The organism is Allobosea sp. 05T422_2, assembly GCF_056396265.1.
This window is the reverse complement of the sequence record NZ_JBFTLD010000036.1, coordinates 1-43,296: the sequence shown is the minus strand read 5'-3', so window position 1 is coordinate 43,296 and position 43,296 is coordinate 1. Positions and strand designations below refer to the sequence as shown.

Here is a 43,296-nt window from a genome sequence, read left to right as displayed (position 1 = left end):
GATTTGAACTGACGACCTTCAGGTTATGAGCCTGACGAGCTACCGGGCTGCTCCACCCCGCGGTAATGGGAACGCGGCGCCGATGTTTTAGCATCGAGCGCCGCGTTTTGCGTTTTGCGATTGTGATGAGGGATATCCTTGACAGGCCCGGAAACGACCTACTCTCCCGGGTCTTGAGACACAGTACCATCAGCGCTGAGAAGTTTAACGGCCGAGTTCGGGATGGGATCGGGTTCTGGCTTCTCGCTCAAGCCACCGGGCCGGCGAAGGATATGGCAAGCATAAGGTCTTTTTGTGTGTTCGCAGTTGTTGGTGTGCGGACATTGATCATGAGAACGATCAAGCCGATCGAGCAATTAGTACCGGTAAGCTGAGCACATTACTGCGCTTACACACCCGGCCTATCAACGTGGTCGTCTTCCACGGCTCTCAAGGGATATCTCGTTTTGAGGTGGGTTTCCCGCTTAGATGCATTCAGCGGTTATCCCGTCCGTACATAGCTACCCTGCACTGCGGCTGGCGCCACAACAGGTCCACCAGAGGTACGTCCACCCCGGTCCTCTCGTACTAAGGGCAGATCCTCTCAAATATCCTACACCCACGGCAGATAGGGACCGAACTGTCTCACGACGTTCTGAACCCAGCTCACGTACCACTTTAATCGGCGAACAGCCGAACCCTTGGGACCTTCTCCAGCCCCAGGATGTGATGAGCCGACATCGAGGTGCCAAACGATTCCGTCGATATGGACTCTTGGGAATCATCAGCCTGTTATCCCCGGCGTACCTTTTATCCGTTGAGCGATGGCCCTTCCACGCGGGACCACCGGATCACTATGGCCGTCTTTCGACTCTGCTCGACTTGTCAGTCTCGCAGTCAGGCAGGCTTATGCCATTGCACTCAACGAGCGATTTCCGACCGCTCTGAGCCCACCTTCGCACGCCTCCGTTACTCTTTGGGAGGCGACCGCCCCAGTCAAACTGCCTGCCATGCGCTGTCTCGGACCCGGATGACGGGTCGCGGTTAGACATCCATGACGATAAGGGTGGTATTTCAAGGATGACTCCACCAGAGCTGGCGCCCCGGCTTCAAAGTCTACCACCTATCCTACACATGCCGACACGAATGCCAGCGCAAAGCTACAGTAAAGGTGCACGGGGTCTTTCCGTCTGACCGCAGGAACCCCGCATCTTCACGGGGAATTCAATTTCACTGAGTTGATGCTGGAGACAGCGGGGAAGTCGTTACGCCATTCGTGCAGGTCGGAACTTACCCGACAAGGAATTTCGCTACCTTAGGACCGTTATAGTTACGGCCGCCGTTTACCGGGGCTTCAATTCGGTGCTTGCACACCTCCTTTTAACCTTCCGGCACCGGGCAGGCGTCAGACCCTATACGTCATCTTACGATTTCGCAGAGCCCTGTGTTTTAGTTAAACAGTCGCTACCCCCTGGTCTGTGCCCCTCCCGCCTGGTTGCCCAAACGGAAGGCCTCCTTATCCCGAAGTTACGGAGGTAAATTGCCGAGTTCCTTCAGCATCATTCTCTCAAGCGCCTTGGTATACTCTACCAGTCCACCTGTGTCGGTTTAGGGTACGGTCTAATGTTGGAGMTATTTCCAGGGACCACTTGGAAGCCAGGTCAATCCAATAAGACCTGACAGCGTACGTGATCCGTCACTACCAACTGGCTGAGGAATATTCACCTCATTCCCATCGACTACGCCTTTCGGCCTCGCCTTAGGGGCCGGCTAACCCTGCGGAGATTAACTTTACGCAGGAACCCTTGGACTTTCGGCGACAGTGTCTTTCACACTGTTTGTCGTTACTCATGTCAGCATTCGCACTTCCAATACCTCCAGCAGCCCTCACGGGTCCGCCTTCGTTGGCTTATGGAACGCTCCGCTACCGCGCACTCAAAGAGTGCACCTTAAGCTTCGGCTCGTGGCTTGAGCCCCGATACATTTTCGGCGCAGGAACCCTTGTTTAGACCAGTGAGCTGTTACGCTTTCTTTAAAGGATGGCTGCTTCTAAGCCAACCTCCTGGTTGTTTTGGGATTCCCACATCCTTTCACACTTAGCCACGAATTAGGGGCCTTAGCTGTAAGTCAGGGTTGTTTCCCTCTCCACGACGGACGTTAGCACCCGCCGTGTGTCTCCCGCGCAGTACTTCTCGGTATTCGGAGTTTGGTTAGGATCGGTAATGCGGTAAGCACCCCTTGCCCATCCAGTGCTCTACCCCCGAGAGTATTCACGCGAGGCGCTACCTAAATAGCTTTCGCGGAGAACCAGCTATTTCCGAGTTTGATTGGCCTTTCACCCCTAGCCACAAGTCATCCGAGACTTTTTCAACAGGCACCGGTTCGGTCCTCCAGTAAGTGTTACCTTACCTTCAACCTGCTCATGGCTAGATCACCCGGTTTCGGGTCTAATCCGACGAACTGAACGCCCTGTTCAGACTCGCTTTCGCTGCGCCTACACCTACCGGCTTAAGCTTGCTCGTCAGATTAAGTCGCTGACCCATTATACAAAAGGTACGCGGTCACTCAGGACGAACCTTGAGCTCCCACTGTTTGTAAGCATTCGGTTTCAGGTGCTATTTCACTCCCCTCGTCGGGGTGCTTTTCACCTTTCCCTCACGGTACTTGTTCACTATCGGTCGCTGAGGAGTACTTAGGCTTGGAGGGTGGTCCCCCCACGTTCAGACAGGATTTCACGTGTCCCGCCTTACTCATGTCTCGCTTGGTCTCAGATCCGTACGGGGCTATCACCCATTGATGCGTGGTTTCCCAACCACTTCCGGTAAATTCCAAGCAAGCACTGGCCTGGTCCGCGTTCGCTCGCCACTACTAACGGAGTCTCGTTGATGTCCTTTCCTCCAGGTACTTAGATGTTTCAGTTCCCTGGGTTAGCTTTGAACCCCTATGTATTCAGGGCTCAATACCTTCATCTGACAATTCGTAGTGCAACATCAGCTGGTTAGAACTGACGTCACAATACGAATTGTCGAAGGTGGGTTTCCCCATTCGGAAATCCGCGGATCAAAGCTCATTCGCAGCTCCCCACGGCTTATCGCAGCGTATCACGTCCTTCATCGCCTCTCAGCGCCAAGGCATCCACCGAATGCTCTTAAGGCACTTGATCGTTCTCATGATCGATGTCCGCAATCCAACAGGATGCAAAACATGATCGGAAAGACCATTTTATGCTTGCCGAATAGACCCGAATAAGACGAGCACGGATGGTGTCCGCGTCCCGAATGTCGCTGGGTAGCGACCTCTTCAGATCTATTCCCTCTTCACAATGACAAACAGCGTTACTCATCGCAGCTCAAAGAGCTGCAATCAGCAAAACCTGAATTTCCGGGCGGTATGGTGGAGCCAGACGGGATCGAACCGACGACCTGAAGCTTGCAAAGCTACCGCTCTCCCAACTGAGCTATGGCCCCGTAATCGAACCTGACGGCTTGTCGAGAAAGCTGGTGGGCCTGGGAGGATTTGAACCTCCGACCTCACGCTTATCAAGCGCGCGCTCTAACCAACTGAGCTACAGGCCCAAGGCATGTCTCGCGACAACGTCGCAAGACACGGCCAAAGAACCAAGCTGTTGGCCCAGAATGCGCGATCACATCCGACCCTATGTCGAACAGATCTGAGCGCATTCGCCCGGAAAAGAAAGAGAAACGAAGACGGCGAAGTTCCGCATGTCGAGGCCTGATTTGGCCTCTTTGTTCCAAGCGGATTTGATGATGAAGCAAGCTTCACCGAAAAATCCTACCTTAGAAAGGAGGTGATCCAGCCGCAGGTTCCCCTACGGCTACCTTGTTACGACTTCACCCCAGTCGCTGAGCCTACCGTGGTCGCCTGCCTCCTTGCGGTTAGCGCGACGCCTTCGGGTAAACCCAACTCCCATGGTGTGACGGGCGGTGTGTACAAGGCCCGGGAACGTATTCACCGTGGCATGCTGATCCACGATTACTAGCGATTCCACCTTCATGCACTCGAGTTGCAGAGTGCAATCTGAACTGAGACGGCTTTTTGGGATTAGCTCCAGATCGCTCTTTCGCTGCCCATTGTCACCGCCATTGTAGCACGTGTGTAGCCCAGCCTGTAAGGGCCATGAGGACTTGACGTCATCCCCACCTTCCTCGCGGCTTATCACCGGCAGTCCCCCTAGAGTTCCCAACTGAATGATGGCAACTAGGGGCGAGGGTTGCGCTCGTTGCGGGACTTAACCCAACATCTCACGACACGAGCTGACGACAGCCATGCAGCACCTGTGTTCCGGCCAGCCGAACTGAAGAAAGACATCTCTGTCGATCAAACCGGACATGTCAAAAGCTGGTAAGGTTCTGCGCGTTGCTTCGAATTAAACCACATGCTCCACCGCTTGTGCGGGCCCCCGTCAATTCCTTTGAGTTTTAATCTTGCGACCGTACTCCCCAGGCGGAATGCTTAAAGCGTTAGCTGCGCCACTGAGGTGCATGCACCCCAACGGCTGGCATTCATCGTTTACGGCGTGGACTACCAGGGTATCTAATCCTGTTTGCTCCCCACGCTTTCGCGCCTCAGCGTCAGTATCGGACCAGTTGGCCGCCTTCGCCACTGGTGTTCTTGCGAATATCTACGAATTTCACCTCTACACTCGCAGTTCCACCAACCTCTTCCGAACTCAAGACTCTCAGTATCGAAGGCAATTCCAGGGTTGAGCCCTGGGCTTTCACCCCCGACTTAAGAGTCCGCCTACGCGCCCTTTACGCCCAGTGATTCCGAGCAACGCTAGCCCCCTTCGTATTACCGCGGCTGCTGGCACGAAGTTAGCCGGGGCTTATTCTTCCGGTACAGTCATTATCTTCCCGGACAAAAGAGCTTTACAACCCTAAGGCCTTCATCACTCACGCGGCRTSGCTGSATCAGGCTTGCGCCCATTGTSCAATATTCCCCACTGCTGCCTCCCGTAGGAGTTTGGGCCGTGTCTCAGTCCCAATGTGGCTGATCATCCTCTCAGACCAGCTACTGATCGTCGCCTTGGTGAGCCATTACCTCACCAACTAGCTAATCAGACGCGGGCCGATCTATCGGCGATAAATCTTTCCCCCGAAGGGCTTATCCGGTATTAGTCCAAGTTTCCCTGAATTATTCCGAACCGAAAGGTACGTTCCCACGTGTTACTCACCCGTCTGCCACTAGCACCGAAGTGCCCGTTCGACTTGCATGTGTTAAGCCYGCCGCCAGCGTTCGYYCTGAGCCAGGATCAAACTCTCAGATTGGATGAGTTTGTTCCGGCATCGCTGCGTATTGACGGAGTCATTGCTTGATTACCGAAGTAACCAGCGATGGCTCTTGTAAACGCAGCACACCGAAGTCTCGTTTAGGCCAACCGATCTCTCGGCTACAAGGCCCGAAGCTCTCATGAAGCGCAGTAGAGCGGCCCCGCCAGCGGCGGCGCCGTCTCGATGGCTGCGTTATAGGCCCCACCATCTCGACCTGTCAACGCCAAAACAAAACTTTTCCGACAGTTCGATGACTTTTTGTCCCGGCTCGCCGATCCCGACTTTATCCATCGCGCGCGTACGAGCGCGGCGCGCGCCCTACGTGCGTGGCGCCCGCAAAGAGCCGTAATCGACGGCCAAAGCCCCGCAGCGGCTCCGACCGCGGATTGATTCCGGGCTGCGACCCGGGCATGGTCGGAACCAGGCGCGTACGCGTGCAGCAGATGCGGCTTCTTCGGAATTCCGGCCCGCCCGGGCACCGGACCAGGATCAGGATTCTCTGACGACCAGCGATGAACGCCCATCCCGAGCTCAGCACGCCAGCAGAACCGCTATCGCCGGAAGCCGCCGCGCTTCTGGTCGATCTCGGTATCGAGCCGCCGATCCGGCCGGATGGTGCTCCGCATCAGGCGTTGGACCGGCGTGGCGTCTCGCTGCGCTGGTTGGCCGCCTGCGCGCTGGTCGGCTCCTGCGGCGCAGCCCTGCTCGGTGGGGCGATCCTGGTCTCGACCCGCGGGGATACGAGTTTCCCCGAGCAGCCCGAAATGGTGACCGCGCGCGGCCCGTCCTCTGCCGGCCTGGGTGGCGGGGCGCGCAAGGCGGACAAGCTGGTGGCGGACCAGCCTGTCATGGCGGCCCGACACAGCGCTCGCGCGCCCATGTCCCAACGCGTCGGTGACCGTGAGGTCATCCGCGTGCGCCCCTTCGTACGGCTTGCCTCCAACCTGTCGCTGACTACCGGCGTCTACGCGACGAGCATCCCGCCCTTCAATCCGCTGCGCCTGTTTGCGGAAGGTGGCCAGCCCGCCGAGCGCTATGCCGAACCGGCCGGCGACATGCCGGATGCCGATGTCACCATCGTCAAGCGCGACCTCACCACGATCGCGATTCCGCCCGCGCGCCCACGCCTCGGCGACCCCGACGTGATCAAGCAGGTCGAGGAAGAGCGCGCCAACCAGGCCGTGGCGGGCCGGCAACGCCCCTTGCCGATCCCACCACAGCTGATGCTCAGCCGCACGCTGGGCGGCGGTGCGGCGCCCAGCGCCACGAACGATCTTCTTGCCTATTCTCCGGCCACGGACACGCGCTTCTCCGGCATCGAGGTGCGCGTCGTCCCTGAAAATGTCACCAACGCACTGAAGACGCCCATCCCCGCATCCCGCGAGCCGCTTGTCGAGGACAAGCTGCTGATCACCCGGCGCGGCGAGAATTTCGAACAGGTCATGCGCAATGCCGGAGCTCCGGCCGAGCAGATCAGGGCGATGATCCAGGCCTTCAGCGGCAAGGTGCGCGTTGCCGCCTTGCCGGATGGCCAAGTCCTGCAAGCGCTGTTTGCACCCGGTCCGCGGCCAGGCGATCCGCGCCAGATCGTTCGCGTCTCGCTGCTCACCAACGGCCAGCCCGAGGCGACGATTGCGGTCAACGACCAGGGCGCTTTCGTTCCGGTCTCGCTGCCGAAGCAGGAGATCGTCGGCACGCCCCGCAGGGCAACCACGGAAGACGAAGAGGACGAGGAGGATACCGGCGGCGCCAGGCTCTATGAGAGCCTCTACGAGACCGGATTGCGCCACGACCTGCCGCGCCCGATGATCGACGAGCTGGTTCGGATTTTCTCCTACGACCTGGACTTCCAGCAGCGCGTGCGCGGCGGCGACAATCTCGAGGTGATCTTCACCGAGGACGAGGAAGGCGAGCGCGGTGAAATCCTGTCGGCAACGCTCACCATCAACGGCGATACCCGCCGGGTCTTTCGCTATCAGTCCCCTGAAGACGGCCTGATCGACTATTTTGACGAGGAAGGTCGCTCGCTGAAGAAGTTCCTGCTGCGCAAGCCGATCACCGATGCCGAGATGCGCTCCGGCTTCGGCATGCGCTACCACCCGGTCATGCGCTATTCGAAGATGCATACCGGCGTCGACTGGGCCAACCGCATCGGCACGCCGATCCTGGCCGCCGGCAACGGCACGGTGATCAAGGCCGACTGGGCCTCCGGCTACGGTCGGCGGATCGAACTCCAGCACGCGAACGGGTATGTCACGACCTATTCGCACCAGTCGGGTTTTGCCAAGGGCATCGCTGCCGGTGTGAAAGTGCGCCAGGGCCAGGTCATCGGCTATCTCGGCAATACCGGCCTCTCCACCGGACCGCATCTGCACTACGAGGTCATGGTCAACGGCAACTTCGTGAATCCGATGAAGATCCGCGTTCCGCGAGGACGCGAGCTCGAAGGCAAGACGCTGGCCGAGTTCAAGCGCCAGCGCGACGAGATCCAGGGCTTGATCGTGCGCTCGGGCGGCGTGCTGGCCCAGGCGCGCTAGTGCCCTCGCGGGACTGACCGAAAACGCGGCACGGCCATGCCGCTATTTGCGCCACCGCTTCCTTGACTTTGCCTGCTGCAAGACCGATCGCGAGGGGCGCCTTCCCGCTCCCGCTCATCGAATCTGTCGCGCCGATGCTCTCCTCCCTGCTTGTCGTCCTGCCCGTCTTCGGCCTGATCGGCCTCGGCTATGTCGCCCGCTGGACGAAGCTGGTCCGCGAKACGACCGGCGAAGGTCTTTCCGACTTCGTCTTCGTTCTGGCCGTGCCCTGCCTGCTGTTCCGGACGCTGGCCAAGGCCGACATCCCGGCGAGCCAACCCTGGGGCTACTGGATCTCCTATTTCACCGGCCTCACCATCGTCTGGGCCCTGGCCATGCTGATTGCGCACCGCGTCTTCAGCCGTAAGGGACCGGAGTTGGTGGTCTCGGGCTTCGCCGCGGCCCAGTCCAACACGGTCTTCGTCGGCGTGCCGATGATCCTGAAGGCCTATGGCGATGCCGGCGCGGTGCCGCTCGGCCTGCTGCTGGCGATCCACCTGCCTGTGACGATGACGGCGGCAACCCTGCTCGCCGAGGGCCGCTCGGCGTCGCTGAAGATGATGGCCCGCAGGCTCTTCACCCATCCCATCATCATCGGCATCCTGCTCGGCTCGGCGGTGCGGCCGGTGATCGGCTTCATCCCAGCCCCGGTCTGGACATTGGTCGACCTGCTCGCCGGTGCCGCGGTCCCTTGCGCCTTGATCAGCCTCGGCATCGCCATGCGGCGCTACGGGCTGGAATCGGGTCTCGGTCTGCCGGCCGTATTGAGCGCCCTCAAGCTMGGCCTTCACCCGCTGATCGTCTATCTGCTGGCGACCCGCGTCTTCGAGATGCCGGCGCACTGGTCAGGCGTCGCAGTGCTCTTCGCCGCCTGCCCCTGCGGGATCAACGCCTATCTCTTCGCCGAGCGCTATCGGCAGGGTGTCGCCGATGCCTCGAGCGCGATCGCGCTCTCGACCATGCTCTCGCTCTTTACCACCGCGGCCTGGCTGACCTGGCTCGGCGTCGGCTGAACCGCCGATGCATCGGCCCAAAAAATGGGTTGCCGCTTTCGGGCCGATCCAAACATAGCCCGCGGACCGGATATGGGATCCGGCCCGATCTAGGCAAAGCCGAGCCGCGCGCGGATGTCTGCGGCCGTAACACCCTGTGCCCTCAGCTCCGCGAGGCCTTCCGACATCCGGCTCTTGGCGAGCTTCTGGCCGGTCTCGTCCTGCAACAACCGATGGAAGTGGTAACGCGGCACCGGCAGGTCGAGCAGGTGTTGCAGCACGAGATGGATATCGGTCGCCGCTTCGAGATCCCGTCCGCGCACGACGTGCGTGACGCCCTGAAGCGCGTCATCCGCGACTACGGCAAGGTGGTAGCTGGTCGGCACGTCCTTGCGTGCCAGAACCACATCCCCCCAGCGCGCGGGAGCAGCCGCTACACGCGTCACTCGCCCATCCTCATCGAAGAGCGGATACCCGACCTCCCCGCCGATCCCTGCCGCCGCCCGCCCCATCGCCAGCCGCAACACATGGGCCTCGCCGCTCGCCGCGCGCTTGCCCGCGTCATCGGGAAGCAGCGCGCAGCAAGTCCCGGGATAGAGCGGCGATCCGTCGGGATCGCGCGGCCAGGGCCGGCCCGCCTCTGCTTCCTTGACCTCCACTGCACGCATGATCTGCCCGCGCGAGCAGAAGCAGGGATAGATCAGCGCCTTCGCCTGCAGCCGGCCGAGCGCGGCGCGATAATCGTCGAAATGTTCGGACTGCCGGCGGATGGCGGCGTCGAAGCGGATGCCGAGCCAGGCGAGATCGTCATGGATGCCTTGCTCGAATTCCGGCCGACAGCGCGCGACGTCGATATCCTCGATGCGCAGCAGCAGCCTGCCGCCCAATCGCTTGGCCAGGCGCTCGTTCATCAGCGCCGAGAAAGCGTGGCCGAGATGTAGCCGGCCGTTCGGGCTGGGCGCGAAACGAAACACCGGTCTGTCGCAATCGCGTGAGGACGTTGCCATGGGCCCTCTCTATGGTCTGGCCATGACTGGGCCAAGTCTTCAGGAATGCCTAAGTCTTCGGACACAGCCAACTCTCCTGACGCGCGCGCACTGCCACCATCCCGGTTCAAGAAGCGACGATGACCAGAATCACCTGTGACGCCGACCTCGAAGAGGGCATGGCCGCGCTCCGCCCGCTTCACCCGAGCTGGAGCGCCATCATCGACCGGACCGGCCTGCCGCCGCTGCGTCGCCGCGAGGGCGGCTTCAAGGGGCTGGCAACGATCATCGTGGCGCAGCAGCTTTCGGTGGCGAGCGCGCGCGCCGTCTGGACCCGGGTCGAGTCGGTCCTGACGCCGCTCACGCCGGAGCGCGTGCTCGCTGCAAGCGATGAGGATATGCGGCTGTCCGGTCTCTCGCGGCCGAAGCAGCGCACCCTGCGCGCCGTTGCCGCGGCAATGGTCGACGGAACGCTCGACCTGGGGTCTCTGGAGGGCGGTACGCCGGAATATATCCACGAGCACATGACCGCCGTCTCCGGCATCGGACCCTGGACCGCGGATATCTATCTGTTGTTCTGCCTCGGACACCGCGACGGCTTCGCAGCCGGCGATCTCGCCATCCAGGAGGCTGCACGCGTCGCCTTCGGCCTCGATGCCCGCCCGAAACCGGGCGAGCTGCAGGAGATGGCCGAGGCCTGGCGCCCCTGGCGCGGCGTGGCAGCCAGACTGCTCTGGGCCTACTACGCCGCGCTGAAGCGCCGCGAGGGGATCAACGCCTAAAGCATCGGCCCGCGAAGTGGAGTGCGGCTTTCGGGAAAGCCGATGCGAATACAGAAGGTTGGATCGGACCTTAGCCGCGAACCACTTTGAGCGCGGCCTGAGCGGCCGCGCGCAGGAAGCCCGAATCGCTCATCACGGTGACAAGCCTGGCTCCCATCTCGACACCCTCCTTCGCCCTCTCGGCGGTGGCGGCATAGAATGCGACCGGCTTGTTCACGGCAGACGCACGGGCCACGATGTGACGCAGGGCCTCGTCGACCTCCTTCGCCGAGGCGTTGACCGACGCTCCGCCGGACAATGCGATCGAAAGATCGGATGGGCCAACGAACAACGCGTCGATGCCTTCAAGCGCCAGAATATCGTCGAGAATCGCCATGGCCTCGCGCGTCTCGATCATCGCGAAGGTCATCGAGAAACGATTGGCGGCCTTGAGATAGCTATTGGCATCGAGCCCCGAAGCGCCCAGGCCGCCATAGCTGCCCCAGCTGCGTTCTCCGAGCGGCGGATACTTGGCATAGGCCGCCAGACGGCGCGCATCCTCCATGGTGTTGATCATCGGCGCGATCACGCCCGAGACGCCGGCATCGAACAGCTTCGACACGTTCTGGAATTCGCCAACCGCGATCCGCGCCAAAGCAGGCTTTCCGGCCGCATTGATCAGCGGGATCGCCCGGATGACCTCGCCAAGCGTGATCGGCCCGTGCTGCATGTCGAGCGTGACGGCGTCAAAACCTTCCTGCGCGAGCACTCCGGCAATGCTCGGATCGGGAAGCCCGCACCAGGCAGACAGGAGCGTATCGCCCTTGGCGAGACGATCGGCGAGCGAGGACAGGACGGTTGGCTTGGCGGAAGACATCGGCGTTTTCATCCGGTTGAGCCCGCTCTTGAGACACGGCGGGACGAGGACAGTGGGCAGCAAACTCGCACAAAAACAAACGGGCGCTCATGCGCCCGTTTCAACCACGTCCTGCGTTTGGTGAACCGGCCGTGCCGATTCACGTGAAACAGGGATTCGCCACTAGCGCCCGGCCTGGACTTCCTCTGCGGCCCTGATCAGGAGCTCGGTCATCACGCGGCGAATCTCCTCGTCCGCAACCGCGACGCTCGCAGTTGCGAAATCGGACCTCACCTTGCGCAGCACGTCATCGTCGCCGGCCTCCTCGAAATCGGCCAAGACTACGGACTTAGCGTAAGCGTCCGCTTCAGCGCCGCTCTTGCCGAGCTTCTCGGCTGCCCAGAGGCCGAGAAGCTTGTTACGCCGGGCCGTCGCCTTGAAGCGCAGCTCCTCGTCGAGGGCGAACCTGTTCTCGAAGGCATCCTTGCGCTGATCGAATGTCGTCATGCGGGTTAAGTCCTCTTGCGGGCTCCGGGTGGCTTCTCCAAGCGATATAGGGTGCCGCAGCGCCCAGGGCCRGCGCGGATTGCAATCTGGCGATCKGGCCCTTCGCCCGGTTTGTTGCGTTTGCAGTGCAGAAGCGCCATATAGCGGTCGCGAGGGTGGCCGATTGGGCTATGCTCGCTTTGAACCGGACCAATCCGCAATCCAGGCCGATCGCGTCCGAGCGCAGATCTAAGGCGAGGCTTGCGAAGGACCGGCGGAACAGGGGCCACGATCCCGCMGCGGGCAACCGCGACCAGAGAAAGGCCGATTTTGGATTTCCTCAAGCCACGGTACATCCCGATGAATCGCCGCCGTCGCATTTACGAAGGCAAGGCGAAGGTCCTCTATGAGGGACCGGAGCCCGGTACGCTGATCCAGCACTTCAAGGACGACGCCACCGCCTTCAACGCCAAAAAACATGAGGTGATCGACGGCAAGGGCGTCCTGAACAACAGGATCTCCGAGCACATCTTCTCCAATCTCAACGATATCGGCGTGCCGACGCATTTCATCCGTCGGCTGAACATGCGCGAGCAGCTGATCCGCGAGGTCGAGATCATTCCGCTCGAGGTGGTGGTGCGCAACGTCGCCGCCGGCTCGCTCTCGACTAAGCTCGGTCTCGAAGAGGGCACGCAGCTGCCGCGCTCGATCATCGAGTTCTATTACAAGAACGACGCGCTGAACGATCCGATGGTCTCGGAAGAGCACATCACCGCCTTCGGCTGGGCGACGCCCCAGGAAATCGACGACATCATGGCGCTYGCCATCCGCGTCAATGATTTCCTCTCCGGCTTGTTCCTCGGCGCCGGCATCCGCCTCGTCGACTTCAAGATGGAATGCGGCCGGCTCTGGGAAGGCGAGATGATGCGCATCGTCGTCGCCGACGAGATCAGCCCKGATTCCTGCCGGCTCTGGGACATCAAGTCCAAGGACAAGATGGACAAGGACCGCTTCCGTCGCGACATGGGTGGGCTGATCGAGGCCTATACCGAAGTGGCCCGCCGCCTCGGCATCATGGGCGAGAACGAAAAGGCCGGCCCTGCCGCCGGACCTCGCCTGGTGCAGTGAGCACTGGCGGAGCCGTGACAGCGAATTGGAAACGGGAGCGCCTGCGCTCCCGTTTGCTTTTGGCTGCGCTGCTCGGCGGCCTGAGCCTGCTCACCGCCTGCAGCAACCATTTCGGACCCGGCCTTGCCGAGCTGGCGGCCGATCGGGGCTGGCAGCCGCTGCCGATCGGCTCCTGGGTCGTCAATGACGGCCTCGAGCCCCGTACCATCGTCTATTGCGCCGGCGCGCCCTGCCTGCGCCCCGCTGTCGCAGCCTTGATCGCCGTTGAAGGCCGCAAGGCCGACGAGTTCGAACGAGGCCTCGCCACCGACCCAGCCCGTCTGGCGCGTGAATTCTCGAAGCCGGTCGATGCTGCAAAGGGCGCGAAGCCCAGGCCCACAGCGGCCACGGTCAAGAGCACCACCAGCGTTTCCCGCTTCGATGGCGGCGGTCCGTCCGGATTGCTCGTCGAAATTCGCGGCAAGGGCGAGACCGGACTGCTTGCGGCAACCGCGATCCTCTATGGCAGGGAAGCCGGCAAGCTCGTCATGGCGATCGCGGTCAGCAACGATGCCGAGGCCGCGCAAAACTATGCACGCGCCGCCTGGCGCAGCCGCTGATTCGCCGTGAAGCCCTGACATGTGGTTGAGCCCGAACCGATTCGCCGCTAAGGCACCCCGCAGAAGCCCTGCCCGGAGAGCACAATGAAAGCCCGCGTCACCGTCACCCTCAAGAACGGCGTGCTCGATCCGCAGGGCAAGGCGATCGAAGGCGCTCTGAAATCGCTCGGCATCGACRGTGTCGGCTCGGTGCGTCAGGGCAAGGTCTTCGACATCGAGTTCACCGCCGGCGACAAGGCCGCCGCCGAGAGCGCGCTCAAGGATGCCTGCGAGAAGCTGCTCGCCAACACCGTCATCGAGAATTACCGCGTCGAAATCGGAGCGTGAGACGATGAAAGCCGCCGTCGTCACTTTCCCCGGATCCAATCGCGAGGGTGATGTCGCCACTGCCCTGCGGCAGGCCGGTGCCACCGTMACCCATGTCTGGCATGCGGACACGGAGCTTCCGGCCGGCACGGATCTCGTCGTGCTGCCGGGCGGCTTCTCCTATGGCGACTATCTGCGCTGCGGCGCCATCGCCGGCCGGGCCCATATCATGGATGCGACGCGAGCCCATGCGGCGCGCGGCGGCTATGTGCTCGGCATCTGCAACGGCTTTCAGATCGCCTGCGAAGCGGGGTTGCTCCCGGGTGTCCTTGCCCGCAACGCCAATCTGAAATTCGTCTGCAAGCGCCAGCATCTCACCGTCGAACGCGCTGATACCGCCTTCACCCGCGCCTACACCAAGGGCCAGGTCATCGATGTCTGCATCGCCCATGGCGAAGGCAACTATATCGTTGATCCCGAGACCTTGGCGCGCCTCGAAGGCGAGGGCCTGGTGGCCTTCCGCTACGCCGACGCCGACGGTCAGGTCACCGCCGAAGCCAACCCCAATGGTTCGCTGAACGGCATTGCCGGCATCTACTCGCCCGGCTTCAATGTGCTCGGATTGATGCCGCATCCGGAAAACCTGATCGATTCGCTCACGGGCGGCACCGATGGGCGCGGCATGTTCGAGAGCCTGATCAACGGCAAGAAGGCAGCCTGACCGGCTCGCTCCCCGTCATGCTTGGGTTTGGCCCGGCATGACGGACACGACCGGGCCGGGCGGCCCGGCTCACTTCGCCAGCGCAGCCGCCTTCGCCAGCAGCTTCTGCGCGCTGTTCACATCGAGCGCGCCGACATGCTTGTCGACGATCCGCCCGTCCGGGCCGATCAAGAAGGTTTCCGGCACGCCATAGACGCCCCAKTCGATTGCGCCACGGCCGGCGCGATCGACGCCCACGGCAGAATAGGGATTGCCGAGCGCTCCCAGGAAGCGGCGGGCATTCTCGGCCTCGTCCTTGTAATTCAGCCCGACCACGGCGACCTTGCCCTGCTTGACCACGGGCGCCTCAGCCATCGCGACAAGATGCGGGTGCTCGACGCGGCAGGGCGCGCACCAGCTCGCGAAGACATTGACGATGGTGGCCCGCCCCTTGGCCAGGTCGGCCATGGTGAAGGCCGGGACTGGCTGCCCGTCGCGCTGCAACCCTTCGAGCGCGGTCAGCGCGATCGTCGGAGCCGGCTTGCCGATCAGCGCCGATGGAACCTTGCTGGCATCCCCGCTGAACAGCCCGACCAGGAAGACCAGGGACAGCCCGGCAAACAGGATCAGGGGAATCAGGAAAACCAGCGGCGAGCGCCGGCCTGGCGCGCTCTCGACCTCGCTCACGACAATGCCTTCCCGGAACGGCGGCCGGCGCCGCGCTGTTCCAGCGCGTCGAGAGCCTGCCTTTGCGCGCGGTGATCGCGCCAGGTCATCAGAATCAGCCCGCCGAGGATCATCACGACAGACGCATAGGCGGTCAGGATGTAGCCGGCATGCGGCCCAAACGCGCTCATACCGCGACCTCCGCCGCCAGCCGGTCCAGCCTCTCGGCCTCGAAGATCGTCAGCGTCCGGACCCGGCGGCGCATGATCTCGGCCCGCATGGCGACGAGATGCAGCGCCAACGCCAGCAGCGTGAAGCCGACTGCCAGGATCAGGAGCGGCCAGAGCATGGCGGGATGAATGGTCGGCCCGCCGGCGCGAAAGACCGATGCCGGCTGGTGCAGCGTATTCCACCAATCGACGGAGAACTTGATGATCGGCACATTGACGAAGCCGACCAGTGTCAGGATCGCCACTGCCCGCCCGGCGCGCGAGGGATCGTCGAGCGTGCGCCACAGCGCCATGATGCCGAGATAGATCAGGAAGAGCACGAGCACCGAGGTGAGCCGCGCATCCCAGACCCAATAGGTCCCCCACATCGGCTTGCCCCAGAGAGCCCCCGTGATCAGGCAGATCAGCGCGAAGCAGGCTCCGATCGGAGCCGCCGCCTTCTGCGCCACATCCGCAAGCGGATGGCGCCAGACCAGGGTGCCCAGTGCCGAGACCGCCATCATCGAGTAGAACATCAGCGCGAGCCAGGCAGCCGGCACATGCACGAACATGATGCGGATGGTTTCGCCCTGCTGGTAATCCGCCGGCGCGACGAAAAAAGCGAGATAGAAGCCGACGGCAAGCAGCAACGCGGCCGCGCCCCCAAGCCAGGGCAGCAGCCGGCTCGACAGGCGCATGAAACGCGTCGGATTCGCCAGTTCGATCAGGCTAGCCATGCGGCCCTTTTGCTCTTCATTTGACGAGTGAGGATGTAGCAACCGGCTTCACGCTTCACAATCGCAGCCGATGGCCATGGCGTCGCAGCCTAGTCCGCCTGCCGGAGCGCCGCAGCAGCGGCGATGGTGCCGATCACGAGCGTCGCGAGCGACAAGGCGCACAGAATCAGAAACGGCGTCAGGAAGGGCACCGTGCCGCCAAGCGCGCTGTTCGAAGCCGAGACGCCGAAGATCAGCACGGGTACCGTCAGCGGCGCGACGAGGATCGGCAGGATCAGGCCGCCCCGCTTGAGGCCGGCCGTCAGCGCGGCTCCCGTGGCGCCGATGAAACTAAGCGCCGGCGTCCCGACCAGCAGCGTCCCGGCGACCGGCAGCATCGCCTCGGCGGGAAGCGCGACCAGCAGGCCAAGCAGCGGGGCAGCCAGCGCCAGCGGCAGGCCGGTCGTCAGCCAATGGGCGAGCCCCTTGGCCAGTACGGCGAGTTCCAGGGGCAGGGCCGAGGCGCGGATCAGGTCGAGAGAACCGTCCTCCTCATCGCCCTGGAAGAGCCGGTCGAGCCCGATCAGGGTCGCAAGCAACGCTCCGAGCCAGAGAATGGCCGGGCCGATCCGCGAGAGCAGATTGAGATCGGGCCCGAGTGCGAAAGGCACCAGCACGACCAGTGTCAGGAAGAACACCAGCGCGAGCTCCCCGCCTCCGCCGGCACGAGCCGCCAGGGCGAGGTCGCGTTTCAGGATCGCCAGGAAAGCTCCGCTCACGGCCCGATCCTCATCTCGCGCGCCGTTTCCAGGCCAAGCGGGCCGTGCGTCGCCGCCAGGATCGCGCCGCCCGCATCGAGATGAGCCTGCATCAGCCCGATCAGCATGTGTTGGGAGGCCGTATCGAGCGCCGAGGCCGGTTCGTCGAGCAGCCAGAGCGGCCGTCGTGAAACCAGGAGCCGTGCCAGCGCGACGCGCCGGCGCTGCCCGGCCGAGAGATAGCCGACCGGCAGAGCCGCGACATGCGGCAAACCGATAGCGGCAAGCGCCTCATCGGCGGCGAGCCCGGGCTCGCCGAGCAGGGCCTGGACGAAATCGAGATTCTCGCGCGCCGTCAGCGCCGTTTTCAATCCGTCGCGATGACCGACGAGATGGATCTGCTCCATCAGGGGCGCATCGCCGATGCCGGTTACTCGCAAAACTCCCCCGGCGGGCCGCAACCGCCCGCAGATCATGGCGATCAGGCTCGACTTGCCGGCGCCGTTGCGGCCGGTGAGCGCAATCGCCTCCCCGCTCCCGAGCGTGAAGTCCAGCTTTTCGAAAACCAGTCGCCCGCCTCGGCGGCAAGCCAGGTCTTCGGCGCTCAGCGTGAGTGGGGCGTAGGAAAACTGCGTCAAGGCCAGGGCATCTTCCCGTGCGTCAGAAGCTGCCACGCACGCGTTTCGTTCATGTAGCGGGCTTCTTGGAATTGATCTATAGAACGCTCGGCTACGCCGCACGCCGATCCGGCGCGGGGCTCGGGCACTCCCGGGGCGGCGCGCGCGTCATGCGCATTAGGCCTTCGATCTCGCCTGCCCGCAAGGGCGACCGAATCGCGACCGCAACCCCTTGATCAGGATTATGCCCGCATGGCTAACCAGGATTCCTTCAAGTCCCGCAAGACGCTCGACGTCGGCGGCAAGAGCTACGTCTATTACTCCCTGCCCGACGCCGAGGCGAACGGCCTTCCCGGCATTTCGAAGCTTCCCTTCTCCATGAAGGTTCTGCTCGAGAACCTGCTGCGCTTCGAGGATGGCCGCTCGGTCACCAAGACCGACATCGAGGGCTTCGTTGCCTGGCTGTCCGACAAGGGCAAKGCCGGCAAGGAGATCGGCTTTAGGCCCGCACGCGTGCTGATGCAGGATTTCACCGGCGTTCCGGCAGTGGTCGACCTGGCCGCGATGCGCGATGGCGTCGTCGCGCTCGGCGGCGATCCGGCCAAGATCAACCCGCTCGTCCCCGTCGACCTCGTCATCGACCATTCGGTCATCGTCGACGAGTTCGGCACGCCCAAGGCCCTCTCGCAGAATGTCGAGCTGGAATATGAGCGCAACGGCGAGCGCTACCGCTTCCTGAAATGGGGCCAGGGCGCCTTCGACAATTTCCGCGTCGTCCCGCCCGGTACCGGCATCTGCCATCAGGTCAATCTCGAATACCTCGCCCAGACCGTCTGGACCCGGACCGAGACGATCGACGGCAAGGAGGTCGAGGTCGCCTATCCCGACACCGTCGTCGGTACCGATTCGCACACCACCATGGTCAACGGCCTGGCCGTGCTCGGCTGGGGCGTGGGCGGCATCGAGGCCGAGGCTGCCATGCTCGGCCAGCCGCAGTCCATGCTTCTGCCCGAGGTCATCGGCTTCAAGCTCACCGGCTCGCTGCGCGAAGGCATCACCGCGACCGACCTCGTGCTGACCGTCACCCAGATGCTGCGCAAGAAGGGTGTCGTCGGCAAGTTCGTCGAGTTCTTCGGCCCCGGCCTCTACAACCTGACGCTCGCCGACCGCGCCACCATCGCCAATATGGGCCCGGAATACGGTGCAACCTGCGGCTTCTTCCCGGTCGACGCCGAAACGATCGACTATCTCACCACCACCGGCCGCAAGTCGGATCGGATCGCGCTGGTCGAGGCCTACAGCAAGGCACAGGGCCTGTTCGCCACCATCGAGACGCCGGACCCGGTCTTCACCGACACGCTGGAACTCGACCTGACCACGGTCCAGCCTTCGATGGCCGGCCCGAAGCGCCCCGAGGGCCGCGTCGACCTCGGCGCCGTCGCCAAGGGCTTCGCCGCAGCGATGGACACCGAATACAAGAAGGGCGCCGAGATTGCCCGCCGGGTTCCCGTCGAAGGCCGCGCCCATGATCTCGGCCATGGCGATGTCGTCATTGCCGCCATCACCTCCTGCACCAACACCTCGAACCCCTCGGTGCTGATGGCCGCGGGCCTGCTCGCCCGCAACGCGGTCGCCAAGGGCCTGACGGTGAAGCCCTGGGTCAAGACCTCGCTTGCCCCCGGCTCGCAGGTCGTGGCGGAGTATCTCGCCAAGTCCGGCCTCCAGACCGACCTCGACACGCTCGGCTTCAACCTGGTCGGCTTCGGGTGCACCACCTGCATCGGCAATTCCGGTCCCCTGCCGGGCCCGATCTCGAAGGCGATCAATGATCAGGGCCTGATCGCGGGCGCCGTGATCTCCGGCAACCGCAATTTCGAAGGACGCGTCTCGCCGGACGTGCAGGCGAACTACCTCGCATCGCCGCCGCTGGTCGTCGCCTATGCGCTCGCCGGCAGCGTCCAGAAGGACCTGACGACCGAGCCGCTCGGCACGGGCAAGGACKGCCAGCCCGTCTTCCTGAAGGACATCTGGCCCTCCAACAAGGAGATCCAGAGCTTCATCGCCCAGAACGTCACGCGCGCCATCTTCGAGGCGAAATATGCCGACGTGTTCAAGGGCGACCAGCACTGGCAGGACGTGAAGACCCCGGAGAGCCAGACCTACGCCTGGGACGATGCCTCGACCTATGTGCAGAACCCGCCCTATTTCCAGGGCATGGGCAGGAAGCCTTCGCCGGTCACCGAGATCGTCGGCGCGCGCATCCTCGGCCTGTTCGGCGACAAGATCACGACCGACCACATCTCGCCGGCCGGCTCGATCAAGGCCGCCTCGCCGGCGGGCAAGTACCTGACCGAGCACGGCGTCGCCGTCGCCGACTTCAACCAGTACGGCACGCGGCGCGGCAATCATGAGGTGATGATGCGCGGCACCTTCGCCAATATCCGCATCCGCAACCACATGATGGGGCCGAACGGGCGCGAGGGTGGCTACACCATCCACTATCCCAGCAAGGAAGAGCTGCCGATCTACGACGCGGCCATGCGCTACCAGGAGGAGAAGGTGCCGCTGGTCATCTTCGCCGGCGTCGAATACGGCAACGGCTCCTCGCGTGACTGGGCGGCGAAGGGCACCAACCTGCTCGGCGTCAAGGCCGTGATCGCGCAGAGCTTCGAGCGCATCCATCGCTCGAATCTCGTCGGCATGGGCGTTGTCCCCTTCACGCTTGCGGAAGGCACGAGCTGGGCCTCGCTGGGCCTGAAGGGTGACGAGAGCGTCACCATCAAGGGGCTGGCTACGGTCAAGCCGCGCCAGATGCTGGAGGCGGAGATCACCTTCGCCGACGGCACGCTCAAGAATGTCCCGATTCTCTGCCGCATCGATACGCTGGACGAGCTCGATTACTTCAAGAACGCCGGCATCCTGCACTACGTGCTGCGCGGCATCGCGGCGTAGTCCGCGCCCTGCCCTGGCTCCGTCTGACGGGGCCGGGGACATCGACATGCAGGGCCGGCCTCTGGCCGGCCCTGTTTCGCCTTGCGGCGCCTCCAGTTGTCCTCGCGCAGGCGTAGGTGTAATGGGGCGTCACAGCCATCCTTGGCGGGGGGCTTGGGGCAGGCGCGCGCCAGCGCGCCCGGATGTCCGCCGCCACAATCCAAGACGACGGGAGCACCCGCATGTCCGCCACGTTCGAGACGGTCGCCGGTATCATTTCGGAGACCTGCGATATTCCTCGCGAGAAGATCACGCCCCAGAGCCACGCCATCGAAGACCTCGGCATCGACTCGCTGGCTTTCCTCGACATCGCCTTCGCGATCGACAAGGCTTTCGGCATCAAGTTGCCGCTCGAGCAGTGGACCCAGGAGGTCAACGAAGGCAAAGCGCCGGCCGAGCAGTATTTCGTGCTTGAGAACCTGTGCCAGCGCATCGACGACCTCGTCGCCGCCAAGAAGGCCTGAATTTCGCTCGCAGGGCCGCCGCTTCGATGAATTCGCGAGGCGGCCTTGAGACGGACACCCTCTCCCGATAGAGCATGATGCAGCCGAGCCGGGCGTTCCCTCGCCCGCTCGGCGCATCTGTTGCTCGCCACCCGGTCAGGACCCGCATGCGCCTCGAATATTTCGACATGATCGACACGGTCGTGACCTTCGATCCGTCGCAGAAGCGCATCGCCACACGTTCKACCGTGCCGAGCGCGAGCCCCGTTTTCGAGGGGCATTTCCCCGGCCACCCGCTTGTTCCCGGCGTGCTCCTCACCGAGACCATGGCCCAGGCTTCCGGCTATCTTCTGCTCGCTCTCAACCAGTTGCAGCAGATGCCGTTCCTGATGATGGTCGACAAGGCGCGCTTCCGCACCTTCGTCGAACCTGATGCGGTGCTGGATGTCAGTGCAGAGCTCGTTCACGAAGGCTCGGGCTACGCCGCCACCAAGGCAAGAATCGCGATCGACGGCAAGCCGATCTGCGATGCCGAGCTGCGTTTCCGCCTGATGCCGTTCCCGGCCGACATGCGGACGTTGATGGAGCAACGGATCGCGGCGATCGGCCTCGTCCCGGAACGGAACTGACATGATGCGTGACGTCGTCATCACTGGCATCGGCCTGGCCTCCAGCCTGGGCGAAGGCATCGAGACGCATGCAGCGGCTCTGGCCGCCTCCGTTGCACCGGTCGTCGATACCGAGAGTTTCGCGCCCTATCCCGTGCACCGGCTGAAGCCGCTCGAACTCGATCGGCAGATTCCGAAGAAATCCGACCAGCGCCAGATGGAGCCATGGCAGCGGCTTGGCGTCTATGCCGCAGGTCTTGCCCTCGATGCTGCCGGCCTGAAGGACGACGTCGAAGCCAAGAGCGAGCTCCAGGTCATCGTCGCGGCCGGTGGTGGCGAACGCGATCATGCTGTCGATTCCGCGATCCTGACCGGCTTGCGCGGCGCGAACCAGCCTGGCGCCTTCCTGAACGAGCGGCTGATGGGCGACCTGCGCCCGACGCTCTTCCTGGCGCAGCTCTCCAATCTTCTCGCCGGCAATATCGCGATCGTCCACGGCGTCACCGGCGCTTCGCGCACCTTCATGGGCGAAGAGCAGGCCGGCGTCGACGCGATCCGCACCGCCCATGCCCGCGTCGCCTCCAGCCAGGCAGACGTGATGCTGGTGGGCGGCGCCTACAATGCCGAGCGTCGCGACATGCTGCTGCTGCTCGAAGCCGGTGGCTATTTGCGCAAGGGTGATTTCGCACCCGTCTTCGAACGGCAGGATGCGCCGGGACTGATCACCGGCAGCGCCGCAGCGTTCCTCGTCCTCGAATCAGCCGAGCGCGCCAAGGCGCGTGGCGCCAAGGTTCTGGCCGGCCTCAGCCATGTCGCGGCCGCCCGCGCGCGCCGCAGCGAGCAGGGCGCGGTCGAGGCCACATTGCGCAAGCTGGTTGCCGGCTTCGGCGCAGTGTCGTCTTCAGCCCTCGTCATCTCGGCGGCGACCGGCGCAGCCGGCGTCACCGGCGAAGAGGCATCGGCCATCGCCAACCTGCCCGCCGCCAAACGCATTGCCACAGGCGATCTCGTTGGCCACAGCCTCGAGGCTGCATTCCCCATTTCGGTTGCCCTTGCCGCCATCGCCCTTGCCAATGGCCAGGCAAGCGAAGCGATCGTCACCGGCGCCGGCCATTGGCGCGGAGAAGGCGCGGCGCGCCTCGTGAAAGCGTGAGGATATCGCCATGAGCGCACAGCATCGCGACTCCAAGGGCCGCCCCGTCGTCGCCGTCACCGGACTGGGTGTCGTCACCTCGCTCGGCCAGGGCAAGCAGACCAACTGGGAGGCGCTGACCGCCGGGCGCTCGGGCATCCATCGCATCGAGCGCTTTCCGATCGACGGGCTGCGCACGACCATCGCCGGCACGGTCGATTTCCTCTTCGATGCGCCTTTCACGGCGCCTCAGCTTTCCGAGAAGCTCGCGACGCTTGCCGCAGAGGAGGCCGTGAGCCAAAGCGGGCTCGGCTCGGACGGTGATTTTCCCGGCGAACTCTTCATGGCCGTTCCTCCGGTCGAGATGGAATGGCCGCAGAAGCAGGAACTGGCGCAAGCCATCGACGGCGACGTCGATTATGACGGATTGCTGCGCGCCGCCGCCGCGCACAAACACAAGCCGATGCATGAGCTCTTCCTGTTCGGAGGCGTCGCCGATCACATCGCCGATCGGTTTGGGACCCGAGGTTCGCCGATCTCGCTCTCGACCGCCTGCTCGTCGGGCGCAACCGCCATCCAGATGGGCGTGGAGGCGATCCGGCGCGGCGAGACGAGCGCGGCGCTGTGCGTCGGCACTGACGGCTCGGTCCATGCCGAGGCGCTGATCCGCTTCTCCCTGCTCTCGGCATTGTCGACGCAGAACGATCCGCCGGAAGGCGCGTCCAAGCCCTTTTCCAAGAACCGCGACGGTTTCGTCATGGGCGAAGGGGCCGGGGCGCTGGTTCTCGAGGATTACGACCACGCCCTGGCGCGTGGCGCGACCATCCTCGGCATCGTCGCCGGTTGCGGCGAGCGTGGCGACGGCTTCCACCGCACGCGTTCGAGCCCGGACGGCAAGCCCGCGATCCTCGCCATGCAGGATGCACTGGCCGATGCCGGGCTGACGCCGGACGATGTCGACTACATCAACGCGCACGGCACCTCGACGCCCGAGAATGACAAGATGGAGGCGATGAGCTGCTCCGCCGTCTTCGGCGAGCGCATGGCGCGCCTGCCGATCTCCTCGAACAAGTCGATGATCGGCCATACGCTCACAGCCGCTGGTGCAGTCGAGGCGGTGATCTCGCTTCTGACCATCGCCAATGGCCGCATCCCGCCGACGATCAACTACAACCTGCCAGACGCTGCCATTGCCCTCGATGTCGTGCCGAATACGGCGCGCGACGCCAAGGTCAGGACCGTCATCTCCAATTCCTTCGGTTTCGGCGGGCAAAACACCTGTCTCGTGCTGACCGCCCCCCCGGAGGCGGCATGACCCGCATTCTCGTCACCGGCGGCGCCAAGGGCGTTGGCGCCGAGATCGTGCGCGCGCTCGCAGCCGCAGGGCATGATGTCGATTTCACCTATCGGTCATCGGCCGATCAGGCGCTGGCGCTGGCAGCCGAGATCGGCGCGGCACATCCCGGCCAGGCCGTTCGCGCGCTGCCGCTCGATCTCGCCGACAAGCCAGCCCTGGACACATTCTGCGAGGCGGTCGAGGGCGACAGCTATTTCGGCTTCATCCACAACGCCGGACAACCCTACGACACGCTCGCAGCGATGATGGTGCAGGACAAGGCCGAAGCGATCATGCAGGTCAATTTCTGGGCCTTCACGCGTCTTGCCAAGAGCCTGATGCGCGGCATGCTCCGCGCCCGCAGCGGACGCATCGTCGCGATCGGATCCGTGGCCGCGCTGCGCGGCAATCCGGGCAACGCCGCCTATGCCGCCTCTAAGGGCGCGCTGATTTCCTATGCCAACACCCTGGCCGTCGAAACCGGCAAGCGCGGCGTCACCGTCAACGTGATCGCGCCGGGCTTCATCGATACCGACATGATGGCCCCCTACGCCGCCTATCGGGAAAAGATGGAAAGCCAGATCCCCGCCGGCCGCTTCGCGAAGCCCGAGGAGATCGCCGGGCTCGCCACCTTCCTGATGAGCCCCCCGGCCGGCTATATCACCGGCACCGTCCTGCCGATTGATGGTGGCCTGACGGCACAGCTCGGCGTGCATCGCTGAGCGCGCTCAGCCGGTAGATGCGTATTTGAAAGGCTCGACATGCGTTCCCTCCAGCTCTTCGGCGACCGTGACCTGCGCCTGACCGAAATCGACCCGCCGCCGCCACCCGCCGCCGGCGAGGTGCAGATTCGCGTGCGCGCCGTCGGCCTGAACTATCTCGATGTCTGGGGTTTCCGCGGCATGGCCTTCGCCAAGCGCAAGATGCCTCAGGCGGCCGGTGTCGAGGCCGCAGGCGAGGTTGTGGCTGTCGGCGAAGGTGTCAGCCGTTTCCGGGAGGGCGACACCGTCACCATGTACGGCGCCGAGACCTGCGGCCACTGCAAGGCCTGCCGCGAGGGTCGCGACAATCTCTGCGAGAATGTCGCCGGCATCATGGGCTTCCATATCGACGGCTTCGCCCGCGAGCTGATCAACCGGCCCGAGCGCCTCGTGATCAAGGCTCCGAAGGGCGTCTCCTTCGAGGAGGCCGCCTGCGCGCCGATCGGCTTCGGCACGGTGCAGCACATGCTCTTCGACAATGCCAAGCTGGAGCCGGGTGAATCCATTCTCGTTCACGCCGGCGGCTCCGGCATCGGCACCGCCGCGATCCTGATGGCCAAGGCGATCGGCTGCACGGTCTACACCACCGTCGGCGACGACGAGAAGGGTGCCAAGGCCAAGGCGCTCGGCGCCGATTTCGTGGTCAACTACAAGACCGAGCGCTTCGAGGGCGAAGTGCGCCAGCTCACCAAGCGCAAGGGCGTCGATGTCGTCTTCGAGCATGTCGGTGCCGATACCTGGAATGGCTCGCTGCTTTGCCTGAAGCGCGGCGGCAGGCTCGTCACCTGCGGCGCAACGTCGGGCCCCTCGACCACGATGAACCTGATGCAGCTCTTCCAGCAGCAATACCGCATCTTCGGCTCCTTCGGCTGCCGCATCGAGAACATCGCGCAGTCGCTGGAGAAGATGGCGGGCGGCATGAAGCCGGTGATCGACTCGGTCTTCCCACTCGAGGATTTCGAGAAGGGGCTCGCCCGACTTGAGGGCCGCAAGGTGTTCGGCAAGGTCATTGTCGCCTTCTGAGCCCGGAATTCGCGCGCCAGACTTGACCGGCGCGTATTCCTGACGCAAGTCGCGCGGCTGGCGCCGGGCCTTTCCGGCTCTTCGGAAAGAGGCCCTCGCGGCATTGAGACGTTTGAAGCACTTCGCGGGCCGGCTCGTTGCGGCCGTCATGATCGGCCTGATCCGGGCTCTGTTCGGTTTCCTGCGCCTGCTCGGGCCGGAACGCGCCAGTGATCTCGGAGGCTGGCTGCTGCGCAGCGTCAGCCCGCTGATCCCGGTCAATCGCGTCGCACTGGCCAATATCCGTGCCGCCTTCCCGGAGAAGAACGAGGCCGAAGTCCGGACGATCGCGCGGGGAGCCTGGGAGAATCTCGGCCGCACCGCTGCCGAGTACGCGCATCTCAAGACCCTCTTCGACTATGACGACGACAACCGGGATGCTCCCTCGCGGGTCGAGGTCTCCGGCATCGAGCATTTCGTCGCGCTGAAGGATGACGAGAAGCCAGGACTGATCTTCTCGGCGCATCTCGCCAACTGGGAGCTCCCGGCGATCTGCGCCGCGGCCTACAAGCTCGACACAACCGCGGTCTTCCGCGCGCCGAATGACCCGGCAATCGCCAACGTGGTGCACGAGATTCGCTCCGGCGCCATGGGCGGGCTTGCCGCGGCGAAGCAGGGCGCTGCCTTCGCGATGCAGGGCGTGCTTGAGAAGGATGGCCATCTCGGCATGCTGATCGACCAGCATTTCACCCGGGGCGTGGTGATCCCCTTCCTGGGCCGCCCGGCCCTGACCAACCCGATCCTCGGCAAGTTCGCACGCCGCTTCGACTGCCCGGTCCATGGCGTGCGGGTCATCCGGCTGCCGGGGCAGCGCTTCCGGCTGGAACTGACACCGCCGCTCGACCTGCCCCGCGACGAAGCCGGCGAGATCGACGTCACGGGCGCCATGGCGATGATGACCGCGGTGGTGGAAGGCTGGGTGCGCGAGCACCCTGAGCAATGGCTCTGGATGCATCGGCGCTGGCGCCCGAACATGATCAAGGCGGCTGCGCTGGCGAATTACGGGGATACGACCTGGCCACAGCCCAAATTCAAGGCAACGTGATTTCCAAGTGAGGCTTATTGAGCGCTTTGGTAACGTCTCGCAGTCAGCTTGAAGCCGAGTTTCGAGAATGACCCGCCGGTTACGCGCCTTTTCTGCCTTCCTTGCTGCCCTCGCGTTTGGCGGCGCGACAGCGCTTGCCCAGACGCCGGCCAAGCCGCCAAGGGCGGTGATCGAACTTTTCACCAGCCAGGGCTGCTCATCCTGCCCCGCGGCCGACGCCCTCTTCGTCGAGTTGGCCAAGGACCCGAGCCTGATCGCCCTCACCATGCCGGTGACCTATTGGGATTATCTCGGCTGGAAGGACACGCTCGGCCAGGACGTTTTCAGCAAGCGCCAGAAATATTACGCCAAAGGTCGCGGCGACGGCCAGATCTACACGCCTCAGGCCGTGATCAACGGCGCTTCGCACATGGTCGGCTCCGACAAGGCCCTGATCGAGCAATCGCTCAAGGAGCACGCGAGCCCGGCGCTTCCGGTCTCCGTCACCCTGTCCGAAGCCTCCGGCCACCTGAGCATCAAGCTCGATCCCACCGGAACCGGCAGCGAGCGTGGCGGCGGTGTCTGGCTGGTGCCGATCTCGCGCCTTGTCACGGTGCCCATCGAACGCGGTGAGAACAAGGGCAAATCGGTGACCTACGCCAATGTCGTGCGCGGCATCGTCAAGGTTGGCGAATGGACCGGGGCGGCCACGACGATGTCGGTCCCGCTCGCGACGACACAGCTTCCGAATGCCGACGCTTATGTCGTCCTGGTGCAGGGCGACCAGCCCAATCGGGTGATCCTGGGCGCCGCACGCAGCCCGCGCTGAGGCTTCAGAGCAGGACCACCTTGTTCGGTAGCTCGTCGACGTCGTCTGCCGCTGGCGGCGCATGGCGGGCAAGAACGCTGCCGACCGCTCCAACCGCATCGATCAGACCTTCGCGCAGGCGGTCCTCCTTCGCTGCCGCGAGCAGCGGCTCGATGATGCCGCGCCAGACCGCCTGATCGATCGTCTCGTCTATTCCGATATCCGCGACGATTTCGGCATAGCGCTCCTGCAGGGCGATGTAGAGCAGGACGCCGGTGCGCCCACGCGTGCGGGTAAGGCCGCGTGCGGTGAACTCGCGCAGCGCAACGTCATGGGCCCGCCGGCGCTTGATGAAGCCAGGCACGAATCGCCCACCGCGCCCATACCAGAGCAGCGTCACCATCAAAGTCGCAGCGCAGACGAGTTGGATCAGGAAGATTCGCGGAGCGCTGGTTGCCGTCAGCATCAGCAACGGCCAGGGCACGAACAGCGCCAGCACCAGTGCCATCACCAAAGGCACGGTGCGGTAGCTGCTTGCAGCGCGGTCGATCACCACGACGATCTCGCCGGAGGTCAGGCTTTCCGCCTGCCGCACCGCTTCCGCGATCGCCTCCTGGTCTTGCGTATCCATCACCAACTCCCAGAAGCACCGCCGCCGCCGGACGAGCCCCCGCCGCCTGAAAAGCCGCCGCCCGAACCCGAACCCCAGCCGCCGCCACCGCCCCAGCCGGAACCGGAACCCGTCCCCCAGCCGGAGCTGGTCGGCGGCAGCGTCACCCAGCGGCCATCGCGCATCCGGTGTCCGCGCCCGCCGCCTTGCTGGTTCAGCCCACGCAGGATGCTGACCACGACGATGAAGATGAAGAACATCACCAGGATGACGGCAACATCCTCCCCAAAGCTGCTCTCGTCACTGCGGACGGTCGCGCGGCGCTGCCATTCCTCGGCATCTCCAGCCAGAATGCTTAGGATCGCGTCGACGCCGCCCTCGATGCCGCCGGCAAAATCACCCGTCTTGAATTTCGGTGCCACCGCGGTGGTGATGATGACCTTCGAGAGCGCGTCCGTGAGCGCGCCCTCCAGCCCATAACCGACCTCGATGCGGACCTTGCGCTCGTTCGGCGCGACGAGCAGCAGCACGCCGTTATTCCTGGCCTTCTCGCCGAGCTGCCAGTGCCGGAACAGGCGATTGCTGAAATCTTCGACGGCGTAGCCTTGGAGCGACGGCACGGTCGCAACCACGACCTGATCGCTGGTCTTGGCCTCATGGGCCTGCAGCTTCTGCTCGATGCGGCTGCGCGCCGCGGCATCGAGCAGATTGGCGTTGTCGACGATGCGGCCGGTCAGGGCAGGAAAATTGGGATCGGCCGCAAGCGCGAAGCCGGCCCAGAGCAGGACAAGCAACAKGGAGAGATAACGGAGAACCCCTCTCCCTTCTGGAAGAGGGGCTACCCGACCTGTTCGGTGAGCGAGCCGGGGCACCCCGGGGCCCGCTTAGAACTTCACCTCTGGCGGCTTCTCCGCGCCCGCCGCCGCGGAGAAGGTTTCCATCGCCTTGGCGCCCCAGAACAGCCGCGCCCAGATCACGCCGGGGAAGGTGCGGATCTCGGTGTTGAAGCTCTGCACCGCCTGGATGTAGTCGCGCCGGGCTACCGCAACACGGTTCTCGGTGCCTTCGAGCTGCGACTGCAGGGCGAGAAAGTTCTGGTTCGACTTGAGCTCAGGATAGCGCTCGACCGTGACCAGGAGCCGTCCCAGAGCGCCCGTCAGGGCATTCTGCGCATCCTGATACTCCTTGAACTTCGCGGGATCTGTGATGGTCGACGCGTCGACCTTGACCTGCGTCGCCTTGGCGCGCGCCTCGATCACCTGGGTCAGCACCTCGCGCTCCTGCGAGGCATAGCCCTTCACGGTCTCGACSAGATTGGGGATCAGGTCGGCGCGGCGTTGATACTGGTTCTGGACCTCGCTCCAGGCCGCTTTGGCCCTCTCCTCGAGTGTCGGCACATTGTTGATACCGCAGCCMGCGAGCATAAGGCCGAAGAGGGTGACGGCCGCAAGCGCAAKGCTGCGGCGACGAACGGTGGAGAGCGCGAACGACATGTCGATGCCCCTTTTGGCAATGATCGAGCGATCGATTCGGAGCTTAGCGCTCCGCTCGAGCGGGTGAAAGGCAGCTCGTACAATCACCCGTTGCGTTATCCGGGCCTTGCACCGCAGCCCTTCCACTGCTGGGATGGGCGTCAGCCTGCAGCGGGAGATCGCCAGAATGAACCTCTCCTTCTCCACATCACGCTCCGCCGGACKATCAACCCTCCTTGCGCTGGCCGCAGCCAGTGCCCTTTGGGCGGGAGGAGCGGCCTCACAGCCCCTTGCACCCGCGCCCGAAGCTGCGACCGGCCGCATCGCCAAAGCCGTCGGCACCGCGCAGCGCTACATGGCGGCGGCCGCCAATCCGCTCGCTGCCAGCGCCGGCCGCGAGATCCTGCGCGCCGGCGGCAGCGCCACCGACGCTGCGATCGCGATCCAGCTCGTTCTCAATCTGGTCGAGCCGCAGAGCTCGGGCATCGGTGGCGGTGCCTTCTTCGTGCACTGGGACGAGGCCGGACGAGCACTCGTCACGCTGGACGGCCGCGAGCGGGCTCCCCAGGCAGCCAGGCCCGACCGCTTCATCGGCGCCGACGGCAAGCCGATGAAGTTCATCGACGCCGTCGTCGGCGGACGATCGGTCGGCGTGCCCGGCACGGTCAAGCTGCTGGAGGAGGCGCACAAGCGCTGGGGCAGACTGCCCTGGGCCACCGTCATGGCCCCCGCGATCAAGCTGGCGGAAGAGGGCTTCACCATCTCTCCGCGCCTCAACGGCCTGCTTTCCGGTGAGACAAATCTCGCAAAGGACCCGCGCGCCTTCGCCTATTTCTACGAGCCGGACGGCAAGGCCAAGGCGGTCGGCACGGTCCTGAAGAATCCGCCCTTCGCCGCAACACTTCGTGCCATCGCCGAGAGAGGGTCCGACGCCTTCTACTCCGGGCCGATCGCCGAGGACATCGTCTCGACCGTGACCGGTCACAAGACCAACCCCGGCGATATGACGCTGGCCGATCTGCAAGCCTACAAGGTCGAAGAGCGAGAGGCCGTCTGCGGCTCCTATCGGGTCTGGCGGATTTGCGGCATGGGGCCGCCGAGCTCCGGCGCGATCGCCGTCCAGCAGATGCTCGGCATCCTCGAAACCCAGAACATGGCCCGGCTCGGCCCTTCTGCCGAAAGTGCACACTGGTTCAGCGAGGCAGGTCGCCTCGCCTTCGCCGATCGCGCGCTCTTCCTCGCCGACCCGGCCTTCGTCAGCGTGCCCGTCAGCGGCTTGATCGACCGCGATTACATCCGCTCGCGCGCCGGGCTCGTCAGTCCCGACAAGTCGATGGGCCGCGCCAAAGCCGGCGATCCTCCCAACAAGCGGGCTCAGCTCTTTGCCCCCTCGGACGGCATCGAGAACGGCACGAGCCATATCTCGGTGATCGATGCCGACGGCAATGCGGTCTCAATGACTACGACGATCGAGGATGGCTTCGGCTCGCGGCAGATGACCAAGGGCGGCTTTCTGCTCAACAATGAGCTGACCGATTTCAATTTCGCTCCGGAGGAGGAGGGCAAGCCCGTCGCCAACCGCGTCGAGGGCGGGAAGCGCCCGCGTTCGTCGATGGCGCCGACCCTGGTGTTCGATGCCTTTGGCCGCCTCTACGCCGTGGTCGGCTCCCCCGGCGGCAGCCAGATCATTGGCTTTGTCGGTAAGACGCTGGTCGCCCTGCTGGATTGGAAGATGGATCCGCAAGCCGCCGTCGACTTCGCCAATTTCGGCAGCCGCAATGGCCCCACCGAGCTTGAAAAGGGCACTGAGGCCGAGGCCTGGAAGACAGCGCTCGAGGCCAAGGGCCATGAGGTCAGGCTGCTGGAAATGACCTCCGGCATCCAGGCGATCGTCAAGACCCCTGAAGGCTTTGTCGGGGGAGCCGATGGCCGGCGCGAGGGCGTGGCGATCGGCGACTAAAGCATCGGCCCGAAAAGTGGATTGCGGTTTTCGGAAAAGCCGATGCAAACACAGAAGGTTAGATCATCGGACCGGATACGATATCCGGTCTGATGATGTAGCGGGTCCGGCACATCCGGGCGAATTCCGGGCCTCATCGGCTTCGGAGTGTCTCGGGTCGGCGCTGCGCCCGAGACACACAGCAGGCGCTAAGCCTGCCCGAGCGGCGGGCGCTCCCCACCCGCGCCGCGTCCCGCGATCAGCCAGTAGACGAAGCCGGTCGCGGCCCCGACCAGGAACAGCGCTGCGATGATCTGTGTCTCGCTCGCCGTCGGTGCGCGTGAAAGCCGCAGCATGGCGAGCGGCAGCAGCGCCGCGAGCATGCCTGTCAGCACGCTCTGGATGAGCCCGCTGCGGATGCGGAAGAGCTCGGAGCCGATAGCGACGAGCACGGCCGGCGCGACCATGATTGCAAAGCCCAGCCGGCCGAGCAGTGTGAAGGCAGCTTCCGCCGTGGGGCCGGGATCGAAGCCGCTCTCGGCCTGGGCGAAGAGCGCTGTGAGCAGGCGCTCGAAGCCGCCGCCGATCAGCAGGGCGATGTCAGGCGAAACCACGCTGGCGATGAGCAGGGCAAACATCCCCGATCCCATCGCAACGAGCAACGCGAATGGAATCAACAGCAGCCAACGCAGCATATGTCAGCCCGCCAGCGCCGCAGCTTCGGCCTCGCTCTGCTCCAGCATCAGCCGGGCACGCGCCGAGAGCTTTTCAGTCTCGCTCTTGAGCTGGCCGCAGGCGGCGAGGATGTCGCGCCCGCGTGGCGTACGCACCGGCGAGGCATAGCCTGCGCGGTAGACGATCTCGGAGAAGCGCTCGATCCGGTCCCAGTCAGAGCATTCATAGCGCGTGCCGGGCCAGGGRTTGAACGGGATCAGGTTGATCTTGGCCGGRATGCCCTTGAGCAGCCTGACGAGCTCGCGCGCCTCGGCATCGCTGTCGTTGACGCCCTTCAGCATCACGTATTCGAAGGTGATGCGCTTGGCGTTCGACAGGCCGGGATAGTTGCGGCAAGCTTCGAGCAGGTCGCGGATCGGATACTTCTTGTTCAGCGGCACCAGTTCATTGCGCAGGTCGTCGCGCACGGCATGCAGCGAGATCGCCAGCATCGTGCCCATCTCCGCGCCGAGCGCTTCGATCTGCGGCACCACGCCGGAGGTCGAAACCGTGATGCGGCGACGGCCGAGTGATAAGCCCTCATTGTCCGAGATCACGTCGATCGCATCGCGGACGCCGTCGAAATTGTAGAGCGGCTCGCCCATGCCCATGAAGACGATGTTCGAGACGAAGCGGCCACCATCATTCGGCACGAAGGCACCCTCGGGCGGGGTGCGCCCGGGGAAGTCGCCGAGACGATCGCGCGCCACCATCAGCTGCGCCACGATCTCCTCGGTGGTGAGGTTGCGCACCAGGCGCTGCGTACCGGTGTGGCAGAAGGTGCAGCTGAGCGTGCAGCCGACCTGGCTCGAGACACAGAGCGTGCCGCGGTCGACCTCGGGGATATAGACGCATTCGATCTCGGCACCGCGATCGCGTGCACCGACCGGAGGCATCCGCAGCAGCCATTTGCGTGTGCCGTCGCTCGAGACCTGCTCGGCTGTAACCTCCGGCAGATCGAGCGTGAAGCGCTCGGCCAGCGCAGCGCGCAAGACCTTGCTGATCGTCGTCATCGCGGAGAAATCGCGGACGCCGTAATGATAGATCCAGTTCCAGAGCTGGCCGACGCGCATGCGTCGCTCCCTCTCGGAAACGCCGATTTCAGCCAGCGCATCGGACAGGCCGGCGCGTGTGCGCCCGACCAGCGAGGCAGGTCGCAAAACGGGTTCGGCCGCCGGAGCGGGGGAAGCAGGGACGGACAGGGACATCGGAACTCGGGCTCAAGCGGGCATCATGCGCCCGCGCTCAGCGGGCTCATATCATAATCCGCATAAAGCGCGAAATCGGCGGAAATGCGCCGCCTGCCCGCGCTACTTGCAGGCGTCTTCGGCGCGCTTGACGATCTGGTTGAGGCCGGCGAGCGAATATTTGTCGCTGGTCGGATTGCCGCGTTTCGACATGCCCTTGACCTCGAGGCTCGCGCCCTTGCGCAGCGCGTCGAGCATGCGGCCTTCCTCAGCCGGGTTCTTGAGCCACATGTTCTGGCCCTTTGCGACCAGCGCGAAGCGCTCATTGCCGATGATCGCCTGATGCTCGACATCTTCCTTGAGGTCGAAATTCATCACCAGGCTGATCTCGTTGCGCACCCCTTCGGTGGGGCGGCTGGAGACGAAGAGCATGCCTTCGACATCCTTGAGATTGGCGGGAATGCGGGTTTCCGCCTTGGAAAGCGCGTAGCAGACCTTGGATCGCCCCTGCTGCGACGAGAAAGCCTGCCACTTTCCGGCCGTCTCGAGCAGCATCGCCTGGGCCTGGCCCGAAGCCGCAGCGCGTTGGGCCGGAGCAGGCGCTCGCTGCGCCTGGGCCGGGGAAATCAGAAACGGCAAAGCCAGCGCGACCAGCGCCGAAGCCAGTTTCGCATGCCGGGTGGCGGTGACGCCGGTTCGGAAGTAGTTGAGAATCATCGACCGCCATCAATCAGCAGAAATGTTAACAGCATCTCTATTTCCGAAGCATTTTGCGCGGAATCTCAAGAATGCCTGAACCATAGGATGTCACGATCCTGGCGAAAATGCGAATATGACGCTGCCGCGAACAAGGTTCCGTCCGCACCGGGGCCGTGGCACAATCCGCCGGGAAACAGGCGGTGACCAGCGTTGTCCGGATGGTATCGCGGGCACAAGCCAGGCTGAGGACGGTGCGACGAGATGAAAGCACTGCTTTGCGAGACCCACGGGCCGGCAGAAAACCTGGTGATCCGTGAACTGCCCGATCCGAAGCCGGGCCCAGGCGAGGTCGTCATCACCGTCAAGGCGGCGGCGCTGAACTTCTTCGACACGCTGATCATCCAGAATCGCTACCAGACCAAGCCGCCCCTGCCCTTCTCGCCAGCAGGCGAATGCGCGGGCATCATCAGCGCGATCGGCCGCGATGTCGAAGGCTGGCGCATCGGCGAGCGTGTCGCCGTATGGCTCGGGCATGGTGGAGCGCGTGAAAAGGTCGCGGTCTCCTCTCGGGCGATCGTACGCGTGCCGGATACCCTTGATGACGCGCAGGCCGCCGGGCTTTTCGTGACCTATGGCACCGCGATGCACGGTCTCATCCAGCGCGCCGGGCTCAAGGCCGGCGAAACACTGGCCATTCTCGGCGCAGGCGGCGGCGCCGGCCTGGCCGCCGTCGAGATCGGCGCCTTGCTCGGCGGCCATGTCATCGCCTGCGCCTCATCGCCGGAGAAGCTGGCGCTGGCACGTGAACATGGCGCCCAGGAGGAGATCGACTACAGCATCGAGGATGTGAAGGCGGGCCTGCGCCGCCTGACGGAGAATCGTGGCGTCGACGTGCTCTACGACACGGTTGGCGGCGATCTCGCCGAGCCGGCATTGCGCGCCATGGCCTGGGAGGGGCGCTACCTCGTTGTTGGCTTTGCCGGCGGCGCGATCCCGAAGATTCCACTCAACCTGCTGCTCCTCAGGAGCTGCGACCTGCGCGGCGTGTTCTGGGGTGAGTTCGTCGCGCGCGAACCGGCGGCGCATCGCCGCAACATGGAACGACTGCTGGAATGGGCCGCAGCCGGGCGCATCAGCGCCCATGTCCACGCCACCTTCCCGCTCGAACGCGCTGCGGAAGCGTTTGCGATGATCGGGGATCGCAAGGCGCAGGGCAAAATCGTCCTGACGCCCTGAACGGGGCTCAAAGCCCCGCCAGCGTGTCCTGCGCCTTCTGGCGATGCTCCGGCGTGATCGACCCCGCGACCGCGGCGATCGCAGCCGCCATCACGGCCGCATCGTCGCTAAAGCCAAGGATCGGCATGATGTCGGGAATCGCATCGATCGGCAGCACGAAATAGCCGAGCGCGGCCAGCAATGTCAGCCGGACACGCCGGGGCGTCGCCGGATCGCGGGTGCAGAAATAGGCTGCCAGCAGATCCTCGGCAAAGGGGATGCGCTTGGCGACCCGCTTGAGAAGGCTCATCAGATCGGCGCCGAAACGCGCTTCGTCGCGCAGGCTCCGCCGGATCGCCGCCATCTCTTCGGCGCTGAAACGCGAACTGAAACCCTCGCTCATTCCTCACTCCGTGGAAGGACCTGAAAACCCCGGCCCAGTGCGGAATACACATTTCCCACGCCGAAAATGTGGCCCCGGACGCAAGGCTGCACAAGGGTTGCGCCAAGAATCGTCCTTGGAGCGGCCGATGGCGCGGATTAAGGCTGGTCCAGCCATTTTTGCGAACAGGGACCTGACATGAAGCTCGATTCGTCCATCGCGGCCGTCGTCACCGGCGGCGCGTCCGGCCTCGGCGAAGGCACCGCACGCATGCTCGCCTCCCAGGGCGCGAAGGTCGCCATCTTCGACATGAATGCCGAGCGCGGCAAACAGGTGGCGAGCGAAATCGGCGGCATCTTTGCCCTTTGCGATGTCTCGAACGATGCCTCGGTCGACGAAGCCCTGCTCACGGCTCGTCAGGCGCATGGCATCGAGCGCATCCTGGTGAATTGCGCCGGAATCGCCCCGGGCCGCCGTGTCGTCTCGAAGAAGCGGGAGACCGGCGAACTCGTGGCCCACGACCTCGCGACCTTCGAGAAGACGCTCGCCGTCAATCTCGCCGGCACTTTCCGCATGATCGCACGCTCGGCGCTCGCACTCGCCGCGGAGCCACCGGTCACGCCCGATGGCGGGCGCGGAGTCTTCATCTGCACGGCTTCGGTCGCGGCCGAGGATGGCCAGATCGGCCAGGCGGCCTATTCCGCCTCGAAGGGCGGCATTGTCGGCATGACCCTGCCGATCGCGCGTGACCTCGCCCAGCTTGGCATCCGCGTCATGACGATCATGCCCGGCCTGTTCGAGACTCCGATGTTCGCGTCGGTACCGGACGACTATCGCCAGGCGCTGGAAGCCTCGATCCCGCATCCCTCGCGCCTCGGCCGCCCCGCCGAATATGCCGCGCTGGTCAGGAGCATCGTCGAGAACGACATGCTGAACGGCACGGCAATCCGCCTCGATGGCGCGATCCGGCTGGCACCGAAATAGCGCGCTGCGTCAAATAATCCTGAAGACCTTGCACCCGTCTTGTCGCGGTAGAGGTCCCACCGCATCGCGTCGCCGCCTCGTGCTTACGCCCGAGGCTCAAGGGAGCGCGGCGCAGAACATGGCGCCAGCCTCTTCATCGCTGGCGGACGAGGCCACAACGCAGCGGGCAGCCGTGCCGCCCCTTGCAGGGACGCCCTATTTTCCGGGCGTCGCTGGCGGCTTGATCTCATGCTTCAGGATCAGCGGCGTCTGAGCCAGGGCAAAGGCCATGGTCAGCGGCATCACGCCCCAGACCTTGAAGGCGACCCAGAAATCCTGCGTCTGCGTACGCCAGACGATCTCGTTCAACGCGGCAAGGACGAAGAAGAACAGGCCCCAGCGGAAGGTGAGCTTGCGCCAGCCCTCCTCGTCGAGCTGCAGGACAGTTTCGAGCACCAGCGCCAGCAGCGAACGCCCGAAGAACAGTCCGCCAAGCAGGATGCAGCCGAACAGCGTGTTGACGATGGTCGGCTTCACCTTGATGAAGAAGGCATCGTCGAGCGCCAGCGTCAGCCCACCAAAGACCGTCACCACGACCGCGTTTACGATCGCCATGCGCGGCAGATGGTGGAGCAACACACGCGACAGGGCGAGCGAGACAAGCGACGCCACGATGAAGATGCCGGTCGCAACAAAGATGCGCCGGTCTTCGGCGACGCCGAACAGGCGGTCGCCATAGGAGTTGGCGAAAAAGAAGATGGCCAGCGGCCCGAACTCGAGGCCGAGCTTGAGCAGCGGGTTAACGCCCTTGTCCTTAGTCGTCCCGGCCAGACTCTCGCTCACGCGGCTTCTCCCAATCCAGCAACCGCTCGTGCAAAATCACGTGCGGAGAATGGTTCCAGATCCTCGACACTCTCGCCGACGCCGATGAAATGCACCGGCAAGCCAAACTGGGCGGCGAGCGCCACGAGGATGCCGCCACGCGCCGTGCCGTCGAGCTTCGTCATCACCAGCCCGGTCACGCCAGCCGTCTCGCGAAAGGCCTCGACCTGCGAGATCGCATTCTGGCCCACCGTCGCGTCGAGCACCAGCAAGGCTGCATGCGGCGCCTCCGCGTCGAGCTTGCGGATCACCCGCACCACTTTGGCGAGCTCGTCCATCAACCCTGCCTTGTTCTGCAGCCGGCCGGCCGTGTCCACGAGAAGGATATCGACCCCGTTGGCCCTGGCTTTCTGCAGCGCCTCAAAGGCCAAACCCGACGCATCCGCACCCTGCTGACCAAATACAACCTCCGCACCCGTGCGCTCGCCCCAGACCTTGAGCTGCTCGATCGCAGCTGCGCGGAACGTATCGCCCGCAGCGAGCATCACCGACTTGCCTTCGGCACGGAATTTCGCAGCCAGCTTGCCGATCGTCGTCGTCTTGCCGGAGCCATTAACCCCGACCATCAGGATCACGAACGGCTTTTTCGTGGCATCRATCGTCAAGGGGTGCGCCACCGGCGTCAGAATGCTCTCGACCTCGCGCGCCAGGATGGCCTTCACCTCCTCCGGCTCGATCTGCTTGTCATAGCGTCCCTCGCCCACCGCCTTGGCGACGCGCGCCGAGGTGGCGAGGCCAAGATCGGCCTGGATCAGGATGTCTTCGAGATCCTCCAGCGTCGCGGCATTGAGCTTGCGCTTGGTGAAGAGCTCCGTGATGCCGGTGGTCAGCGCCGAGGAGGTACGGGAGAGCCCGTCCGCCAGCCTGCGCCACCAGCTGCGCTTCGGCTGCGGCGCCGGGCTCGGCTCCGCKGGCTGTCCGGATGCCATGGGCGAAACCGGCGCGGGCTCCGGTTCGGCTTCAACCTCCGGCGTCGCGATCGGCAAGGGCGCAGCCTCGCCGATCAGCAGATCGGGGGCGATTGGGGCATCGGGTACAGCGTCAGGAGCCGGCTCGGCTGCGGYATCCGGCAAATCCGGGGAGGGCTCGGCTGCGCTCTCAGGAGCGGGCTTGGACTGTTCCTGCTCCAGCCCGAACAGCCTCGAAAAGAAGCCGCGCTTTTTCGGTTCGCTCTCGCTCATCACTCGTCCCGTCATCCTGCAGGCCAGGCGCCCGAGTTGCGCCACACCGCTGGTTTGGATAGCGCAATGCCATGAGCAGACCGGATCAACCAGCAATTTCGCGCGAGACCCCAGAAGCCGCCCTGCCGGTGCCACTGCTCTATCGCGACGCGATGATGCTGGTGATCGACAAGCCCGCCGGCCTGCCCTCGCATCGCGGCCCGCAGGCAAAGCGCCGCGTCATTCCCGTGCTGACCGATTATCTCGACGCCCTGCGCTTTGGTCTGCCGCGACGGCCAGAAGCCGCCCACCGGCTCGACAAGGATACGTCCGGCTGCCTCATCCTCGGCCGCCACCCACGCGCAATGGCCGAGCTCAACCAGCTGTTCCGCGACGGCCGCATCGACAAGACCTATTGGGCTATCGTCGAGGGCGCCCCGCAGGACGACGAAGGCATGATCGATCTGCCCCTCGCCAGGCGCTCTCCCGAACGCGGCTGGTGGATGAAGGTCGACCCGGAGGGATTGCCTTCACAAACCCGTTATCGGGTGCTGGGTCGCGCGGAGGGTTTGACATGGCTCGAACTCGAGCCGCTCACCGGCCGCACGCATCAATTGCGGGTGCATTGCGCGGCCTCCGGCTGGCCGATGCTGGGCGACGAAGTCTACGGCTCGGCGCCGCGGGACGGCGGACCTGGACTCCAGCTCCATGCCCGCGCTGTCAGCGTTCCGCTCTATCGCAAGCGCGAGCCGGTCAGAGTCGAGGCGCCCCCGCCTTCGCACATGCTGGAGGCGCTTGGGCGCTGCGGCTGGAGCAAATCTTTCGGGAATCCTAACGCCGCTGTCGAACAGGGCGAGCCGTCATCAACCCTTCGCTAATTTGAGCTTGCTATCGCTAGGGAACAGCAACCGGAGCGTGCATTGATGCCGGAGACAGCGACCTTGAGCAGCAGAGCCAGCCCCGGTGGGCTCATGACGCTCGAAGCTGCACGCCAATCCGCGCGTGAGGCCGCCCCGGATGCACTACTGGCGACATTGCTCTCCTGGGTCGAAGACTATCTGATGAGAGGTCATGCCGATCTCGGCAGGACCGGCGCCGTCTGCCCCTTCACACGCCAGGCGGCCCGGCTCGATACGGTCCGCCTCGGCATTTCCAATCAACGCGCCACGGATGAGGATGCGGCCTTCGCCCTGGTTCGGAGCGGCTTCGGTGCGCTCGACGCCATCCCCTGCAAGGCCGGCATGCAGCACTTCCGCACGGTGATCATCGGCTTTCCGAAATGCGACAGCCCGGACGGCATCGCCATGCTCAAGCGCGTCCAGGACCGTCACAAATTCTACTCGCTGCGGCGCAACCGCATGATCGGGCTGATGCATGCGACGTCGGAGGCGCCAGGCCTCTGGAATTCGGATTTCCGGCCGCTGCGCGCGCCTCTGCCTGTCATCGCCATCCGCCACATGGTCGAGCATGACGCGCCCTTCGCGGCCAGGCACCCCCTGCTGCTCCTGCCCTATCTCGCCCGCTTCCCGATCACAGGGTCGAGGCGGCTGATCGCGCATCTGCGCGCCGGAGCCCAATGATGAGCAAGCGGCGGGAAGGCTCCGAGATCGGCGGAGTCGTGACGACAGAGGTCATAACCGAGCGCGATGGTTTCCTCGCACTCCAGCCGGAATGGGACGCGTTCTTTGCACGTGCGGCCCTGCCGCATCAGGTCTTCCAGAGCCACGTCTTCCTGAAGCACTGGGCCGCGCATTATCTCGAGGGGCATGGCCGGCTCAGTATCGTCATTGCACGCCGCCACGGTGTCCTTGCGATGATCTGGCCACTCGTCCGGCAGCGCCGCTGCAGCCTCGAGACGCTCCGCTTCATGGGCATCCCGGTCGCACAGTTCGGTGACATCCTCGTCGAGCCCGGCCCCGACCGCGATACTGTGGTGCGGGCAGCATGGCGCGCCGTGCGCGCACTGGGCGCCGATCTGTTCGAGGCGCGCAAACTGCGAGCAGACTCCATTCTCGCCGCCTCCGGCCTGCTCGGTGAAGCGATGCCGATCGAGCAGCTCAACGCCCCCTTTGCCGATCTGGTCTGGCGGGTCGGCACGAACGGCCCGAGCAGCGCCTACCCGGCCCGCGAGCGCTCGAATTACCGTCGGCGCCTGCGCCGGCTCGAGGAACGCGGCACGATCAGCTTCGAGGCGCCGCCGCCCGGTCCCGCCGCCGCAGCCCTCGCCGGCGACGCCGTGGCGTTCAAGCAAGCCTCGCTGCTGCGCCATGGCACCGTCGCGCCGACGATCGACGATCCTCGCTTCGCGGCCTTCTTTCGGGATTTTGCCGGAGATGCGGACGGGGGGAGTTCGCTGCGCGTCTCCGCAATATGCTGCGATGGCGCCCCGGTCGGCATCGACCTCTCGCTTGACTGCAAGGGCCGCAGCTTCGGCCATGTCCTCGCAGCCCATCCCGATTTCGAGCGGGGCGGCGTCGGCAGCATCCTGATTCATCACAGCTTCGCCAGCGCCAGGGCACGCGGCAATGCCGTGTTCGACCTGCTGGCCCCGTCGGATGCCTACAAGCTCGAACACGCCGACGGGCAGACCGGTGTCAGCGACCTCCTGCTGCCGCTCTCCCTCAAGGGGCGGCTCGCCTGCAGCGTCGGTTTCCAACGCTTGCGGCCCGTTCTGAAGAGCGCGGCCAAGCGACTTCCACCCGGTATTGCGCGCCGTGTCGCGATCTGGGGCAGGGCTGGCTGATCAGCCGGCCATGGCGTCCATGGCGCGGGCGAGCTTGACGTCGAGCTCGGTCAGCCCGCCGGCATCATGCGTAGCCAACGTCACCTCGACCGTCTTGTAGACATTCGACCATTCCGGATGATGGTCCATCCTTTCGGCCAGGAGCGCGACGCGGCTCATCCAGCCGAAGGCCTCATTGAAATCATGGAAGATGAAGCGCTTGGCGATGGCCTCACGACCCTCGACCAGTTTCCAGCCCACCAGCGTCATGAGCGCTTCGTTGCGAGCTTCGGCACTCAGTCGCTTGCGCATGATCATCTCCGCTGGAAATCGCTTCGCGGCAGCCGGTTGGGGTAGGATGGCCCAAGCGGATAGGCGGCCTCAAGCACATAAGGCCCGCCGCCGATCGAATCCCGCGATGACATCAGGGTGAAGCGCCGGGCCGTGAAGGCGATCGGCCGGACGATAGGATGCATCGCCAGATAATGCGCAACCTCGACAGGCGAGGTATCGCGCAGCCGGGCAAGCGTGACATGCGGCACGAATTTGCGCCCTTCCGCCGGTAATCCGAGGCGGCGCATCAGGCGCTCGATATCGGCCTGGAGCTCGCTGAGCTGGCGACTGGGTTGCACCCGCGCAAACACGGCGCGCGGCTTGTCGCCCCCGAAACTGCCCAATGCGTCGAGTGTCACCTCGAAGGGCTGCGTCTGCAGATCGGCGAGAAAGCTGTCGACATCATGGGCCATGCGGCGGTCGACATCGCCGAGGAAGCGCAAGGTAACGTGATAGTCGGCCGGCTCGATCCAGCGCGCACCAACGAGTCCGCCCCGATGCAGCGTCAGCGTCGAGGCGACCTCGGCGGGTATCTCCAGAGCTGTGAACAGCCTCGGCATGGCGAATCAGTGCCAAGTTTTTGTGACTCTGGCGAGACGAAAAGCGATGGACTGCAGGAAAACCTCTGCAAACCTTCGCAGTCCCGCCCCGCCATGAGCCGCGCTTGCTTCAGGGACAGGGGTTTCCGACCAATTGGTGAATCGCGTCGATCTTTGCTTCGACCTCGGGCGAAAGTGCGACAGCGATCGAACCGATATCGGTCCGCAATTGTTCCATTGTCGTCGCGCCAATGATGTTGGCCGTCACGAATGGGCGCGAATTGACGAAGGCCAGCGCCATTTGCGCCGGATCCAGACCAGCCTCGCGGGCAACCGCGATATAGCGCTTCACCGCGTCTTCCGCGCCGGCAGCCTCGTAGCGCTGGCCGCGATTGAACAGCGTCGAGCGCGCGCCGGCCGGCTTGGCACCGTCCAGATATTTGCCGGTGAGGTAGCCCTGAGCCAGCGGCGAATAGGCCAGCAGGCCGACCTGCTCACGCATCGCGATCTCGGCCAGCCCCGTCTCGAAGGTGCGATTGAGCAGGTTGTAGGCATTCTGGATCGATTGGACCCGAGGCCCCCCGCGCATTTCGGAATCGCGCACGAAGCTCATCGTGCCCCAGGCGCTCTCGTTGGAGAGACCTAGATGACGGATCTTGCCGGCCTTCACGTCTTGCCGGCCTTCACG

General features: G+C 64.4%; 42 protein-coding genes, 2 tRNA genes and 3 rRNA genes. 22 read left to right on the top strand and 25 right to left on the bottom strand.

Translation table 11 applies throughout. From position 1 onward, the window contains the following. Nucleotides 1–145 precede the first annotated feature (145 nt). From rrf to AC1DJT_RS09490, 5 genes are all read right to left on the bottom strand, one after another. Nucleotides 146–260: ribosomal RNA gene (gene rrf, locus AC1DJT_RS09510) — 5S ribosomal RNA — on the bottom strand. Nucleotides 261–335: 75 nt separating this feature from the next. Next, nucleotides 336–3,142, bottom strand: a 23S ribosomal RNA gene (locus tag AC1DJT_RS09505). A 228-nt stretch (nucleotides 3,143–3,370) separates the two neighbouring features. Continuing rightward, nucleotides 3,371–3,446, bottom strand: a tRNA-Ala gene (locus AC1DJT_RS09500). Between the two features lie 31 nt (nucleotides 3,447–3,477). Next, nucleotides 3,478–3,554, bottom strand: a tRNA-Ile gene (locus AC1DJT_RS09495). 226 nt (nucleotides 3,555–3,780) lie between these two features. Beyond that, nucleotides 3,781–5,267: ribosomal RNA gene (locus tag AC1DJT_RS09490) — 16S ribosomal RNA — on the bottom strand. The 16S, 23S and 5S rRNA genes sit together here with 2 tRNA genes alongside, the layout of an rRNA operon. 515 nt (nucleotides 5,268–5,782) lie before the next feature. Between AC1DJT_RS09490 and AC1DJT_RS09485 the strand changes: the two genes are divergently transcribed. Continuing rightward, on the top strand, nucleotides 5,783–7,807 hold the full coding sequence (locus AC1DJT_RS09485; protein WP_441508257.1) for a M23 family metallopeptidase: 2,025 nt from the start codon (nucleotides 5,783–5,785) through the stop codon (nucleotides 7,805–7,807). A gap of 134 nt (nucleotides 7,808–7,941) precedes the next feature. Then, nucleotides 7,942–8,859, top strand: a complete 918-nt coding sequence (locus tag AC1DJT_RS09480; protein ID WP_476833950.1) for an AEC family transporter — start codon at nucleotides 7,942–7,944, stop codon at nucleotides 8,857–8,859. A gap of 89 nt (nucleotides 8,860–8,948) precedes the next feature. Here AC1DJT_RS09480 and gluQRS read toward each other — a convergent pair whose 3' ends face one another. After that, complete coding sequence (gene gluQRS / locus AC1DJT_RS09475) at nucleotides 8,949–9,845, bottom strand: tRNA glutamyl-Q(34) synthetase GluQRS (RefSeq protein WP_441508256.1); 897 nt, start codon at nucleotides 9,843–9,845, stop codon at nucleotides 8,949–8,951. Between the two features lie 119 nt (nucleotides 9,846–9,964). On the opposite strand from gluQRS, the gene AC1DJT_RS09470 reads away from it, so the two are divergent. Next, nucleotides 9,965–10,606: a DNA-3-methyladenine glycosylase family protein gene (locus AC1DJT_RS09470; protein WP_441508255.1), complete on the top strand. Its 642-nt coding sequence runs from the start codon at nucleotides 9,965–9,967 to the stop codon at nucleotides 10,604–10,606. A 70-nt stretch (nucleotides 10,607–10,676) separates the two neighbouring features. On the opposite strand, the gene AC1DJT_RS09465 is transcribed toward AC1DJT_RS09470, so the two are convergent. After that, complete coding sequence (locus AC1DJT_RS09465; RefSeq protein ID WP_113513399.1) at nucleotides 10,677–11,462, bottom strand: HpcH/HpaI aldolase family protein; 786 nt, start codon at nucleotides 11,460–11,462, stop codon at nucleotides 10,677–10,679. A gap of 162 nt (nucleotides 11,463–11,624) precedes the next feature. Continuing rightward, nucleotides 11,625–11,948: a DUF1476 domain-containing protein gene (locus tag AC1DJT_RS09460; protein ID WP_113513401.1), complete on the bottom strand. Its 324-nt coding sequence runs from the start codon at nucleotides 11,946–11,948 to the stop codon at nucleotides 11,625–11,627. 309 nt (nucleotides 11,949–12,257) lie between these two features. Here AC1DJT_RS09460 and purC point away from each other — a divergent pair, with 309 nt between their 5' ends. From purC to purQ, 4 genes are all read left to right on the top strand, one after another. Next, nucleotides 12,258–13,055 (top strand): phosphoribosylaminoimidazolesuccinocarboxamide synthase, encoded by a 798-nt coding sequence (purC, locus tag AC1DJT_RS09455; RefSeq protein WP_043242352.1) that lies wholly within the window; start codon nucleotides 12,258–12,260, stop codon nucleotides 13,053–13,055. Nucleotides 13,056–13,069: 14 nt separating this feature from the next. Continuing rightward, the gene (locus tag AC1DJT_RS09450) at nucleotides 13,070–13,654 is read left to right on the top strand and encodes a hypothetical protein (protein WP_441508254.1); all 585 of its coding nucleotides are present in this window, start codon (nucleotides 13,070–13,072) and stop codon (nucleotides 13,652–13,654) included. Nucleotides 13,655–13,738: 84 nt separating this feature from the next. Beyond that, nucleotides 13,739–13,981, top strand: a complete 243-nt coding sequence (purS, locus tag AC1DJT_RS09445) for a phosphoribosylformylglycinamidine synthase subunit PurS (RefSeq protein WP_476833949.1) — start codon at nucleotides 13,739–13,741, stop codon at nucleotides 13,979–13,981. A gap of 4 nt (nucleotides 13,982–13,985) precedes the next feature. After that, a complete protein-coding gene (gene purQ / locus AC1DJT_RS09440) occupies nucleotides 13,986–14,681 on the top strand; it encodes a phosphoribosylformylglycinamidine synthase subunit PurQ (protein WP_441508253.1) in 696 nt (231 codons plus the stop codon). A 69-nt stretch (nucleotides 14,682–14,750) separates the two neighbouring features. Here the strand turns inward: purQ and AC1DJT_RS09435 are convergent, their stop codons facing one another. From AC1DJT_RS09435 to ccmA, 5 genes are all read right to left on the bottom strand, one after another. After that, nucleotides 14,751–15,347 (bottom strand): DsbE family thiol:disulfide interchange protein, encoded by a 597-nt coding sequence (locus AC1DJT_RS09435; protein ID WP_476833948.1) that lies wholly within the window; start codon nucleotides 15,345–15,347, stop codon nucleotides 14,751–14,753. After that, the gene (gene ccmD / locus AC1DJT_RS09430; protein WP_441493321.1) at nucleotides 15,344–15,517 is read right to left on the bottom strand and encodes a heme exporter protein CcmD; all 174 of its coding nucleotides are present in this window, start codon (nucleotides 15,515–15,517) and stop codon (nucleotides 15,344–15,346) included. Before ccmD ends, AC1DJT_RS09435 begins: the two co-directional genes overlap by 4 nt. Next, on the bottom strand, nucleotides 15,514–16,272 hold the full coding sequence (locus AC1DJT_RS09425) for a heme ABC transporter permease (protein ID WP_441508252.1): 759 nt from the start codon (nucleotides 16,270–16,272) through the stop codon (nucleotides 15,514–15,516). The genes ccmD and AC1DJT_RS09425 overlap by 4 nt, the downstream gene beginning before the upstream one ends. An 89-nt stretch (nucleotides 16,273–16,361) precedes the next feature. Then, nucleotides 16,362–17,030, bottom strand: coding sequence for a heme exporter protein CcmB (gene ccmB / locus AC1DJT_RS09420; RefSeq protein ID WP_441481041.1), 669 nt, complete (start codon nucleotides 17,028–17,030; stop codon nucleotides 16,362–16,364). Then, nucleotides 17,027–17,683, bottom strand: coding sequence for a heme ABC exporter ATP-binding protein CcmA (ccmA, locus tag AC1DJT_RS09415; protein ID WP_476769372.1), 657 nt, complete (start codon nucleotides 17,681–17,683; stop codon nucleotides 17,027–17,029). Before ccmA ends, ccmB begins: the two co-directional genes overlap by 4 nt. A 195-nt stretch (nucleotides 17,684–17,878) precedes the next feature. Between ccmA and acnA the strand changes: the two genes are divergently transcribed. The 9 genes from acnA to AC1DJT_RS09370 all read left to right on the top strand — a co-directional run bounded on the left by acnA (nucleotide 17,879) and on the right by AC1DJT_RS09370 (nucleotide 27,812). Beyond that, entirely contained in the window at nucleotides 17,879–20,578 is a 2,700-nt protein-coding gene (acnA, locus tag AC1DJT_RS09410; RefSeq protein WP_476833947.1) for an aconitate hydratase AcnA, read from the top strand. Between the two features lie 221 nt (nucleotides 20,579–20,799). Beyond that, the gene (locus tag AC1DJT_RS09405; protein ID WP_043242327.1) at nucleotides 20,800–21,081 is read left to right on the top strand and encodes an acyl carrier protein; all 282 of its coding nucleotides are present in this window, start codon (nucleotides 20,800–20,802) and stop codon (nucleotides 21,079–21,081) included. 146 nt (nucleotides 21,082–21,227) lie between these two features. After that, nucleotides 21,228–21,689, top strand: coding sequence for a 3-hydroxyacyl-ACP dehydratase FabZ family protein (locus AC1DJT_RS09400; RefSeq protein WP_069878634.1), 462 nt, complete (start codon nucleotides 21,228–21,230; stop codon nucleotides 21,687–21,689). Nucleotide 21,690: 1 nt separating this feature from the next. Continuing rightward, nucleotides 21,691–22,821: a beta-ketoacyl-ACP synthase gene (locus AC1DJT_RS09395; protein WP_476769370.1), complete on the top strand. Its 1,131-nt coding sequence runs from the start codon at nucleotides 21,691–21,693 to the stop codon at nucleotides 22,819–22,821. A 10-nt stretch (nucleotides 22,822–22,831) separates the two neighbouring features. Then, nucleotides 22,832–24,115 (top strand): beta-ketoacyl-ACP synthase, encoded by a 1,284-nt coding sequence (locus AC1DJT_RS09390; RefSeq protein WP_441493315.1) that lies wholly within the window; start codon nucleotides 22,832–22,834, stop codon nucleotides 24,113–24,115. Beyond that, nucleotides 24,112–24,858, top strand: coding sequence for an SDR family NAD(P)-dependent oxidoreductase (locus tag AC1DJT_RS09385; protein WP_441508249.1), 747 nt, complete (start codon nucleotides 24,112–24,114; stop codon nucleotides 24,856–24,858). Before AC1DJT_RS09390 ends, AC1DJT_RS09385 begins: the two co-directional genes overlap by 4 nt. 39 nt (nucleotides 24,859–24,897) lie before the next feature. After that, nucleotides 24,898–25,920: a zinc-binding dehydrogenase gene (locus AC1DJT_RS09380; RefSeq protein WP_113513425.1), complete on the top strand. Its 1,023-nt coding sequence runs from the start codon at nucleotides 24,898–24,900 to the stop codon at nucleotides 25,918–25,920. A 103-nt stretch (nucleotides 25,921–26,023) separates the two neighbouring features. Continuing rightward, nucleotides 26,024–27,004: a lipid A biosynthesis lauroyl acyltransferase gene (locus tag AC1DJT_RS09375; protein WP_441493313.1), complete on the top strand. Its 981-nt coding sequence runs from the start codon at nucleotides 26,024–26,026 to the stop codon at nucleotides 27,002–27,004. Nucleotides 27,005–27,071: 67 nt separating this feature from the next. Then, nucleotides 27,072–27,812: a DUF1223 domain-containing protein gene (locus tag AC1DJT_RS09370; RefSeq protein ID WP_441493312.1), complete on the top strand. Its 741-nt coding sequence runs from the start codon at nucleotides 27,072–27,074 to the stop codon at nucleotides 27,810–27,812. Between the two features lie 4 nt (nucleotides 27,813–27,816). Here AC1DJT_RS09370 and AC1DJT_RS09365 read toward each other — a convergent pair whose 3' ends face one another. The 3 genes from AC1DJT_RS09365 to AC1DJT_RS09355 form a co-directional block, all read right to left on the bottom strand. Continuing rightward, nucleotides 27,817–28,422 (bottom strand): TPM domain-containing protein, encoded by a 606-nt coding sequence (locus tag AC1DJT_RS09365; RefSeq protein ID WP_441493311.1) that lies wholly within the window; start codon nucleotides 28,420–28,422, stop codon nucleotides 27,817–27,819. Next, nucleotides 28,422–29,195: a TPM domain-containing protein gene (locus tag AC1DJT_RS09360; protein ID WP_441493310.1), complete on the bottom strand. Its 774-nt coding sequence runs from the start codon at nucleotides 29,193–29,195 to the stop codon at nucleotides 28,422–28,424. Before AC1DJT_RS09360 ends, AC1DJT_RS09365 begins: the two co-directional genes overlap by 1 nt. A gap of 90 nt (nucleotides 29,196–29,285) precedes the next feature. Continuing rightward, nucleotides 29,286–29,894, bottom strand: a complete 609-nt coding sequence (locus AC1DJT_RS09355) for a LemA family protein (protein WP_476833946.1) — start codon at nucleotides 29,892–29,894, stop codon at nucleotides 29,286–29,288. A 166-nt stretch (nucleotides 29,895–30,060) separates the two neighbouring features. Between AC1DJT_RS09355 and ggt the strand changes: the two genes are divergently transcribed. Continuing rightward, nucleotides 30,061–31,833, top strand: a complete 1,773-nt coding sequence (gene ggt / locus AC1DJT_RS09350; protein ID WP_476833945.1) for a gamma-glutamyltransferase — start codon at nucleotides 30,061–30,063, stop codon at nucleotides 31,831–31,833. A 188-nt stretch (nucleotides 31,834–32,021) separates the two neighbouring features. Here the strand turns inward: ggt and AC1DJT_RS09345 are convergent, their stop codons facing one another. The 3 genes from AC1DJT_RS09345 to AC1DJT_RS09335 form a co-directional block, all read right to left on the bottom strand. Continuing rightward, nucleotides 32,022–32,450: a hypothetical protein gene (locus AC1DJT_RS09345; protein ID WP_476767869.1), complete on the bottom strand. Its 429-nt coding sequence runs from the start codon at nucleotides 32,448–32,450 to the stop codon at nucleotides 32,022–32,024. A 60-nt stretch (nucleotides 32,451–32,510) separates the two neighbouring features. After that, nucleotides 32,511–33,734, bottom strand: coding sequence for a dual-specificity RNA methyltransferase RlmN (rlmN, locus tag AC1DJT_RS09340; RefSeq protein WP_441508245.1), 1,224 nt, complete (start codon nucleotides 33,732–33,734; stop codon nucleotides 32,511–32,513). Nucleotides 33,735–33,836: 102 nt separating this feature from the next. Further along, on the bottom strand, nucleotides 33,837–34,430 hold the full coding sequence (locus tag AC1DJT_RS09335) for a hypothetical protein (RefSeq protein ID WP_084651246.1): 594 nt from the start codon (nucleotides 34,428–34,430) through the stop codon (nucleotides 33,837–33,839). A 243-nt stretch (nucleotides 34,431–34,673) separates the two neighbouring features. On the opposite strand from AC1DJT_RS09335, the gene AC1DJT_RS09330 reads away from it, so the two are divergent. Then, the gene (locus AC1DJT_RS09330; protein ID WP_441508244.1) at nucleotides 34,674–35,648 is read left to right on the top strand and encodes an NADPH:quinone oxidoreductase family protein; all 975 of its coding nucleotides are present in this window, start codon (nucleotides 34,674–34,676) and stop codon (nucleotides 35,646–35,648) included. 7 nt (nucleotides 35,649–35,655) lie between these two features. Here AC1DJT_RS09330 and AC1DJT_RS09325 read toward each other — a convergent pair whose 3' ends face one another. Further along, on the bottom strand, nucleotides 35,656–36,030 hold the full coding sequence (locus tag AC1DJT_RS09325; protein ID WP_069878622.1) for a YkvA family protein: 375 nt from the start codon (nucleotides 36,028–36,030) through the stop codon (nucleotides 35,656–35,658). A gap of 177 nt (nucleotides 36,031–36,207) precedes the next feature. Here AC1DJT_RS09325 and AC1DJT_RS09320 point away from each other — a divergent pair, with 177 nt between their 5' ends. Continuing rightward, a complete protein-coding gene (locus AC1DJT_RS09320; RefSeq protein WP_441493305.1) occupies nucleotides 36,208–36,993 on the top strand; it encodes an SDR family NAD(P)-dependent oxidoreductase in 786 nt (261 codons plus the stop codon). Nucleotides 36,994–37,188: 195 nt separating this feature from the next. On the opposite strand, the gene AC1DJT_RS09315 is transcribed toward AC1DJT_RS09320, so the two are convergent. Together AC1DJT_RS09315 and ftsY are read right to left on the bottom strand one after the other, a co-directional pair. After that, nucleotides 37,189–37,815 (bottom strand): septation protein A, encoded by a 627-nt coding sequence (locus AC1DJT_RS09315; protein WP_244523403.1) that lies wholly within the window; start codon nucleotides 37,813–37,815, stop codon nucleotides 37,189–37,191. Beyond that, nucleotides 37,812–39,035 (bottom strand): signal recognition particle-docking protein FtsY, encoded by a 1,224-nt coding sequence (gene ftsY / locus AC1DJT_RS09310; protein ID WP_476833944.1) that lies wholly within the window; start codon nucleotides 39,033–39,035, stop codon nucleotides 37,812–37,814. Before ftsY ends, AC1DJT_RS09315 begins: the two co-directional genes overlap by 4 nt. Nucleotides 39,036–39,106: 71 nt before the next feature. On the opposite strand from ftsY, the gene AC1DJT_RS09305 reads away from it, so the two are divergent. The 3 genes from AC1DJT_RS09305 to AC1DJT_RS09295 all read left to right on the top strand — a co-directional run bounded on the left by AC1DJT_RS09305 (nucleotide 39,107) and on the right by AC1DJT_RS09295 (nucleotide 41,757). Next, the gene (locus AC1DJT_RS09305; RefSeq protein ID WP_441508242.1) at nucleotides 39,107–39,892 is read left to right on the top strand and encodes an RluA family pseudouridine synthase; all 786 of its coding nucleotides are present in this window, start codon (nucleotides 39,107–39,109) and stop codon (nucleotides 39,890–39,892) included. A gap of 63 nt (nucleotides 39,893–39,955) precedes the next feature. Beyond that, complete coding sequence (locus AC1DJT_RS09300; RefSeq protein ID WP_476767867.1) at nucleotides 39,956–40,594, top strand: DUF6875 domain-containing protein; 639 nt, start codon at nucleotides 39,956–39,958, stop codon at nucleotides 40,592–40,594. Then, nucleotides 40,594–41,757 carry a GNAT family N-acetyltransferase gene (locus AC1DJT_RS09295; RefSeq protein WP_476833943.1) on the top strand — a complete coding sequence of 388 codons (1,164 nt, stop codon included), beginning with the start codon at nucleotides 40,594–40,596 and terminating at the stop codon, nucleotides 41,755–41,757. Before AC1DJT_RS09300 ends, AC1DJT_RS09295 begins: the two co-directional genes overlap by 1 nt. Here the strand turns inward: AC1DJT_RS09295 and AC1DJT_RS09290 are convergent, their stop codons facing one another. The 3 genes from AC1DJT_RS09290 to AC1DJT_RS09280 form a co-directional block, all read right to left on the bottom strand. Next, nucleotides 41,758–42,048, bottom strand: coding sequence for a 4a-hydroxytetrahydrobiopterin dehydratase (locus AC1DJT_RS09290; protein ID WP_043237017.1), 291 nt, complete (start codon nucleotides 42,046–42,048; stop codon nucleotides 41,758–41,760). It lies immediately after the preceding gene. A gap of 2 nt (nucleotides 42,049–42,050) precedes the next feature. Then, the gene (gene thpR / locus AC1DJT_RS09285; RefSeq protein ID WP_441493299.1) at nucleotides 42,051–42,629 is read right to left on the bottom strand and encodes an RNA 2',3'-cyclic phosphodiesterase; all 579 of its coding nucleotides are present in this window, start codon (nucleotides 42,627–42,629) and stop codon (nucleotides 42,051–42,053) included. A gap of 109 nt (nucleotides 42,630–42,738) precedes the next feature. Further along, a partial coding sequence (locus tag AC1DJT_RS09280; protein WP_476833942.1) for an aldo/keto reductase occupies nucleotides 42,739–43,296 on the bottom strand: 558 nt, incomplete at its 5' end.

Bases quoted from the DNA above. Each gene is read 5' to 3' on its own strand.
- AC1DJT_RS09485 (WP_441508257.1), top strand. From the start codon at position 5,783: ATGAACGCCCATCCCGAGCTCAGCACGCCAGCAGAACCGCTATCGCCG.
- gluQRS (WP_441508256.1), bottom strand. From the start codon at position 9,845: ATGGCAACGTCCTCACGCGATTGCGACAGACCGGTGTTTCGTTTCGCG.
- AC1DJT_RS09470 (WP_441508255.1), top strand. From the start codon at position 9,965: ATGACCAGAATCACCTGTGACGCCGACCTCGAAGAGGGCATGGCCGCG.
- AC1DJT_RS09465 (WP_113513399.1), bottom strand. From the start codon at position 11,462: ATGTCTTCCGCCAAGCCAACCGTCCTGTCCTCGCTCGCCGATCGTCTC.
- AC1DJT_RS09460 (WP_113513401.1), bottom strand. From the start codon at position 11,948: ATGACGACATTCGATCAGCGCAAGGATGCCTTCGAGAACAGGTTCGCC.
- ccmD (WP_441493321.1), bottom strand. From the start codon at position 15,517: ATGAGCGCGTTTGGGCCGCATGCCGGCTACATCCTGACCGCCTATGCG.
- AC1DJT_RS09425 (WP_441508252.1), bottom strand. From the start codon at position 16,272: ATGGCTAGCCTGATCGAACTGGCGAATCCGACGCGTTTCATGCGCCTG.
- AC1DJT_RS09405 (WP_043242327.1), top strand. From the start codon at position 20,800: ATGTCCGCCACGTTCGAGACGGTCGCCGGTATCATTTCGGAGACCTGC.
- AC1DJT_RS09395 (WP_476769370.1), top strand. From the start codon at position 21,691: ATGATGCGTGACGTCGTCATCACTGGCATCGGCCTGGCCTCCAGCCTG.
- AC1DJT_RS09390 (WP_441493315.1), top strand. From the start codon at position 22,832: ATGAGCGCACAGCATCGCGACTCCAAGGGCCGCCCCGTCGTCGCCGTC.
- AC1DJT_RS09385 (WP_441508249.1), top strand. From the start codon at position 24,112: ATGACCCGCATTCTCGTCACCGGCGGCGCCAAGGGCGTTGGCGCCGAG.
- AC1DJT_RS09380 (WP_113513425.1), top strand. From the start codon at position 24,898: ATGCGTTCCCTCCAGCTCTTCGGCGACCGTGACCTGCGCCTGACCGAA.
- AC1DJT_RS09370 (WP_441493312.1), top strand. From the start codon at position 27,072: ATGACCCGCCGGTTACGCGCCTTTTCTGCCTTCCTTGCTGCCCTCGCG.
- AC1DJT_RS09365 (WP_441493311.1), bottom strand. From the start codon at position 28,422: ATGGATACGCAAGACCAGGAGGCGATCGCGGAAGCGGTGCGGCAGGCG.
- AC1DJT_RS09345 (WP_476767869.1), bottom strand. From the start codon at position 32,450: ATGTTTGCCCTGCTCATCGCCAGCGTGGTTTCGCCTGACATCGCCCTG.
- AC1DJT_RS09335 (WP_084651246.1), bottom strand. From the start codon at position 34,430: ATGATTCTCAACTACTTCCGAACCGGCGTCACCGCCACCCGGCATGCG.
- AC1DJT_RS09330 (WP_441508244.1), top strand. From the start codon at position 34,674: ATGAAAGCACTGCTTTGCGAGACCCACGGGCCGGCAGAAAACCTGGTG.
- AC1DJT_RS09325 (WP_069878622.1), bottom strand. From the start codon at position 36,030: ATGAGCGAGGGTTTCAGTTCGCGTTTCAGCGCCGAAGAGATGGCGGCG.
- AC1DJT_RS09320 (WP_441493305.1), top strand. From the start codon at position 36,208: ATGAAGCTCGATTCGTCCATCGCGGCCGTCGTCACCGGCGGCGCGTCC.
- AC1DJT_RS09305 (WP_441508242.1), top strand. From the start codon at position 39,107: ATGAGCAGACCGGATCAACCAGCAATTTCGCGCGAGACCCCAGAAGCC.
- AC1DJT_RS09295 (WP_476833943.1), top strand. From the start codon at position 40,594: ATGAGCAAGCGGCGGGAAGGCTCCGAGATCGGCGGAGTCGTGACGACA.
- AC1DJT_RS09290 (WP_043237017.1), bottom strand. From the start codon at position 42,048: ATGCGCAAGCGACTGAGTGCCGAAGCTCGCAACGAAGCGCTCATGACG.
- thpR (WP_441493299.1), bottom strand. From the start codon at position 42,629: ATGCCGAGGCTGTTCACAGCTCTGGAGATACCCGCCGAGGTCGCCTCG.